Annotated in this window: 59 protein-coding genes (1 of these 59 only partly in view); 18 read left to right on the top strand and 41 right to left on the bottom strand. The window is 74.2% G+C overall.

The features are described from left to right. Positions 1-613, bottom strand: the 5' portion of a protein-coding gene (locus KBZ10_RS18395) for a site-2 protease family protein (RefSeq protein ID WP_210988740.1). It extends 530 nt beyond the left edge of the window; only the first 613 of its 1143 coding nucleotides appear in the window; it begins with the start codon at positions 611-613; its stop codon lies off the left edge, out of view. 315 nt (positions 614-928) lie between these two features. Between KBZ10_RS18395 and KBZ10_RS18390 the strand changes: the two genes are divergently transcribed. Next, entirely contained in the window at positions 929-2764 is a 1836-nt protein-coding gene (locus KBZ10_RS18390; protein WP_307847499.1) for a serine/threonine-protein kinase, read from the top strand. 680 nt (positions 2765-3444) lie between these two features. After that, on the top strand, positions 3445-3801 hold the full coding sequence (locus KBZ10_RS18385; protein ID WP_210988738.1) for a hypothetical protein: 357 nt from the start codon (positions 3445-3447) through the stop codon (positions 3799-3801). 71 nt (positions 3802-3872) lie between these two features. On the opposite strand, the gene KBZ10_RS18380 is transcribed toward KBZ10_RS18385, so the two are convergent. The 4 genes from KBZ10_RS18380 to KBZ10_RS18365 all read right to left on the bottom strand — a co-directional run bounded on the left by KBZ10_RS18380 (position 3873) and on the right by KBZ10_RS18365 (position 6758). Next, positions 3873-4307 carry a lasso peptide biosynthesis B2 protein gene (locus KBZ10_RS18380; RefSeq protein ID WP_210988737.1) on the bottom strand — a complete coding sequence of 145 codons (435 nt, stop codon included), beginning with the start codon at positions 4305-4307 and terminating at the stop codon, positions 3873-3875. After that, positions 4304-4561, bottom strand: coding sequence for a lasso peptide biosynthesis PqqD family chaperone (locus tag KBZ10_RS18375; protein WP_210988736.1), 258 nt, complete (start codon positions 4559-4561; stop codon positions 4304-4306). The genes KBZ10_RS18380 and KBZ10_RS18375 overlap by 4 nt, the downstream gene beginning before the upstream one ends. Positions 4562-4725: 164 nt before the next feature. After that, positions 4726-6627 (bottom strand): lasso peptide isopeptide bond-forming cyclase, encoded by a 1902-nt coding sequence (locus KBZ10_RS18370; protein WP_210988735.1) that lies wholly within the window; start codon positions 6625-6627, stop codon positions 4726-4728. A gap of 20 nt (positions 6628-6647) precedes the next feature. Then, complete coding sequence (locus KBZ10_RS18365) at positions 6648-6758, bottom strand: keywimysin-related RiPP (protein WP_107046866.1); 111 nt, start codon at positions 6756-6758, stop codon at positions 6648-6650. Between the two features lie 461 nt (positions 6759-7219). Between KBZ10_RS18365 and KBZ10_RS18360 the strand changes: the two genes are divergently transcribed. Continuing rightward, entirely contained in the window at positions 7220-7459 is a 240-nt protein-coding gene (locus KBZ10_RS18360) for a DUF6411 family protein (protein ID WP_210988734.1), read from the top strand. Between the two features lie 144 nt (positions 7460-7603). Next, the gene (locus tag KBZ10_RS18355; protein WP_210988733.1) at positions 7604-8236 is read left to right on the top strand and encodes a hypothetical protein; all 633 of its coding nucleotides are present in this window, start codon (positions 7604-7606) and stop codon (positions 8234-8236) included. 99 nt (positions 8237-8335) lie between these two features. Here the strand turns inward: KBZ10_RS18355 and KBZ10_RS18350 are convergent, their stop codons facing one another. The 14 genes from KBZ10_RS18350 to KBZ10_RS18285 all read right to left on the bottom strand — a co-directional run bounded on the left by KBZ10_RS18350 (position 8336) and on the right by KBZ10_RS18285 (position 21765). Further along, a complete protein-coding gene (locus KBZ10_RS18350) occupies positions 8336-8551 on the bottom strand; it encodes a ferredoxin (protein ID WP_210988732.1) in 216 nt (71 codons plus the stop codon). A 2-nt stretch (positions 8552-8553) separates the two neighbouring features. Then, positions 8554-9747, bottom strand: a complete 1194-nt coding sequence (locus KBZ10_RS18345; RefSeq protein WP_210988731.1) for a cytochrome P450 — start codon at positions 9745-9747, stop codon at positions 8554-8556. Positions 9748-9992: 245 nt separating this feature from the next. Beyond that, a complete protein-coding gene (locus KBZ10_RS18340; protein WP_210988730.1) occupies positions 9993-11453 on the bottom strand; it encodes an NADH-quinone oxidoreductase subunit N in 1461 nt (486 codons plus the stop codon). Beyond that, the gene (locus KBZ10_RS18335) at positions 11450-12961 is read right to left on the bottom strand and encodes a NuoM family protein (protein ID WP_210988729.1); all 1512 of its coding nucleotides are present in this window, start codon (positions 12959-12961) and stop codon (positions 11450-11452) included. The genes KBZ10_RS18340 and KBZ10_RS18335 overlap by 4 nt, the downstream gene beginning before the upstream one ends. Before the next feature lie 5 nt (positions 12962-12966). Further along, positions 12967-14952, bottom strand: a complete 1986-nt coding sequence (locus KBZ10_RS18330) for a proton-conducting transporter membrane subunit (protein ID WP_210988728.1) — start codon at positions 14950-14952, stop codon at positions 12967-12969. After that, positions 14949-15254, bottom strand: a complete 306-nt coding sequence (locus tag KBZ10_RS18325; RefSeq protein ID WP_210988727.1) for an NADH-quinone oxidoreductase subunit K — start codon at positions 15252-15254, stop codon at positions 14949-14951. Before KBZ10_RS18325 ends, KBZ10_RS18330 begins: the two co-directional genes overlap by 4 nt. After that, a complete protein-coding gene (locus tag KBZ10_RS18320; protein WP_210988726.1) occupies positions 15251-15814 on the bottom strand; it encodes an NADH-quinone oxidoreductase subunit J in 564 nt (187 codons plus the stop codon). The genes KBZ10_RS18325 and KBZ10_RS18320 overlap by 4 nt, the downstream gene beginning before the upstream one ends. An 18-nt stretch (positions 15815-15832) precedes the next feature. Next, positions 15833-16777, bottom strand: a complete 945-nt coding sequence (locus KBZ10_RS18315; protein ID WP_210988725.1) for an NADH-quinone oxidoreductase subunit H — start codon at positions 16775-16777, stop codon at positions 15833-15835. Next, the gene (locus KBZ10_RS18310; RefSeq protein ID WP_210988724.1) at positions 16770-18203 is read right to left on the bottom strand and encodes a hypothetical protein; all 1434 of its coding nucleotides are present in this window, start codon (positions 18201-18203) and stop codon (positions 16770-16772) included. Before KBZ10_RS18310 ends, KBZ10_RS18315 begins: the two co-directional genes overlap by 8 nt. Beyond that, complete coding sequence (locus KBZ10_RS18305; protein WP_247702573.1) at positions 18194-18544, bottom strand: NADH-quinone oxidoreductase subunit A; 351 nt, start codon at positions 18542-18544, stop codon at positions 18194-18196. Before KBZ10_RS18305 ends, KBZ10_RS18310 begins: the two co-directional genes overlap by 10 nt. A gap of 234 nt (positions 18545-18778) precedes the next feature. Further along, a complete protein-coding gene (locus KBZ10_RS18300) occupies positions 18779-19819 on the bottom strand; it encodes an NlpC/P60 family protein (protein WP_210988723.1) in 1041 nt (346 codons plus the stop codon). A gap of 373 nt (positions 19820-20192) precedes the next feature. Then, positions 20193-20309 (bottom strand): DUF305 domain-containing protein, encoded by a 117-nt coding sequence (locus KBZ10_RS30605; protein ID WP_210988722.1) that lies wholly within the window; start codon positions 20307-20309, stop codon positions 20193-20195. Between the two features lie 96 nt (positions 20310-20405). Then, a complete protein-coding gene (locus KBZ10_RS18290) occupies positions 20406-20960 on the bottom strand; it encodes a TerD family protein (protein WP_307847498.1) in 555 nt (184 codons plus the stop codon). Positions 20961-21195: 235 nt separating this feature from the next. Then, on the bottom strand, positions 21196-21765 hold the full coding sequence (locus tag KBZ10_RS18285; RefSeq protein WP_210988721.1) for a hypothetical protein: 570 nt from the start codon (positions 21763-21765) through the stop codon (positions 21196-21198). A 698-nt stretch (positions 21766-22463) separates the two neighbouring features. Between KBZ10_RS18285 and KBZ10_RS18280 the strand changes: the two genes are divergently transcribed. Next, positions 22464-22712: a hypothetical protein gene (locus KBZ10_RS18280; protein WP_210988720.1), complete on the top strand. Its 249-nt coding sequence runs from the start codon at positions 22464-22466 to the stop codon at positions 22710-22712. 28 nt (positions 22713-22740) lie between these two features. On the opposite strand, the gene KBZ10_RS18275 is transcribed toward KBZ10_RS18280, so the two are convergent. Continuing rightward, positions 22741-23301 (bottom strand): hemerythrin domain-containing protein, encoded by a 561-nt coding sequence (locus KBZ10_RS18275; protein WP_210988719.1) that lies wholly within the window; start codon positions 23299-23301, stop codon positions 22741-22743. Positions 23302-23530: 229 nt separating this feature from the next. Between KBZ10_RS18275 and KBZ10_RS18270 the strand changes: the two genes are divergently transcribed. After that, positions 23531-25693: a SpoIIE family protein phosphatase gene (locus KBZ10_RS18270; protein ID WP_210988718.1), complete on the top strand. Its 2163-nt coding sequence runs from the start codon at positions 23531-23533 to the stop codon at positions 25691-25693. 16 nt (positions 25694-25709) lie between these two features. On the opposite strand, the gene KBZ10_RS18265 is transcribed toward KBZ10_RS18270, so the two are convergent. Then, a complete protein-coding gene (locus tag KBZ10_RS18265) occupies positions 25710-25904 on the bottom strand; it encodes a hypothetical protein (protein WP_210988717.1) in 195 nt (64 codons plus the stop codon). Between KBZ10_RS18265 and ctaD the strand changes: the two genes are divergently transcribed. Both ctaD and KBZ10_RS18255 read left to right on the top strand, forming a co-directional pair. Continuing rightward, positions 25903-27648 carry a cytochrome c oxidase subunit I gene (ctaD, locus tag KBZ10_RS18260; RefSeq protein WP_247702572.1) on the top strand — a complete coding sequence of 582 codons (1746 nt, stop codon included), beginning with the start codon at positions 25903-25905 and terminating at the stop codon, positions 27646-27648. The genes KBZ10_RS18265 and ctaD overlap by 2 nt on opposite strands. Before the next feature lie 6 nt (positions 27649-27654). Further along, a complete protein-coding gene (locus tag KBZ10_RS18255) occupies positions 27655-28008 on the top strand; it encodes a hypothetical protein (RefSeq protein WP_210988715.1) in 354 nt (117 codons plus the stop codon). Positions 28009-28020: 12 nt separating this feature from the next. Here KBZ10_RS18255 and KBZ10_RS18250 read toward each other — a convergent pair whose 3' ends face one another. The 3 genes from KBZ10_RS18250 to KBZ10_RS18240 all read right to left on the bottom strand — a co-directional run bounded on the left by KBZ10_RS18250 (position 28021) and on the right by KBZ10_RS18240 (position 30854). After that, positions 28021-29418: a lysine N(6)-hydroxylase/L-ornithine N(5)-oxygenase family protein gene (locus tag KBZ10_RS18250; protein ID WP_210988714.1), complete on the bottom strand. Its 1398-nt coding sequence runs from the start codon at positions 29416-29418 to the stop codon at positions 28021-28023. A gap of 522 nt (positions 29419-29940) precedes the next feature. Beyond that, entirely contained in the window at positions 29941-30390 is a 450-nt protein-coding gene (locus tag KBZ10_RS18245) for an SRPBCC family protein (protein WP_210988713.1), read from the bottom strand. Positions 30391-30539: 149 nt separating this feature from the next. Next, the gene (locus tag KBZ10_RS18240) at positions 30540-30854 is read right to left on the bottom strand and encodes a multidrug efflux SMR transporter (RefSeq protein ID WP_210988712.1); all 315 of its coding nucleotides are present in this window, start codon (positions 30852-30854) and stop codon (positions 30540-30542) included. A gap of 320 nt (positions 30855-31174) precedes the next feature. On the opposite strand from KBZ10_RS18240, the gene KBZ10_RS18235 reads away from it, so the two are divergent. The 3 genes from KBZ10_RS18235 to KBZ10_RS18225 all read left to right on the top strand — a co-directional run bounded on the left by KBZ10_RS18235 (position 31175) and on the right by KBZ10_RS18225 (position 33183). Then, complete coding sequence (locus KBZ10_RS18235; protein ID WP_210988711.1) at positions 31175-31960, top strand: hypothetical protein; 786 nt, start codon at positions 31175-31177, stop codon at positions 31958-31960. 45 nt (positions 31961-32005) lie between these two features. Further along, positions 32006-32665: a class F sortase gene (locus KBZ10_RS18230; RefSeq protein ID WP_307847497.1), complete on the top strand. Its 660-nt coding sequence runs from the start codon at positions 32006-32008 to the stop codon at positions 32663-32665. A gap of 341 nt (positions 32666-33006) precedes the next feature. Continuing rightward, positions 33007-33183: a hypothetical protein gene (locus KBZ10_RS18225; RefSeq protein ID WP_210988709.1), complete on the top strand. Its 177-nt coding sequence runs from the start codon at positions 33007-33009 to the stop codon at positions 33181-33183. 69 nt (positions 33184-33252) lie between these two features. Here the strand turns inward: KBZ10_RS18225 and KBZ10_RS18220 are convergent, their stop codons facing one another. Both KBZ10_RS18220 and KBZ10_RS18215 read right to left on the bottom strand, forming a co-directional pair. Continuing rightward, entirely contained in the window at positions 33253-33627 is a 375-nt protein-coding gene (locus tag KBZ10_RS18220) for an RNA-binding S4 domain-containing protein (protein WP_210988708.1), read from the bottom strand. Positions 33628-33681: 54 nt separating this feature from the next. Continuing rightward, the gene (locus tag KBZ10_RS18215) at positions 33682-34266 is read right to left on the bottom strand and encodes a TetR/AcrR family transcriptional regulator (RefSeq protein WP_210988707.1); all 585 of its coding nucleotides are present in this window, start codon (positions 34264-34266) and stop codon (positions 33682-33684) included. A 56-nt stretch (positions 34267-34322) separates the two neighbouring features. Between KBZ10_RS18215 and KBZ10_RS18210 the strand changes: the two genes are divergently transcribed. Both KBZ10_RS18210 and KBZ10_RS18205 read left to right on the top strand, forming a co-directional pair. Beyond that, positions 34323-34682 carry an STAS domain-containing protein gene (locus KBZ10_RS18210; RefSeq protein ID WP_210988706.1) on the top strand — a complete coding sequence of 120 codons (360 nt, stop codon included), beginning with the start codon at positions 34323-34325 and terminating at the stop codon, positions 34680-34682. 474 nt (positions 34683-35156) lie between these two features. Continuing rightward, positions 35157-36773 carry an SDR family oxidoreductase gene (locus tag KBZ10_RS18205; RefSeq protein ID WP_210988705.1) on the top strand — a complete coding sequence of 539 codons (1617 nt, stop codon included), beginning with the start codon at positions 35157-35159 and terminating at the stop codon, positions 36771-36773. 123 nt (positions 36774-36896) lie between these two features. On the opposite strand, the gene KBZ10_RS18200 is transcribed toward KBZ10_RS18205, so the two are convergent. Continuing rightward, positions 36897-37880, bottom strand: a complete 984-nt coding sequence (locus tag KBZ10_RS18200) for an aldo/keto reductase (protein ID WP_210988704.1) — start codon at positions 37878-37880, stop codon at positions 36897-36899. Positions 37881-38046: 166 nt separating this feature from the next. Between KBZ10_RS18200 and KBZ10_RS18195 the strand changes: the two genes are divergently transcribed. Both KBZ10_RS18195 and KBZ10_RS18190 read left to right on the top strand, forming a co-directional pair. Continuing rightward, positions 38047-39312, top strand: coding sequence for an acetyl-CoA carboxylase biotin carboxylase subunit family protein (locus KBZ10_RS18195; RefSeq protein WP_210988785.1), 1266 nt, complete (start codon positions 38047-38049; stop codon positions 39310-39312). Between the two features lie 3 nt (positions 39313-39315). Next, a complete protein-coding gene (locus KBZ10_RS18190) occupies positions 39316-41343 on the top strand; it encodes a CocE/NonD family hydrolase (protein WP_210988703.1) in 2028 nt (675 codons plus the stop codon). Between the two features lie 102 nt (positions 41344-41445). Here the strand turns inward: KBZ10_RS18190 and KBZ10_RS18185 are convergent, their stop codons facing one another. The 3 genes from KBZ10_RS18185 to KBZ10_RS18175 all read right to left on the bottom strand — a co-directional run bounded on the left by KBZ10_RS18185 (position 41446) and on the right by KBZ10_RS18175 (position 43706). After that, on the bottom strand, positions 41446-42357 hold the full coding sequence (locus tag KBZ10_RS18185) for a helix-turn-helix transcriptional regulator (protein ID WP_210988702.1): 912 nt from the start codon (positions 42355-42357) through the stop codon (positions 41446-41448). 82 nt (positions 42358-42439) lie between these two features. Beyond that, positions 42440-42703: a DUF397 domain-containing protein gene (locus KBZ10_RS18180; protein ID WP_210988701.1), complete on the bottom strand. Its 264-nt coding sequence runs from the start codon at positions 42701-42703 to the stop codon at positions 42440-42442. A 160-nt stretch (positions 42704-42863) separates the two neighbouring features. Next, positions 42864-43706, bottom strand: a complete 843-nt coding sequence (locus tag KBZ10_RS18175) for an SAM-dependent methyltransferase (protein ID WP_210988700.1) — start codon at positions 43704-43706, stop codon at positions 42864-42866. 186 nt (positions 43707-43892) lie between these two features. Here KBZ10_RS18175 and KBZ10_RS18170 point away from each other — a divergent pair, with 186 nt between their 5' ends. Further along, positions 43893-44660 (top strand): class I SAM-dependent methyltransferase, encoded by a 768-nt coding sequence (locus KBZ10_RS18170; RefSeq protein WP_210988699.1) that lies wholly within the window; start codon positions 43893-43895, stop codon positions 44658-44660. A gap of 39 nt (positions 44661-44699) precedes the next feature. Here KBZ10_RS18170 and KBZ10_RS18165 read toward each other — a convergent pair whose 3' ends face one another. The 5 genes from KBZ10_RS18165 to KBZ10_RS18145 form a co-directional block, all read right to left on the bottom strand. Continuing rightward, entirely contained in the window at positions 44700-45086 is a 387-nt protein-coding gene (locus tag KBZ10_RS18165) for a DUF2267 domain-containing protein (RefSeq protein WP_210988698.1), read from the bottom strand. 680 nt (positions 45087-45766) lie between these two features. Continuing rightward, the gene (locus KBZ10_RS18160; protein WP_210988697.1) at positions 45767-46018 is read right to left on the bottom strand and encodes a hypothetical protein; all 252 of its coding nucleotides are present in this window, start codon (positions 46016-46018) and stop codon (positions 45767-45769) included. Then, entirely contained in the window at positions 46003-46140 is a 138-nt protein-coding gene (locus KBZ10_RS18155; protein ID WP_210988793.1) for a hypothetical protein, read from the bottom strand. The genes KBZ10_RS18160 and KBZ10_RS18155 overlap by 16 nt, the downstream gene beginning before the upstream one ends. A gap of 125 nt (positions 46141-46265) precedes the next feature. Beyond that, entirely contained in the window at positions 46266-46445 is a 180-nt protein-coding gene (locus tag KBZ10_RS18150) for a hypothetical protein (protein WP_210988696.1), read from the bottom strand. 21 nt (positions 46446-46466) lie between these two features. Then, the gene (locus tag KBZ10_RS18145; protein WP_210988695.1) at positions 46467-46820 is read right to left on the bottom strand and encodes a PRC-barrel domain-containing protein; all 354 of its coding nucleotides are present in this window, start codon (positions 46818-46820) and stop codon (positions 46467-46469) included. A gap of 281 nt (positions 46821-47101) precedes the next feature. Here KBZ10_RS18145 and KBZ10_RS18140 point away from each other — a divergent pair, with 281 nt between their 5' ends. Further along, positions 47102-47410, top strand: a complete 309-nt coding sequence (locus KBZ10_RS18140; RefSeq protein WP_210988694.1) for a hypothetical protein — start codon at positions 47102-47104, stop codon at positions 47408-47410. 87 nt (positions 47411-47497) lie between these two features. Here KBZ10_RS18140 and KBZ10_RS18135 read toward each other — a convergent pair whose 3' ends face one another. From KBZ10_RS18135 to KBZ10_RS18110, 6 genes are all read right to left on the bottom strand, one after another. Then, positions 47498-47887 (bottom strand): DUF2267 domain-containing protein, encoded by a 390-nt coding sequence (locus KBZ10_RS18135; RefSeq protein ID WP_210988693.1) that lies wholly within the window; start codon positions 47885-47887, stop codon positions 47498-47500. Between the two features lie 146 nt (positions 47888-48033). Continuing rightward, positions 48034-48456, bottom strand: a complete 423-nt coding sequence (locus tag KBZ10_RS18130) for an Hsp20/alpha crystallin family protein (RefSeq protein WP_210988692.1) — start codon at positions 48454-48456, stop codon at positions 48034-48036. A gap of 251 nt (positions 48457-48707) precedes the next feature. Then, positions 48708-49526: a MerR family transcriptional regulator gene (locus tag KBZ10_RS18125; protein ID WP_210988691.1), complete on the bottom strand. Its 819-nt coding sequence runs from the start codon at positions 49524-49526 to the stop codon at positions 48708-48710. A 114-nt stretch (positions 49527-49640) separates the two neighbouring features. Continuing rightward, complete coding sequence (locus KBZ10_RS18120; protein WP_210988690.1) at positions 49641-50897, bottom strand: glucarate dehydratase family protein; 1257 nt, start codon at positions 50895-50897, stop codon at positions 49641-49643. After that, positions 50894-51838, bottom strand: coding sequence for a 5-dehydro-4-deoxyglucarate dehydratase (locus KBZ10_RS18115; protein WP_210988689.1), 945 nt, complete (start codon positions 51836-51838; stop codon positions 50894-50896). The genes KBZ10_RS18120 and KBZ10_RS18115 overlap by 4 nt, the downstream gene beginning before the upstream one ends. Positions 51839-51923: 85 nt before the next feature. Then, positions 51924-53447 carry a sodium:solute symporter family protein gene (locus KBZ10_RS18110; protein ID WP_210988688.1) on the bottom strand — a complete coding sequence of 508 codons (1524 nt, stop codon included), beginning with the start codon at positions 53445-53447 and terminating at the stop codon, positions 51924-51926. A 133-nt stretch (positions 53448-53580) separates the two neighbouring features. On the opposite strand from KBZ10_RS18110, the gene KBZ10_RS18105 reads away from it, so the two are divergent. Next, positions 53581-54420, top strand: coding sequence for an IclR family transcriptional regulator (locus tag KBZ10_RS18105; RefSeq protein WP_210988687.1), 840 nt, complete (start codon positions 53581-53583; stop codon positions 54418-54420). Positions 54421-54492: the final 72 nt, after the last annotated feature.

The raw sequence follows: 54492 nt of genomic DNA, 5'->3' as shown, positions 1-54492 counted from the left end.
GCCCCAGGGCGACCAGCCCCCAGCCGAGCACGCGGCCCGCCGCCGACGCGACCGCCGTGGCCCGCAGGGGGTCACCGGTGCGCCGCCACACCACCGCCCGCAGCAGCCGTCCGCCGTCCAGTGGCGCGGCCGGCAGGACGTTGAAGAGGGCCAGCAGGATGTTGATGCCCGCGAGCCACGCGAGTGCCTCGGCGGCCAGTCCCGGTCCGGCGGCCGCGCCGATCAGCGCGGCCAGGCCCGCGAACAGGGCGCCGAGCAGCAGGCTGACGAGCGGGCCCGACCCCGCGATGCGGAGTTCGGCCCGGGGGTCCGGCGCCTCGCTCCGGAGGCGTGCGACACCACCGAGCAGCCACAGCGTGATGCTGTCGGCCTTCACCCCGTGGCGGCGCGCCACGAGGGCGTGCGAGATCTCGTGGGCCAGGAGCGACAGCAGGAAGACCGCCGCCGTGACCAGGCCCACGGTCCAGTACAGCCACGCCGGGTCCCCCGGGTGCGCCTCCGGAAGGCGCCCCTCGGCCAGTCCCAGGGTGAGCAGGGCCAGGATGACCAGGACGCTCCAGTTCACACCGATGCGGATCCCGGCCAGCCGGCCCAGCGAGAAGGTCTGTCCCACGGCAGCGGCCTCCCGGCGCTCGGCACGGTTCACGGACGGCGCATGAGTACCCGCCGCGCGGGAACGGAATCACTCTCCGCCCCGGCCGTGCCGCCGGAAGGGCTCCGGTCGGCACGGAGCTCCCGGAGGACCCGGTGCGCCCGGTGGGGCGTTTTGTGGACAGGCTGTTACGGATTCGGCGTTCTCCGAATCGCCGGGTGCTGCCATAGTCCTGTCAGGGGGACGCAACGCGCCAATCCGGCACGGAGTACACCGGTCCCCGAAGGCATCCACGACCGCAGGGGGGCGGCGATGGCCGGATCCGGCAGTTCCGACGTGACTCTTCCGCAGGGCCCCGGCCCGGTGTGGACGGTCCCCGGCTACACTCATCTCCGCGAGCTCGGCGCGGGCGGCGGCGGGCGCGTCGTGGTCGCCGTCCACGACGCCACCGGGCACCCGGTGGCCGTCAAGTACCTGAACGAGGAACTGGCCGCGGACGACGCGTTCCGCACCGCCTTCCGCACCGAGGCACGCCTGCTGGGCGGTCTGCGTTCCCCGCATGTGACGGGACTCTACGAATACGTCGAGGCCCCCGAGGGGGCGGCCATCGTCATGGAACTCGTGGAGGGCGTACCGCTGCGCACGCTGATCCGCCAGGAGGGGCCCACCGGCCCGGAGGCCGCACTGCTCGTCCTCAAGGGCTCGCTGCTCGGCCTGGCCGACGCCCACCGGGCCGGCGTCGTGCACCGCGACTACAAGCCGGCCAACGTGCTGGTGACGGAGGAGGGCCGGTCCAAGCTCGTCGACTTCGGCATCGCCGGGCGCAGCGGCGACCGCCGCTGCGGGGTCAGCGGCACCCCGCCGTACATGGCTCCCGAGCAGTGGAACGGAGCCCCGGCCACCCCGGCGACGGACGTCTACGCCGCCACGGTGACGTTCTTCGAATGCCTCACCGGCGAGAAGCCGTTCGCCGGGGAGAACCCGATGGAGCTGGCGCTGCGGCACACCACCGACCCGGTGCCGGACGAGCGGGTGCCGCAGCCCGTGCGCGGGCTGGTGCGGCACGGCATGGCCAAGGCGCCGGAGGAGCGCCCGCGCGACGCCACCGCCTTCCTCCGGGAGCTGGAGGAGGTGGCCGGGCGCGCCTACGGCCCCGGCTGGGAGGAGCGGGGCCGGGGCCGTCTCGCCTCTCTCGCGGCGCTGCTGCCGCTGCTCATCCCGCGGGCGGCGGAGGCGGAGGCCGGGTTCGGTTTCACGGACGCCGCCGTCACCACACTGCCCGGGCCGCCTCCGGAGGGCGCTCCGGCGCCGGAGGGCGGCCCGTACGACGGCGGCGGTCCGGCCGGAGGCGGCACGCCCCCGGACACCCTGGTCCTCCCGGAGGGCAACACCCCGCCGGGAGACGCCCGCCCGCCGGGGCGCGACCCGCGCGGACGGCTCGCCACCGCGGGCGCGCTGACGGTCGCGACGCTGGTGGTCCTCGGTTCGCTGCTGCCGGGAAGCTGGGCGGGAGAGACGGACCGGACCACGGCCACCGCCACCACCGCCCCCACCGCCCCCACCGCGCCGGGAACCACCGGCAGCCCGTCGGCATCGCCCTCCGGCGGCCCCGGCGCCTCCCCCTCCGGCACCGCCACGCCGGGCGGGGGCGGGGGAAGCCCGTCCCCGGGCAGCCCCGGCGGCGGCACCGGGGAGCCCTCGGGGAGCTGGTGGCCGTCCGCGTCCGCCGGAACCGGGTCCGCCACGGAACCCGCGCCGCACACCACCGCCCCCACGGGCGGCGGCACGACGGGCGGCGGCACGACGGGCGGCACCACCGGGGGCACCACCACCCCGCCCGGCCACGCGCAGCCGCCGCCGGCCACCGTGCGGCATGTGACGGTCCGCACCGGCTGGGCGGGCGGGACCCTCACGGGCCGCGTCACGGTGACGACCGACGGCGACGGACCGGTGGCCCTCTCCGCCCAGTGGTACGCGCAGGACTCCCAGGGCGCGCCGCGCCGCCCCTCCGGGTCACCGGTGTCCTTCCGCATCAGCGAGGGCGGTGAACCCTACTCCGTCGCCAACGGGGAGGCCCGGCCGCTCGACTGCCGGTGGTACGTCCTGGAGGTGACCACCGCGTCCGGCTCGGCCTTCCGGTCGGACCCGTGGTACGCGGACTGCCTCCGATGACCTCCGGCGGCCAGGGGGCCGGGCGCCCCGGGGACCCCCCCGGCCGGGTTTCCCGGCCCGGTCCCGGTGAGGCCGGCGAGGCGGAGACCGTCCGGCTGCCGGACGGCGCCCCACCGCCCGGAGACGGCCGCGCGGGCCCGGGCGGCACCGGGTCCCGGGTGCCGCCCGGGCCCGTGGCCGGGGACGATCTCACCTACTCGGCCACCGTGCTCGACCACGCCTGGGGCTCAGTCACCGCGGGCCCCGGGCCGGAACCGGGGCCGGATCCGGACCGGGACCCGGAACGGGACCGTGAGCGGGAACAGGACCCGGGCTCCGAGGAGCGGACACAGGTCCTTCCCGTGACCGGGCCGGAAGCCTTCCCCGCGCTCCGCCGCGGCGCGGATCCCGGCGGTCTCCCCGGCCCGGCGCCGGGCTTTCCCGCCACCGCGGGCGCGGCGCCGCGGCTCCCCGGAGTGCCGTACGCCCCGGACGGTGTGCTGCGCTTCGGCCCGGGAGTGCCCGCCCCGGCGCGGCCGTTGGACGGCGGTGCGCCGGGCGCCGGCCCCCCGCGCACACCGCACCCGCACCCGCCGCCGGCCGACGGCACGCCGGCCGGCCGCGGGCACGGCGGGCCGTCTCCGCACCCGCCGCCGGCCCGCCGGGGCCCGCGGTGGCCGCGCCGGTACGCACCGGCGGCCGTGATCCTGCTGTGCACCGTGGTCTTCCTCTTCTGGGACCGGCAGGGACCGGCGTTCGCCGTGACCGGGCTGTCCGTGCGGGCGAGCGCCGCCGACGGCTGCGGCACCACCGCGGACGTGGTGGCGCGGGTGCGCACCAACGGGCAGCCCGGGACCCTCCGTTACCGCTGGCTGCGCAGCGACGGCACGGCGTCCGGGCCGCTGCGCGAGCGGCTGGCCCGGGGGCAGCGGGAGGCACGGCTCCGGCTGCAGTGGACGTTCCGCGGCGAGGGCACCGTCCGGGCGACCGCCGAGCTGCGCATCAGCTCACCGGGGCGCCGCACGGCGTCCGCCGCCTTCACCTACCGCTGCGGCTGAGGGCCGGCCGTCGCCGTGCCGGTCTCCGCGGGGCCGGGCGTCCGGGGCGGCGTGGAGAGGAGACGAGAGGGTCATCCGCCGGCCCGCCGCCGCGGGGGGACGCTCAGCAGCCGGGTGAAGTAGCCGTCCGGCACCCCTTCGCCGACGGGGCGGCCGTCCGCCTCCAGCCAGGCGTGGGCGGTGAACGGCGGGACGACCCGCACCCCCGTGCACCAGGCCGGCCACATCCCCCAGATCCGGCACAGCAGCGCCGCCGCCAGCGAGCGGGGAAGACAGCCCTGCGGCCCGGCACAGAACAGGCTGACCGCGCACACCGCGTTCCGCGCCGCCAACGTGCGGTCCGGTGGGGCCGGGCGCGCACACCGGCGCACGGCCTCCAGCAGCCGCCGGATCCGGCGGGGCGGCAGCCGGGCGAGGAGGTACGCGAGCGGCAGCACGGCGCGCGCGGCCATCCGGTGGGCCAGGGGGACGCCGGCCGGCCGGTCCAGGGCGGCGGGGGTGCTCATGCCGTCACCAGGCCCGAGTCGCGCAGCGTCTCGACCAGGGCGGCCACATCACGCGCGGCCTGTTCGCGCCCGATCTCGAACTCGGCCACGAGCGCCTCCACGGCGTCCCTCTCCTCGCCCCCGCGCAGCAGGGCCTTCACCACCAGCGTGCCGGTGGGGTTGAGTTCCCAGTAGCGGCCGCTGCGCTGGTCCAGCAGGACGGTTCCGTAGTCGGTCTCGGCGGTGGACACATCGGCGGCGAACTGCAGCGGCATCTCTGCCTGGTCCTTTCCTGCCCTGACGGGCGGCCGGGCCGGGCCGGGACGGCTCTGCCCGGCCGGCGTGCGGAGGTCGGTACGGCGGACCGCGACTGCCGCGGACCGCGGACTGCGGTGCCGGGCCCCCGGCGCCGTGTGCGGAGCGTTGGCCCGGCGGCGGCTCAGGGCGGAGCCGGCACGGCGGGGTCCGGCGCGGGGCCGGGGACGGGGGCGGACGCGGTGGCGGACCCGGAGCCGGCGGCGGGCGTGAGGGTGCGCAGCCAGACCTCGCAGGCGATGGTCGAGTAGAGGATCGCCTCGCGCAGTCCGGGGGTGGCGGGCCGTACCGCCAGCATCCGGAGCCGGCCGGCGTCGACGAGGCCGCGCCGGGCCAGCTCGGAGTTCTCCCAGAGGGCCAGGAGGTCGGCCCGGTGCTCCCGCAGCCCGTTGGCGGCGTCCATCGAGGCGGTGGCCTTGTTCCGGCGGCTCAGGCAGACGCCGGGCACGACGCCGCGCATGGCCGAGGTGAGCAGGGGCTTGTACGCGAACGGGGTGACCCGGTCCGCGGGCCGGACGGCGAGGGCCGCCTCGATCACCCGGTCGTCGAAGAAGGGCGAGGCCATGGGCAGCCCGGCGCGGGCGGCCATCCGGTCCCAGATCCGCAGGATCCTGGTGCAGTCGCGGATGAGGTGCAGGTCGTTGTGCATGCCGCGGTCGGGTGCCAGTGGAGCGGCGTCCTCCGCGGCCCGGACGAGGGCCCGCCGGATCACCGCGTCGGCGTCCGGGGTGACCCAGTCGAAGAGCCGCGGCGGTGTGCCCCAGCCCAGGGCGCCGCTGACCGCGGGCGCCGAGGGGGCGCGCAGGTCCTGCACGGTGCCGGCGAGCCACTCCCCGTAGGGGCGGGAGTCCAGCAGGGCGCGGGCGGTGTCGCGCAGCGGCCAGTTCCACAGGGCACGGAAGCCGCGCAGCCGGCCGAGGGCCAGGAGCGGGCTGGTGCGCAGCAGCCGGTGGTAGTACGCCTCGGAGCACCAGGCGATGTGGTCGCCGCCGATGCCGGTGAGGTGCACTTCGCTGCCCCGGCTCGCGAGTCCGGGGAGGTGGTGCAGGACCCGGGCCCGGTCCATGACACCGATGGTGGGCTCGTCCATCGGGTCGTCGATGTCCAGCAGGCCGGTGTAGACGAGGGGCGAGGCGTCGGCGTCCCAGATGACGTGTTCGGCGTCCGGCAGATGCTCCGCGGCCTTCCGGGCCCAGTGCAGATCGCTGTCGGCCGGGTCGCGGCCGGGCCAGGTGCTCGCGATGACGCGGGCGGGGGTGCGCGCGGCGAGGAAGGTGACGCTGGTGGAGTCGAGGCCGCCGGAGAGGTCGCAGCTCACGGTGGTGGCGGAGCGGGTACGGGCGCGTACGGCCTCGTCCAGGGCCGTGCGCAGGTTCTCGGCGCCGTCCTCCGGGGAGCGGTCCGCCCCGGGCGGTGTCCACCAGCGGGTGGTCCGGCTGCCGCGGCCGCTCTGGGTGATGACGAGGGCGTCCTCGGGCGGTACGGCCGTGCCCCCCCGCCACACCGGGGTCTCGGCCAGCGGGTGAGGGACGGGCCAGAGCAGGCGGACGGCGAGTTCCTCCTCGTCCACGCCCGTTCCGGCCGCGGAGGCGAGGAGGTCGGCGCGGTCGGCGGCGACCACCGTGCCGTCGAGGGTGGCGTGGAAGACCCGGCGCAGTCCGGACGCGCTGCCCTGGATCCGCAGCCGCCCGTCGAGGTGGGCCACGAGGTGGAAGCTGCCGGGCAGCCGGCGGGCCAGTTCGCCGGCCTCGGTGAGGTCGCGCATCCGCTCGGCGCAGCGCTGGAGTTCGGCCGCCCCGGCCGGGCAGCAGCCGAGGACGGCGATGCCGGAGCGGCGGGCGCGGACGGCGGTGATCTCCCGGTCGTGCCACCGGCCGGCCAGCCAGGGCCGTCCGGAGGGGTAGGAGAGCACGCGGGTGCCGGGGGTGATGAGGGAGCGGGCCGCGGCGAGGGCCTCCGCACAGTCGGGGAAGACGGTGAAGTGGCCCTCGCCCGGGCGCGCGATCCCGGGGGATCGAGGCGTCATGGCTCAGGCGTCCGCGTGCCTCAGTTCTTGCTGAGGATCAGCCGGTCGTTGCCGTGCTTCCCCAGCAGTCCCGTCTTCTCCCGGAACCCGCCCAGTTCGACCAGGACCGGCGCCTCGTAGGCCTTGCGCATGCCATTCCTCCCTTCGCCGGGCGCTCGCCCTCCCCTCTCCGCCGGACGGCGCCGGCTCAGCGGAGGGAACGGTTCACCCCGCGCCCGCCGTTCCGGACTCCGGGTGGTGTCCTGGGAGAACCGCGGGCTGCAGAGAGAATTGGCGATGCGGACGGGCCGGAACAAGGCCGTAGCGGAATACCGTGTTCCAAACCGCCTGCTCGGGTGACAGGCCGTCAATCCGTTCCCCGCAGGGGCCCGTCACGGCCGGCGCCCGGCCACAGGCCGCCCGTACGGACGCGTGACCGACTCCGCACCGGGGCCCCTTCCGCCGCCGTGCCGCCCTTCCGGCCGGTGCGGCCGGGGCGCCGTGCGGGAGGGGGAACGCCCGTGACCAGGTCTTCGGTGAGCGGCGGGCGGGATACCCGTGTGCGGGGCCTTCGGCGGGGCAAGCGCACCACCGGAGAACAGGAGGTTCCGCCGTGGCCGTCGCCCTTGTCGCCATCTGTCTGGTTCTGGCCGTCCTGGCCTTTCTTCTGCCGCGCTTCTCGCGCCACCCGGAGCGCGGAACGCAGCGCTCCCTCGGCGCCGGGACCCGGGTGACCGGAAAGGCGCCCGGTCCGCTGGGCCGCCTGTTCAGCAAGCCGTTCCGCAGCGGTTCCCGCGCCGTGTCGCGGAGCGGGTCCGCCGGCCGCCGCGCCCGGGGCCGCATGCCGTTCTGAGCCGGTTCCCGGTCGTCTCCGCGCCATCGCACCGCGTGCCCGCCCGGCCGCGCGGAGCAGCCGGGCAGCCGGGCAGCCGGGCAAGTCCTCACGGCGGGAGGTTTCTTACCGAACGCTTAGGCTCACCCCGTAGGGTGGCTCCCCATGACTGAGAAGAGCGCCACGACCCCCCACACCGACAGCGCCCCCGGCCAGGAGGAGGAGACGACCGCGGTCCCCGGGCAGTCCGCGCCGCACTCCGCGGAGCAGGAGATCCGCAAGGAGGAGCCGGGCGGGCGGGACGAGCCCGCGAGCGCCGGGGAGGTCTCCGCCTCCGCCGGGGCCGGCGGCACCGCCGACGACGACGGCCAGGACATCGCGCCGGAGGCCGCCACCGCCTCCCGCTCCGGCTTCGGCGCCGGCGCGGCCGCCGTCGTCAGCGCCGCGTTCGGCCTCTGCTCCCTCACCGGCACCTCGCTCGGCCAGATGCTGCACGCCCGCAAGGAGCTCATCGGCCAGATCGAGGCCAGCTCCGGTGGCGGCGGCGACCAGATCGAGGCCTACTACAGCGTCCCGTGGCACACCGCGGCCCTGCTCAACGGCATCTTCGCCCTGCTGGCGATCCTCGTCGGCGGCCTGTTGCTGGCCCTGCACGCCCAGCGGGCCGAAACCCGCTCCTGGGTCAAGTCCGTGGCGCTGGGCGGTCTCCTGCTCGGGGTGGTGGGCCTGCTCGTCTCGCTCGGCATGTACCTCGACCTGTTCGCCAAGGCCCCCGAACTGCCCGGGGCGGGTTCCTGAGGCATGCCCGGCGGCCGCGTCCCCGGCGCTCCGCCGGCCGCCCGTCCTTCCCGGCCCCCGAGCGGGAAGGACGGGCGGGCCCCGGACGGCTCGGACGGCTCAGGGGCGGGGCCCGATCAGCTCCTCCCCGTCGCGGACCTCGATCGCCATCGCCGGGCACGAGTCGGCCAGGTCGAGCACTTCCTCGTCGGGCTCGACATCGGCCCGCACCGGACGGGACCGGTCGGCGTCCATGGTGAAGAGGGCGGGCGCGCTGCCCGCGCAGACGGCGGAGCCCATGCACCGCTCCCGGTCCACCTCGATGTGCCAGGTCATACTCACCAACCGATCGGCAGGGTGCGCGGTCCGCGCACGATCATCCGTGTCTTCCACTCGATGTCCCCGGCCGTGCGGAGTCCGGGGAACCGGAGGATCAACGCCCGCAGGGCCTCCTGGAGTTCCAGCCGGGCGAGCGGGGCACCGAGGCAGTGGTGGGCGCCGTGACCGAAACCGATGTGCTGATTGGACGGCCGCCCGAAATCGAGCCGGTCGGGGTCCCCGAAGCGCAGGGCGTCGCGGTTGGCCGCCCCCACGGCGACGAGCACCGGCTCGCCGGCCCGCACCAGGGTGCCGCCGACCTCGATGTCCTCCGTGGCGTACCGGGGGAAGGCGGCACCGGCCCCCAGCGGGACGAACCGCATCAGCTCCTCGACGGCGGCCGGGATCAGCTCCGGCTCCCCGCGGAGCCGCTTCAGGTGTGCGGGGTGGTCGAGGAGGGTGAGGACGAAGTTCGGGATCTGGGTGGCGGTCGTCTCGTGGCCCGCGACGAGGATGCCGACGCACAGATCGACGAGTTCCCGTTCGGTGAGCCGGCCGTGATCGCCGTCGCGGGCCGCGATGAGGGCGCTCATCAGGTCGTCCCGCGGTTCCTCGCGGTGGCCCGCGACCAGCCCGGCCATGTAGTCCCGCAGTTCCTCACGCTGCGCCAGGTGCTCCTCCGCCGTGAGCGAGCTGGTGGACAGCGCCGCGTCGCTCCACCGGCGGAACCTCGGGCGGTCCTCCTCGGGCACGCCGAGGAGGCGGCAGATGACGGCGACGGGGATCGGCAGCGCGTACTCCTCGACGAGGTCGGCGGGCGGACCGTGCTCCTCCATCGCGTCGAGCAGTCCGCCGGCCAGGGCCCGGACGTCCGGCCGCAGCCGCTCCACCCGGTGCGTGGTGAAGGCCCTGGCCACCAGGGTGCGCAGCCGGGTGTGGTCGGGCGGGTCCATCGTCAGGATGCCCTCGGCCGTCGGCGCCGGGGACTGCCGGGGCTCGTCGCGGCGAGCCGCCTCGGCCCGGCTGAACCGGCGGTCCCCCAGGACCTGCCGGGCGTCGGCGTAGCGGGTGGCGAGCCAGGCGGGTTCCCCGTACGGCAGCCGGACGCGGATCAGGCCGGGGGTCTCGCGGGCACGGTCGTAGGCGTCCGCCAGGGCGAGCCCGGCCGCTTCGTTGAACGGGTAACTGATCGGTCCGGTGTCGGTCGTGGTCACGTCGGTCCCCTTTCCGGCTCCGGCGCCCGGGACGGCCGGCCGCGCCCGATAGGACCGTAGGAACGGGCCCGTTCCGGCGTCAACACACCCATTTCGGCCGCCCGGTGAACCCGGTGGCCCGCCGGGTACCCGGCGGGCCGCGCCCGGGAGGCCGGCGTGCACGGCGGCGCCACCGCCGCGGGTGCCCCGTCCGGCGGCGGAGCGCGGTCCGGCCCGCCCGGCCGCTCCCGGCGCCCGGGACGGTCTCACCCGGCGAGCGGACCGTCCAGGACGGCGAGCACCGGGCCGGCCGCCAGGCCGAGGAGGACGGAGAGAGTGGCCGCCACCCCCGCGACCGCCGCGGCGGGGGCGGTCCGCTCGCCGGGGGCGAAGGCTCCGGCCCGGCCGCCGGGCGTCCCGTCCCCACCGCCGGAGGGCGGCGCGACGGCGAACACGGGGGCGATCCACCGCAGGTAGTAGAAGAGTGAGGCGAGGGTGTTGACGGCGGCCAGGACCATCAGCCAGCCGAGGCCGCCGTCCAGCGCCGCGCCGAAGACCTCCAGCTTGCCCAGGAAGACGGCGGTGGGCGGGGTGCCCAGCAGGCCCAGCAGGCAGACGGTGAGGGAGATGGCGAGGCCGGGCCGGTGCCGGGCCAGGCCGCGGTAGCCGTCGAGGGTGCGGAGCGCGGGGAGGGCGCAGACGACGGCGAAGGCGCCGAGGTTCGTCAGCGCGTAGGCGGCGAGGTAGAACAGCAGCGCCGGCTGCGCGAGGGAGTCGCGCCCCGCGACGGCGACCGGCATCAGCAGATAGCCGACCTGGCTGATCGCCGAGTAGGCGAGCAGCCGCCGCACGTCCCGCTGGAAGAACGCGGCCAGATTGCCGAGGGTCATCGAGGCCGCGGAGAGCACGGCCACCAGTTCGGGCCAGCCGGCGGACGTCCCGGCGAACGGTACGGCCGCCAGCCGGTACAGCGCCGCCAGCGCGCCGATCTTGGGGACCGTGGTGAGGAAGGCGCCGACCGGTGCCGTGCTGCCCTGCACCGCGTCCGGCAGCCAGTAGTGCCCGGGGACCGCGGCGGCCTTGAACGCCATTCCGGCCAGCAGCAGCACCGTCCCGGCCGCCGTCAGCCCCGCGGGGGCGCCCGGGAGCTCCGTCCGCAGCAGGGGGTAGGCGGAGCCGCGCCCCGCCGCGTACAGCAGGGTGATCCCGGCCAGCATCAGCAGCCCGAGCAGTGCGCCGACCACGTAGTACTTCAGGGCGGCCTCGGTGCCCGGCCCGTCCTTCCGGAAGCCCGCGAGGACGTAGGAGGGGACGCTCGCCAGCAGGTAGGCGGCGGCGAGGAGCAGCAGGTCCTGCGCCCCGGCGAGCATCAGGGCGCCCAGCGCGGCGAGTTGCAGCAGGACGAAGAACTCCGACTGCCGCGGGTGCCCGTGCAGGGGGCCGAGCCCCAGCAGTGCCACCAGCAGCGTGGAGCCGAGGATCACGATCCGCGCGGTGGCCGTGACGGGGTCGGCCGCGAAGGAGCCGCTGAAGGCGGTGGCGGGCGGACCGGTGGCGAGAACCGCCGCCGCCACGGTGCCCGCTCCGCACACCGCGCAGGCCACGAGCCCCACCAGCCACTGGCGGCGGCGCGGCAGCCACGAGCCCAGCAGCAGCCCGAGGACGGCCCCGGCCGCGAGCAGCGCCTCCGGGATCAGCTCGACGAGGCTCCGTTCCATCGGGGTCATCGGGCGAGCAACTCCATGACACCGCGCGAGGCGGGTTCGATGACGTCCAGGACGAAGCGTGGCGCGATGCCGAGGAGGACGCCGAGGCCCAGCAGCGGTACGACGGCGGCCCCCTCGGCCGTCCGGAGGTCGGGGAAGGGCCGTGCGGTGCCGGGTGCGTCGGGCAGCCGCAGCGGCCCGAGGAGCATCTGCTGCAGGGCCCGCAGGAAGAGACCGGCGGTGAGGAGGATGCCGAGCACGGCGAGGGAGGTCTCCACCGGCCGGGGGCCGAGACTGCCGGCGAAGATCTGGAATTCGGCGATGAAGCCGGAGAACCCCGGCAGCCCGAGGGAGGCGAAGGCGGCCACACCGGTCAGCGCGGCGAAGACAGGGGCGCGGCCGGCGAGCCCCGAGTAGGCCGCCATCTCGTAGGTCCGGCAGCGGTCGTACAGCACTCCGGCGAGCAGGAACAGCGCGCCGGTCAGCAGTCCGTGGCTGACCATCTGGAAGACGGCCCCGGTCACGGCGAGCCGGCGGGCCTCCTCCGCCCCGGTGCCCGCGGCGGCCGCCGCGCCGAACGCCAGGACGATGTAGCCCATGTGGTTCACGGAGGTGTAGGCGATCATCCGCTTGAAGTCGGTCTGGGCGAGGGCGACCAGCACCCCGTACAGCACCGACACCAGGCCCACGACGACGAAGACCTGGGCGTGCTCGCGCCAGGCGCCGGGCAGGACGGGCAGGGCGATGCGCAGGAAGCCGTAGGTGCCCATCTTCAGCAGGACCCCGGCCAGGATCGCCGAGCCCACGGCCGGGGCCTCGGTGTGGGCGGGCGGGAGCCAGGTGTGGAAGGGCACGGTCGGTGTCTTGACGGCCAGTCCGGTGCCGATGGCCAGCAGGACCAGGCCCCCGTACGCGGCGCGTCCGGCGAGCGGGTTCTCCCGGGTCAGTTCGACGATGTCGAAGGTGTGCGGGTCGGCGGCCAGATAGAGGCCGATGAAGCCGAGGAGGAGGGCGAGGGAGCCCAGGAAGGTGTACAGGAAGAACGTCAGCGCCGCACGCGCGGCGTCCCGGTGGCCCCAGCCCGCGATGACGAAGTACATGGCGACGATCGACAGGTCGAAGAAGAGGAAGAACAGGATCAGGTCCAGGGCGGCGAACAGCCCGAGGCAGGTGGTCTGCAGGAAGAGGAACAGGGCGGCGAACTCCCGCACCCGGCGGGTCCCGCGCCGGGCCCAGGTGTAGCCGGCGCAGGCGAGGAACAGGACGCAGGTGAGGGCCATCAGCGGCAGGGAGAGCCCGTCGGTGCCGACGTGGTAGCTCACCCCAGCGTCCGGGATCCAGCGCACCCGCTGCTCGTACTGGATCCCGCCGCCGGCCCGGTACCCCGTCCAGATCGCGGCGGTGAGGGCGAGTTCGGCCGCCGCGGCCGCCAGCCAGCCGCCGAGGAACACGGCGCGCGGCGTGCGGCGCGGCAGGCAGAGCAGGACCGCCGCGACCGCGGTGGGGAGCAGGACGAGGACCGTGAGCACGGCGGTCACCTCACAGCGACGAGGACGAGGGCGAGAGCGAGGACGGCGAAGGCCGCGACGGCCTGGGCGAGGTACTGGTGCAGCTGCCCGGTCTGCGGGCGGCGCGCCAGCCGCCCCAGGGCCCGGGCCCCGGCGGTGACCCCGCGGACGAGGCCGTCGAGCCACTCCTCCCGCCCGGCGCCGCGGTCCGGCCGCTCGGTGGCGTGCGCGAGCCGCAGCGCCGAGCGGGCCGCGGCGCCGGCGGCCCGGTCCGGGCCCCGGGCGTCGAGGACGGCCACGGCCCCGGCGCCGCGCAGGGCTCCGCGTCCCGCCGCGCGGACGGCCCGGCCGAGGACGCGGTCGTCGAAGACGGCCAGTGCCCCGGCGAGCCGCAGCACCGGACGGACCAGGAGCAGCCGGGCCAGGGGCTCCAGCCGCAGCCAGTCGCCCCAGCAGGCGGTGACGGCGGGCGGCAGCGGCACCGGCCGGGCCGCCCCCCGCCACACGGCGGCAGAGGTGGCGAGGGCGAGGGCCGCCGACAGCAGCATCTCCCAGCCGTGCGGGGCCGGTTCGCCCGTGGCTCCGAGGAGCCGCGCGAATGCCTGCCGGGCCGGCTCGAAGGCGAGAACGGCGAGGGCGGCGCAGGCGAGCGCCAGCCCGGCCAGGGACCAGGAAGCCGGGGCGGGCAGCGCCGGGCCGCCGCCGCGGGCCGCACCACCGTCGGGGGCCGCGCCGCCGGCGGGGGCGCCGGGCGCGGGCCGCCAGACGAACCAGAGGGCCTTGACGCTGTAGACGGCGGCGACGACGGCGGCCGCGAGCCCGGTCGCGTACAGCGCCGCGCCGTGCTCCAGGGCCGAGGCCAGCAGCAGGTCCTTGGCCCCCCAGAGCACCAGGGGCGGCCAGCCGGCCAGGGTCAGCGCGGCGACCGTGAAGGTGATCCCGGCCATGCGGTGGCGGCGGGCGGCGCCGCGCAGTCCGGGCAGCGCCTTGGTGCCGAGCAGTGTCAGCCAGGCGCCCGCCACGAGGAAGGCCAGGCTCTTGGCCGCGGCGTGGCCGAGGAACTGCAGCGTTCCCCCGGTGACTCCTCCGGTGCCGGCCGCGAGCACCATGAACCCGGTCTGGGCGCAGGTGGAGGCGGCGAGCAGCTGCTTGAGGTCGGTCTGGGCCACCGCGACCAGACCCAGCACAACGGCGGTGACGGCACCGGCCCAGGCCACCGCCGGCCCGCCCCAGCCGGAGGCCGCCAGCAGCGGTTCCGTCCGCAGCAGCAGATAGGCTCCGGCGGCGGCCATGGTCGCCGAGTGCAGCAGCGCGGAGACCGGGCTCGGGCCCTCCATGGCCCGGGAGAGCCAGAAGCTGAACGGCAGTTGGGCCGACTTGCCGAAGGCCGCGACGATGACGCCCGCGGTGACGACGGACAGCCAGGGGCCGTCGGTGCCGGCCAGTTCGTCCAGGCCCAGCCCGGCGGCCCCGCCCCCGGCGAGCGCGGCGCCCGCGGCGACGTAGAGGCCGAGGTCGGCGGCGCGGGTGGTGAGAAAAGCGGTGCCGGCGGCCCGCACCCGCTCCGGTTCCCGCCACCAGTAGCCGATGAGAGCCCAGGAGGCGGCTCCCATCAGCTCCCAGGCCATGAGCAGCACGGGCAGGGTGTCGGCCGTGACGGTGGTGAGCATCGCGCCGGAGAAGAGCAGCATCAGCCCGGAGAAGCGGGCCCGCGCCGCACCGGGTCCGTTGCCCCGGGTGCTGAAGACGAGGACGGCCAGGGTGACCGCCGCGGTGGCCACGGCCACCGGGCCGGACAGCCCGTCCGCCGACAGCCGCACGGGGAGCCCCTCCAGCAGCGGCGCCGCGGCGTCCGGCCGGGTGACGGCGGCGGCACAGGCCAGTCCCAGGACGGCGGCCGCCACGGCGACGGCCGTTCCGGGCGCCGCCCGGTCGGCCCGGCGCCCCAGGACGGCGAGGACCGCGCCCGAGACGAGCGGCAGGGCGATGAGGGCCCACAGCAGCCCGCTCACTCCTTCAGCTCCGCGGCCATGTCCGTCATGTCGATCTCCTGGGCCCGGAACAGGGCGGTGACCACCGCGAATCCGACGGCCATCTCCACGGCCATCACGGTGACGGCCAGCACGATGAGCACCTGGCCGTCGGCGGTCGCGGGCGCGATGTGGTGCCAGACGGCCGCGGCGGCGACGATCAGCCCGCCCAGCATGAGTTCGAGCCCCATCATCAGCATCACGACCGACTGCTGGGTGAGTGCGCCGAACAGGCCGGTGCTGAACAGCGCGGCGGCGAGCAGCAGCAGGGTTTCCAGGGTCACCGCCGGGCACCCCCCGGCACCGGGTCGCCGGGCCGGCGGGCCCTCGGATCGTCCCCGAAGCGGTCGTAGCGGCCGCGGCGGGTGGCCAGGACAACGGTGCCGACGATGGTGGCGAACAGGGCCATGCCCAGGGTCATCATGGTGAGCATGTGCGGCCCCATCAGCGACATGCCCAGGTCGTGGGTGGGATCGGCGGGGGGTTCGCCCCGCCGGTCCGGCCAGGGGGTGAGGAGGATGCCCGCGGCCAGTGCGGCGAAGACGGTTCCGCAGAGGACGGCCGCGCCCTTGGTGTTGTGCAGCATCGACATGGGCATCAGCCCCGCCGGGTTCATCATGTACATCACCATGAAGACGGCCATGAGGGCCATCTCGATGGTCATCATCAGCAGGATGACCACCCCCAGGTAGTCCAGTCCGAGCAGCATCACCACGCCGCCCGCGCAGAGCAGCGAGGTGAGCAGGGCATAGGTGGCCCGGGCCATGGAGTCGAAGCGGAACACCATGATCCCGCTGCCGGCCGCGAGCACGGCCAGCACCCAGAACAGCGCGTCATCGGGCATCGGTGGTTGCCGCTCCCTTCATCGGTTCAGGACGAGGACGGCGACGGCCAGGGCCTGGAGCAGGGTCAGCGGGACCAGCACCGTCCAGGAGAGCTCCGTGTACCGCTCCATGCGGACGGCCGGCAGGGCGCGCCGGGCGGCGAGCAGCACGGCCAGCACGGCCGCCGTCTTGAGCAGCGTCCAGAACCAGCCGGGCAGCAGCGGGCCGTGGCCGCCGCCGAGGAACAGCGGCACGGCGAAGGCGGCCGTCACGACCAGGAGCATCCACCGCCCGCCGAGGAGGACCAGCCGTGCGGGGCCGCCGAGTTCGGCCGCGGCACCGCCCGCCGCGTCCCGGCCCAGCGGATGGCCGAAGGGCCCCCAGAAGGCCATGGCCGCGGCGCTCAGCAGATAGACGGCGAAGGCCGCCGGCATCCAGAGTGCGAACCACAGGCCCTCCTGCCGCGCGACCACCTCGCCGACCCGCAGCGACTCCGCTCCCAGCGCCGCGGTGGTGATCGCCAGCATGTGCGGCAGCTCGTAGGCCAGTCCCTGGGCGAGGAAGCGGTAGCCGCCGATCAGCGGCAGCGCCGAGTTGGGCGCCCAGCCGGTGAGCCATACGGCCGCCCAGGCGAGCACCTCCATGGCGTTGAACCAGACGATGCCCACGGCCGGATCGGTGACGGACCGGAATCCCAGGGGCAGCACCGCGCCCGCCAGTACGGCGGCGGCCGGGACCAGCGCCACCCCGGCCCGGCGGAGCGCACGGTCCGCAGCGGTGGTGGTCCGCGGCTGCTGCACCAGGAGCCGCAGGGCCTCCCGCAGCGGTGCGGACGCCCGGCTCGCCAGTTCGCGGACGGAGCCCGCCGGGCCCCGCTCGGCCGCCGCGGACACGGCCGCTCCGCACCCGGCGGTGACGGCGGCCAGGGCGAGCAGTGCGAACGGCAGCACGGCGGCCGCCCAGAGCGGTGCGGTCTCAGACACCGGCGGCCTCCCGCCGGTCGACTGCCGTGAGCTCGTCGAGGTCCGGGTCGAGACTGGCGACGACGATCCGCGCGCCGGCGAACTCGGCCCCGCTCAGCAACCCGGGGAGGACGTCCAGCAACCCCTGCGACGGGGGCGCGGCACCGTCGAGGGTGCCGCGCGGGCCCGTACGGTCGTCCCGTGCCAGGGGTCGTTCGTCGCCGAACTCCCCGGCGGCACGGCCGAGTTCGTCCAGCCACACCAGCAGGCGGTCGTAGGCGTCCCCGCCGGCGGTGCGCGCCGGCCCGGACACCCCGGCGGCCCGGGCCTCCGCGGCGGGCAGCGGGCCGAGCCCGGTGGTCAGCAGCCGCAGCGCACGCGACCGCGCCACCCGGCGGGCCAGGGAGACGATGTCCTCGCGCAGCCGGTCCCCCGGCCCCGTGGCGAGGGCGCCGTCCCGCAGCCGGCGGGCGCGGCCGGCCGGGTCGTCCCAGCCGGCGACGGCGAGGAAGCGGCCGAGGCTGTCCAGATGGGCGGCGCAGCGGCGGCGGGCGGCCGCGGACCGGGGGACGGACTCCCCCCGGGCGGCCCGCAGCCACGGCTCGTCCCAGAACGGGTCGGCCTCCGGGCGGCGCACGGGTACGTGGTCCGTCTCGGCCCGCTGCACGACGTCGCCCTGCAGGGCCACCCGCAGGATGAGCCCGGCGGGCCAGTCGGGCAGCACGGGGCCGAGGGGCAGGTGCAGCCGGTCGAGCGTGAGGCCGTCCCGGTCCTGCGCCCGGTCGGCCATCGGGAGGCCCCCGGGTCCGGACATCTCGTGCGAGGAGTGGTCCCCGTGGCCGCCGCCGTGACCGCCGTGCTCGTCGCCGTCGCCGCCGTGACCGCCGTGCTCGCCGTCGCCGCCGTGACCGCCCTCCTGCTCACCGCCCGGACCGGCGGAGTCCCCGTGGTCGCCGTCGTGACCGCCGTGGTGGCCCTCGTCCCCCGTTCCGGCGCGGTGACCGCCGTGGTCATCACCCGCGCCGTCCTCCGGCCGTTCGCCGGGGCCCTCCTCACCGGCCGCCTCGTCCCGCCCCGGGGACCCGCCGGCGCCGGGCGTGGGCACCGCCGGTGCGAGGTCGTGCCGGGTGCGTACGTCCTCCCGCAGCAGCCGGTGTCCGGTGTCCAGTGCCGCCGCCGTGTCCCCGGGGTGACGCACCGCCAGCCGGACCGCCGGTTTCGGCACCCCCCGCCAGATCTCGTCGAGCCAGGAGTCCTCACCGAGCGGATCCCGTTCCCCGGCGACGACGAGCAGGTCCGCGGCGGCGGGGCCCTCGGCCCGCGGCCAGCCCCGGCGCCGCAGTTCGGCTTCGAGCGCCAGCCGGACGCGGGCGGCCCCCGGCAGGGCGACCAGCATGACGCCCGGACGGCTGAGCGCGGCCCGCCGGAGGCGGTCCCTCAGGTCCACCGGAAGGCCCCCTCCCGCCGGGCGTACACCACGCCCGCGAAGAGGACGCCGAGGAAGAGGAACATCTCGGCCACGGCACTCGGGCCCTTCTCGGAGACGACCCGGACCCAGGGGTACATGAAGAGCATCTCCATGTCGAAGGCCAGGAAGATCATCGTGATGGGGTACCAGCGCACATGGAACCGGGAGAAGGCGTGTTCCCCCGGGGGCAGCCCGCCACCGAACGGCTCCGCCTCCAGCGGCTCCCGGTCCGCCGCCAGCCACAGCCCCACGCCCCGGACCAGCAGCAGCCCTCCGGCCGCCAGGCCCAGGAGCAGGAGCATCGGCTCCCATACGTCCATGTCGTCCTCCTCCGTCACACACCGGTACCCGCATGTGTCATGTCAACACATAGCCGCAAAAGCGGCAATGAGGACTAATCACCTGCCGCAGAACAGGGAAAAGCCCGCACCACTCGGGTGCGGGCTCGTCGGGTCTGCCCGGGGCTCCGGCCGGGGAGGCCACCGGGGGGCGGCCGATGCGGTGTACCGTTCCGCGGATGGGAGGGGGGCGGCGCCGGGCCGCCCCCGCGCCGCTCAGCCGATGCGGACGCCCCACATGAAGGGCATGCCGCTGGTGCTCATCGGCTCGTAGCGCACACTGGCACCGGGCTTGGGGGCGTGGAGGATCTGGCCGTTGCCGGCGTAGAAACCGACGTGGCTGAGGTCGCTGCGCATGATGACGAGATCGCCGGGCCGGAGCTGGCTCTGGGAGTTGATACGGGTGCCGGCACTGGCCTGGGCCTGGGACGTCCGGGGTATCGCGATCCCGGCCTGCTGGAACGCCCAGGAGGTCAGGCCCGAGCAGTCGAAGGAGCTGGGTCCGGTGGCGCCCCACACATACGGCATGCCGACCCGGCTCTTGGCGGCCTCGAAGGCGGACGCGGCGCGGCCGGTGCCGGCGGACTGGTTGCCCAGCTCGGCGCGGGCGCTGGTGCGGTTCGCGCGCTCCTCCTCCGCGGCCATCGCGGCCTTCTCCTCGGCCGTCAGCTTGTTGAGGAGCCGCTGCGCCTGGGCCAGCTTGCCCTGGATCTCCTTCTTCCGGTCCCGGAGCTCCGTGCGGGTCTCCTCCAGGTCCTGCAGCTTGCCCGCCGCCTCGGCGCGCTGCTGCTGCAGCGTGCGCTGCTTCTCCTGCGCCTTCCTGAGGGTGGTGAGCTGCTGGCTGCTGAGCCGGTCGAGCGTGGAGGCCTTCTCCAGGTAGCCGTCCGGATCGCTGGCGAGGAGCAGCTGGACCGAGGGGTCGATGCCGCCGCTGCGGTACTGCGCCGTGGCCATCGAACCCAGGCCGTTGCGCAGCTTGTTGAGCTCGGCCTGGCCGCGGGCCACCGTCTCCTGCAGCGACTCGACCTCCTTCTGGAGCTTCTCCTCCTTCTCGTTCGCCCCGTTGTACTTCTCCGTCGCCTGCGTGGCCTCTTCGTAGAGCCGGTCGACCTGCGCCTTGACGCCCTTCTTGTTGGCGTCCGGCACCGGGTCGGCCTGTGCCGAGTTCGCGGAGAGGGCGACAGCCGCGGCCGTGACGCCGAGAACGGCCGCGTACGCGCGCTGGTTGGGCTGCTTGGGACGACGGTGGGACGCCACGGAGGGCAGCTCCTTCTTCCTCGGGCCGCCTGCCGGGAGGTGGGGGCCGCTCCCGGCTCCGCGCAACTCCGCGGATTCGACGGTGCCTTCGCCGCCACCCCCACTGGGTGGCCGACCACACGAAGGATTCGACGCCGGATCTTAACCCGCCCGGTTTCAGCGCTCAAAGCCCCGGGTATTCCCGGCCTTCGGGCTGTCCCCATTCGCCCGGACACGTCGTCTTTGGCTCCGTCGTGACGCCAACCCCGCCGCCGGCTGCGGAGACATACCGCGGCGTGCCCCAAGGGCGCCGCCCCGCCGCCACACGGGCGGCGGCACCGGGAGGACCCGCGGTCGCGTCCCGGGGCCGCCGCCCGGCGGGTGTCAACCGCCGTCAGCCGCCGAGGAGATCCTTCATCCGGGCGATCTCCTCGCCCTGCGAGGTGACGATGGCCGCGGCCATCTTCCGGGCCGGCGCGTACTCGCCCTGCTTCCGCACCGGCTCGTCCACGAACGGATCATCCGCGGAGCTGCGGTGAACCGGCCCGGGCTGCCGCCTCCGCCCGCCCCTCCGCGGGTGCGGGCCCGGGGCCCGCACCGCAGCGGATCAGGAGGTCCGCTCCCCCATCCTCCGGGCGAAGGCGTTGGGGTCGGCGTCGTACCCGCGGAGGACCCGGTGGAACTCCCATGCGCCGTCGGAGTCCCGGCGGAACTCCGCGACGGTGGCGGCCAGGGCCCCGGAGACGCTCTCGAAGTCGTCCCGCGCCAACTCGGCCGGGCCGTTGAGGACCTGCACGGCGCTGTTCCGGACCTCGCCGAAGGTCCGGCGGCCCTCGCCCTGCTGGATGGCCACGCCGACGACCACCCGCGCGAAGGAGGGCGCCATCCGGTAGAGCTCCAGGGTCATGGCCTCGTCGATCCCGAACCCGAGGCCGTTGCGGCTGTCACGGGTGAGGGTGATCGTGCCGTCGGGCGACCGGCTGTCGAAGTGGACGAGGTACACGGGCGCGCCGTACGGGTCCTCGGCCGCGTAGGCGCCGGCGATGATGTCGAGATCGCAGGTGGGTTCGCCGAGGGGACTGGGGTCCCACTTGAGCGCCACCTGGACCTTTTCGAGTCCTTTGTTGAGATTGCCGTCGGGGCCCTTGCTGATGCTGCTCACGGGCTTCCCCTTCCCCCGGGACGGTGCGTGACAGGACGGGTACGGGCGCCATCGTATCGGCGGGCCGGCCGGTTGCGGGCCGCTCCGCCCGCAGAGGCGGGAGAAGCCCGTCCGTCCCGGTGCGCCGGCGGGCCGGTGAACCGGGACGGCCCGGGTCCGGCCCGGACGCCGCCCCCGCCTGCGGATCGCCCCCGCCCGGACCGGTGTCGCGGCGGCGGCAGGTCCGGAGGCGGGTTCAGGTCCGGGCCCGGCCGAACCAGGCCGCGCCGTCCTTCATCGCCGTGAAGACGACCACCAGACCGCCCGCGAGGACCCACAGCAGGCCGGGCGGGAAGAAGTAGATCCCGGAGACGACCATCAGTGCTCCCACGACGATCGCAGCCGTCCGGGTGCCGCTGCCACCCCTGCCGAACTTGGCGCCCACCACGATCTCCGCGATCGACAGGACGAGGGCCAGGGCTCCGAGCCCGAGCAGCAGCCCGGCCGATATGCCCTCCGGCATACCCCCTTGCTCCTCGATGGCGTCGCGGACCTCTCTGTTGTTGAGCAGGGCGCCGCTCCCCGCCATGAACAGGCCGCCGACGAGGCCCAGTCCGCCGAAGACGAAGAGCAGCACCCGCGCCGTCTTCACCGTGCCGGGCATCCGCTCGGGCATCCGGTTGCCGCCCGGGTACCCGCCGTAGGGCTGCCCGGGCTGCTGGGGATAAGGCACCTGGCCGTATCCCTGCCCCGGCTGCTGGGGAGACGACGGGTACGGTCCGCTCCGGGGCGGGCCGTACGGGTTGTTCGGACCCGCATCGCTCATGTCCGTATCCTTCCGGGAGTTTTCACATCGCGACTACCCTGTGCCGATCTTCTGAACCCCTCGCGCACAACTCCCGCCCGGGCAGAGGCCCGTACCCACCGCGTCACGGCGCCGGAAACTGATGCCTCGTCATGTTCCGCACGGCGGGAGCGGCTCCCGTCCCGTCCGGCGGCGGCACCGTCCGAGGAGGGACGGCACCCCGCGTCAGCCGCCGGCCGGCGCCACCGGCCGGCGCCACCGGGGCGGCGGGGGCCGCTCCGGCAGGGCACCCGGGTGCCGCGCCGTTCCGAGGCCGGCAGCCCGGCCTCCCGCAGCTTCCCGAGGTGGCGGCCGACCGTGGGCCGCGGGACGCCGGCGTCCGAGCTGCCGCAGACGCGGGCCTCCCCGCCGGGGCGCGCGGCCGCCGGCGAGCACAACCGCAAGACGGGGACCGGTGCGAGGCCCTGCCCCGGGGGAACCGGCTTGAAGTACCGGTGTATGCCGAACCCGGGAGGTCCCGTCTGCGGGCCGGCGGCGGAGCCGGTGATCCCATGCTGTCCGCCGCTGACCCGGCGCGCGCCGACCGCCGGGCGGCGGCCCGCACGCGGTGATGGTCAAGGCGCTCGGCGGCCTCGCCCGGGCCCCTCCCGGGCCCGTGCCGGCCGGCGTCCGGCCCGCCGGACGTGCGGGCCCCGGCCGCCGGCCGCACGATGAGACCTATGACCGAGATCAACGAACCGCGCGTCGAGGCCCCACCGATCGTGGTCTGGCCCGTCACGCCGGGAGAGCCGCCGTTCCGGCTGGTGGAGATCCGCGGAGAGGCCGTCGGCAAGGCCGAGTCCATCGTGGACGTCGTCGCCTACGCGCACGACGCCGGGCTGGGGCATGTGGATCTCGACGACCCCGCCGTGGTCCGCTGGGTGGGTGGCGGCAAGTACACCTGGGTGCCGCACCACGGGATCCTCTGATCCCCGCGCCCGGCACCCCCGGCGCGCCTCAGAGCCTCCCGCGCCCGCTCAGGGCGTCGCGGGCCCGGTCGACGAGCCCCGCCCCCGGATCGAGGAGCCGGTTGACGGGCGGGGTGTCCGGCACCCCGGGGTGCGGGCGGGTGGGAGCCGTCCGCTTGGCCCGGCGGATCTTGACGCCGAGCGCTTCCAGCCGCTCGTCCGAGCACACCTCGCGCAGCCGGGCGAAGAGGTGCCGCTCCTCGTCGTGGACGTGTGCGGTCACCTCGCCGATCAGCCGGATGACGAGACCGTCGAAGTCGGGGTCGTCGGGCCTGCGGCCCTCCAGGTCCTTGAGGAGACGCTCCACCGCGGCGTGGTCGGCGATCTCCTTGTCGGCGAGCGTGGCGCCGCCCGGCACGCGTTTGCGCACCTCGGGGTACAGGTACTGCTCCTCGGCCACCGCGTGCCGGACGAGCTCGACGGTGATCCGGTCCAGCAACTGCCGGCGCTCGGGGCGTCCGGTCGGCACACCCTGCAGACTCTCGAACAGTTCGTCGATATCGCGGTGATCGGCCGTCAGCTCCGCGATGGCGTCCTCACCGTGGTTCATGCCCGTCCGCCCTTGCCTCGTCGGATACGTCACCGGGCGCCGGCCGCGGGGACGGCACCATCCGCCGGCCGGGCGCGAGCCCGGGGTACCCCGGGCTCGTTCCCTCACACCCCGCCGGCACGCCACGCACCGGCGGACCCTCATCCGGCCGGGCGCCGGACCCGCCACAGCGATATCCTATAGTCTCATTTATCCGTATTGCCGTGAATGTCAGCTACGGGAGCGTGTCATGGCCTCAGCCCATCCCCCCGGGCTGCTCCGCAGGCTGCCGCTGCTGCTGCGCAGCCGGGACCCGCAGGCCATGCTCGGCGTCCTGACCGGGGGCGGGGAGAACGGCGGGGAACCGGCCCCGCTGGCCCCGGAACGCACCCGCATATACGTCAGGGGCGCCGGCGGAGTCGACGTGTTCTCCGCCGGGTCCGGCCCGGAGCCCGGCTCCGCTCCGGCCCCCGGGACCCCGGAGCGCGGATACGACGAGGCGGTCGGCGAGGTGATGCGCACCGGGCGGCCCCTGCGCCTCGGCGATCCGGACACCCCCGTGGTCCTGCTGCCGCTGGCCGCGGACGGCCGGGTCGCGGGGGTCCTGGCGGCGGGGCTGCGTCCCGGGGACGCGGCGCCGGGCTCCGCGGACGGCCCCGCCCTGGAACTGCTGGCCGAGACCTGTGCCGTGCGGCTGAACAGCCTCGCCCACCGGTCCGTGGAACTCCTGGCCGAGGCGGCGCAGGCCACCCGGACCGGGGTCTTCGCCTGGGACCTGGCGCGGAACTCCGTCCGCTGGGACGAACAGGCCTGTGCCATCTACGGCGTCGATCCGGACGAGTTCACCGGCGAGGAGGAGGCGTTCTTCGGCTCCCTCCACCCGGACGACCTGCCGGTGGTCCAGGCGGCCATCGCGGAGGTGACCGAGGCCGCCGTCACCTCCCCCGGCTCGGGGACCGCCGGTGACCCCGGCGCGTACCGGCTGCACTACCGCGTCGTCCATCCGGACGGCAGCCACCACCCCGTGCTCGAGCACGGCCGGGTGGTCATGGGTGAGGACGGGCGTCCCGCCCGGGCCCTCGGCCTGGTGCTGCGGAGCCCGCCCGGCATGACGCCCGCCATGCCCTCCCTGTCCCCCGACCGTTCGCGGGACGCCTTCCTCTTCAGCCTGACCCGGGCCCTCTCCAAGGCCGTGACCGTCAGGGACGTCACCCGGGTCATGACCGATCTGACCCGCCCCGCGCTGGGCGCCGCGAACGTCACCGTCGGCGTCGTCGAGCACGGCGAGCTGACCATCGTGGGCCGGACGCCCGTCCCACCCGAGCTGCGGCATCTGCACGCGCCGGCCCGGAGGGCCATGGAGCTGGCCATGCGGCAGGAGGAGCCCCTCTTCCTGGAGGACCTCAGGCACCTGGCCGGCACGGGCGTACCCGAGCTCTCCGCCGCCGGCCCCATCCCACCGCGGGCCTGGGTGGTGCTCTCGCTCTCCTCCTCCGAGCGGCCCACCGGCGCCTGCCTCATCTCCTTCACCGGCCCGCGCCACTTCGATCCGGGTGAACGCACCTTCTACACCGCCGTGGCCGCCATCCTGACGCAGAGCATCGAACGCGCCCGGATGTTCGACTCCGAACACCAGCGGGCGAGCGAACTCCAGCAGGCGATGCTTCCCCGTGGCCTCCCCCGGCTGCCCTCACTCAGCACCCGGGCCCGCTACCTCCCGGGCACGAGCGAGATGAACGTCGGCGGGGACTGGTACGACGTGCTGCCGCTCGCGGACGGCACCGCGGCCCTCGTGATCGGGGACGTCCAGGGGCACGACGCCCATGCCGCCGCGGTCATGGGCCAGCTCCGCGTCGTCCTGCGCACCTGCGCGGAGGCCGGCATGAATCCCGGCAGCGTCCTGGCCCGGGCCAACCGCGTGCTGGGCGATCTCGACACGGGCCGCTTCGCCACCTGCGCCTATCTCGTCCTCGACCCCTCCGACGGCTCCCTGGAGGGCGCGCGGGCGGGACACCCCCATCCCCTGCTGGTCACCTCCGGCGCGACCGGTGAACTCCGGCTGACGGGCGGCCCGCCGCTCGGCGTCGTGCCGCACGCGCGGTACCCGACCACCAGGGCACGTCTCGCGGACGACGAGACGCTCATCCTCTTCACCGACGGCCTGGTGGAACGGAAGGGCGCCGACATCGAGGCCTGCGTCGCACGGATGCGCGAGGATCTGCGCGGCTGGATGCGGACGGCCGAGGAGGAGCGCGGCGGCCCGGTGAGCCTGGAGGCGATCACGGACTTCCTCCTCCGCGAGGACGGCGATCCCTGGCGTTCGGACGACATCGCCCTTCTCGCGGTCCGCCGCACGGGCGAACCTCCGCGCGCCGGCCCGGAATTCCCGCGCACCGGCCGGAATACGCCCTGAGCCGTTCGGGTGACACTCATTTGCGTTCCGGCCGCGCCCGTACAAGAGTCGAACTCACCGTCAGCCGGCGTCTCGTGCTATCAAGACGACGCAGCACGATGCCGTCCCGCCGGTCGAGGCATCGGGGTGCTGCGCTTAAACCGGCGGACACATCCATTCCGACGTTGCCGACGCCGGTGGCGGAGAGGCGAATATTCATGGTCTCGGACATGCAGACGAGAGAAGTCCCGGCCGGCCCGAGGCCCAGGACGCCGGGCAGGGTCGTCGTCGACTGGCTGACCACCACCGACCACAAGAAAATCGGCGCCCTCTACATGGGATCGGCGTTCGTCTTCTTCGTGGCGGGCGGAATCCTGGCCCTCGTCCTGCGCGCCGAACTGGCCCGGCCGGGCACGCAGATCCTGACCAACGAACAGTACAACCAGGCGTTCACCATGCACGGCACCATCATGCTGCTGCTGTTCGCCACACCGCTGTTCGCGGGGTTCACCAACGCCATCATGCCGCTGCAGATCGGCGCGCCGGATGTCGCCTTTCCGCGGCTGAACATGTTCTCGTACTGGCTCTTCCTCTTCGGATCGCTGATCGCGCTGGCCAGTTTCCTCACCGCGCAGGGGGCGGCTTCCTTCGGCTGGTTCGCCTATACGCCGCTCTCCCTGAAGACGTACTCGCCGAGTGTCGGCGGAGACATGTGGATCATGGGCCTGGGGATGTCCGGCTTCGGCACCATCCTCGGGGCCGTCAACTTCATCACCACCATCATCTGCATGCGCGCCCCGGGCATGACGATGTTCCGGATGCCCATCTTCGTCTGGAACACCCTGCTCACCAGTGTCCTGGTCATCCTGGTCTTCCCCGTGCTGGCCGCCGCCCTGCTCGCCCTGGAGGTGGACCGCCTCTTCGGGGCGCACATCTACGACCCCGCGAACGGCGGTCCGATTCTCTACCAGCATCTGTTCTGGTTCTTCGGCCATCCCGAGGTCTACATCATCGCCCTGCCGTTCTTCGGCATCATCACGGAAATCATTCCCGTCTTCAGCCGGAGGCCGATCTTCGGTTATGTCGGCCTGGTGGGGGCGACGCTGGTGATCACCGGTCTCTCGGTCTCGGTGTGGGCGCATCACATGTTCGCCACCGGCGCGGTGCTGCTGCCGTTCTTCTCCTTCATGTCCTTCCTCATCGCCGTGCCGACCGGAGTGAAGTTCTTCAACTGGATCGGCACCATGTGGAACGGCTCGCTGTCGTTCGAGACACCCATGCTGTGGGCGGTCGGCTTCCTGACGACCTTCCTCTTCGGCGGTCTGACCGGGGTACAGCTCGCCTCCCCGCCGCTGGACTTCCACGTCACCGACGGCTATTTCGTCGTCGCCCACTTCCACTACGTCCTCTTCGGCACCGTGGTGTTCGCCATGTTCGCCGGCTTCCACTTCTGGTGGCCCAAGTTCACCGGGAAAATGCTCGACGAGCGGCTGGGGAAAATCCATTTCTGGACGCTGTTCGTCGGCTTCCACGCAACCTTCCTCGTCCAGCACTGGCTCGGTGTGGAGGGCATGCCGCGCCGTTATGCCGACTACCTCGCGGCCGACGGATTCACCCTGCTGAACACCGTCTCGACCATCGGCTCCTTCCTGCTGGGGCTCTCCACCCTGCCGTTCATCTACAACATCTGGAAGACCGCCAAGTACTCGCCGAAGATCCTGGTCGACGACCCCTGGGGCTACGGCCGCTCGCTGGAGTGGGCCACCTCCTGCCCGGCGCCGCGGCACAACTTCCTGACCCTGCCCCGGATCCGCTCGGAATCACCGGCCTTCGACCTGCACCACCCGGATCTCGCCCTCATCGACGAGGAGGAGAACACCGGCCGCCGGGACATGATCGAGCCCGGCAGGGGCGCCGCCGCCCCGCTCGGCGACGACCGCGGACGCGGCCACGGCGACGGCCGCGGCGAGGGCTGAGGGCGCGTGCGACCCGACCGTGAGGAGATCAGCGCCGGTCTCGCCCAGTTGGAGGGGTACCTCCGCGGCCGGACCCATGTCGCGGACGCCCGGGCCGAGGCCGAGGCGTTCGCCGACCGCATGCCGTGGCTGACGACGGCCCAGCGCGAGGAGATCGTCGGCGGCTACGTGGCGGACCGGCTCGCCCTGACCCGGCGCCTGCTGGAACACATCCTGAAGCGCTCAGCCGAACTCCGGAGCGAGTACACCGCCCGCTACGAGCAGCTCCGCCGACGGGTGCTGTGCGCGGCCGTCGCCGCGGTGCTCGGGGCGCTGGCGCTCAGCGTCTGGGCGCTGACCGTGGCCGGTCTCAGCCGGTAGGCCGCCCGCGTCTCAGCCGCCGGCGGACCGCCGCGCGGCAGCCCCCGCCCCGCCGTCCCGGTCACCGGATCCCGGGCCGGCGGGCGCGCCGAACGTCGTCCAGGCGGCCCGTTCCGGTACGGGACACACGGGACGGCCGGCGACGGCGTTGAGAATGGTGGCGGCGCGCCAGGCGCCCAGGGTGAGGTCCGGGGCCCCCACTCCGTGGGTGTGCAGCTCGGCGTTCTGCACGTACAGCTCGCCGGTCACCGCGGGGGCGAGCGCGACCCGGTAGTCGCCGCCGACCCGGTAACGGCCCCGCTCGTCCCAGTCGACGAGACCGGCCACCGGATCGAGGAAGGCGGGGCGGACGGCCGCGTAACCGGTGGCCGCGACGACAGCCGAGGTCCGCACCGCGAAGCGGCTGTCCTGCTGGGCGTGACGGCAGCGCAGCAGGAAGCCGCCGCCGGGCACCTCCTCCGCCCCGGTGATCTCGACGCCCGGGTGCAGGGCGGCGCGCGGCGCGGTGCCGCCGATGGTGCGCTCGTACAGCTCGTCGTGGATCCCGGCGAGCGTCTCCGCGCTGACGCCCTTGTACAGCTGCCACTGTTCGGGAACGAGCCGCTCCCTCACCTCCTGCGGGAGCCCCCGGAAGTAGCGGACGTAGTCCGGGGTGAAGTGCTCCAGGCCGATCTTGGAGTACTCCATGGGCGCGAAGGCGGGGGTGCGGGCGAGCCAGCGGACGTACGGGCCCCCGGCTCCGCCGCCGTCCTGGTGGCGCAGCAGGTCGAGCACCACCTCGGCGCCGGACTGGCCGGCACCGATCACGGTGACGTCGTCCGCGGCGGCCAGGCCGGCGCGGTGGGTGCGGTAGTCGGCGCTGTGCAGGATCCGGCCGCGGTGGCCGCCCGTCAGCAGCGGGCGCAGGGCCTCCGGGAGTACCGGTTCCGTTCCGACGCCCAGCACGATCCGGCGGGCCGCCGCCGAGGAGCGGCGGCCCGCCGCGGAGCGGTGCTCCACCCGGAAGACACCGGCCGCGCCGTCCCAGTCCACCGAGGTGACCTCGGCGTCGAAGCGGCAGGACGGCAGGCTCTCGGCGGCCCAGCGGCAGTAGTGGTCGTACTCGCGCCGGGGGATGTGGAAGCGCTCGGAGAAGAAGAACGGGAACATCCGGCCGTGTGCCCGCAGGTAGTTGAGGTACGACCAGGGACTGGTCGGGTCGGCCATGGTCACCAGGTCGGCGAGGAAGGGAACTTGGAGGACCGTGCCCTCCATGAGCAGGCCCGGGTGCCAGGAGAAGCGGGGCCGGGCGTCCAGGAAGAGGGTGCGCAACTCCGGTACGCCGTCGGCCAGGGCGGCCAGGGAGAGGTTGAACGGGCCGATGCCGATGCCGAGCAGGTCGTAGGGCGTGTCCCCGGCCGGCGCGGTCACCGCCCGGCCTCCGCCCGGAGGGCGGGCGGGCCGGCGGTCGGGCGCGGCGGGTGCGGCGGGCGCGGCGGGTGCGGCGGGTGCGGCGGGTGCGGCGGGTGCGGCGGGTGCGGAACGGTGGCGTCCGGACGGTGCAAGGGCTCTCCCGGGCGGAAGGGTGCCGGGCTCGGCTCACCGGCGGAAATCCAGGAGAGGCTAACCGGGCGGGCGCCGGATGCCAAACGGGAGCCAACTCTCCTGTGCGCGGCGCGGGTTCGGGGGCGGAGCGGGGAGGCCGGCAGTGTCCGGGCGCCGGACGCGCCGGCCGGCGCGGTGCGGTGTGGGCGGGTGTGGCAGCCGCGGCCTGCACACGCCGGTGGGCGCACGGTGGTGAGGGCCCGGCGGCCGGCCGGCGCACGACGACCTGCACACGCCGGTGGGTGCCCGGTGGCCCGGGCACCCACCGCCGTCTTCCCGCCCCTGCCGGGGCGGCTCCGGACGGCCGGCCGTCGCCGGGGGAGCCGCGGCCCGCCGCCCGGGTGCCGCTCAGACCTGGCCGCGCCAGGCGCCGGTCTCGACACCGCGGGACTCGATGAAGGACTTGAACCGGCCCAGGTCCTGCTTGGCCTGCTTCTTCACGAAGCCCGTCTTGTCCCCGACCGTGTCGGCGATACCCTGCGGGTCGTGGTCGAGCTGGAGCATGACCTTCGTCCGCCGGTCGTCCAGGCGGTGGAAGGTGACCACGCCGGCCTGCTTGACCTCACCCTCGACGGTGGTCCAGGCGACGCGCTCGTCGGGGATCTGCTCGGTGATCTCGGCGTCGAACTCCCGCTTGACACCCGCGACCTCCGTCACCCAGTGCGTCCGGGTCGGTGTCCGCTGTTCGATCCGCTCGACGCCTTCCATGAACTGCGGGAAGTCCTCGAACTGGGTCCACTGGTCGTACGCGGTGCGCACGGGGACGTCGACCTCGACGGATTCCTCGACCTTCGACATGTCGGTGTGCTCCTCACCTCTGGGGTTCCGTGTACACCGCTCCGCCTGCCCGGGAGCCCGCCGCCGATGCGTAACGGAATGCCGCAATCCGGTCGTCCGTTCCGCGCCGCCGGGGGCGTTCCCGGCCCGCCCGGATGACCGCGGGCGCGTCAGTGCAGCAGCTTCAGTCCCGCCACACAGCCGATGATCCCCGCGAGCAGCAGGAGCCGGGCGACCGACACCGTCTCGCCCCCGGACACCATCGCCCAGCCCGCCGTGAGGGCCGCGCCGATGCCGACCCAGACCGCGTAGCCGGTGCCGACCGGCACCTCCCGCAGGGCGTAGGCGAGGCCCGCCATGCTCAGCGCCAGCGCGACCGCGAACACCACACTGGGCCAGAGCCTGCTGAATCCCTGGGACCGGTCCAGCGCCGTGGCCCAGACCGCCTCCAGCACACCGGACAGGATCAGCACCGTCCAGGCCATCGTCCCGCTCCCCGCGCGCCTCTCACCGTCGCTGACCGCTCCGTCCCGGGACCGGCCGCCTCCCCGGCAACGATCTCACACGGCGCGTCCCCCGCCGTCTCCGGAGCCCCCGCCCTGCGGGGACGGGGGTACGACGGGTGCCGGGAGAGGCCGGGAGGGGCGGCCGGGAGAAGGCGCCGGAAGTTTTTCCCGCGACCCGCCAATCCGCCCCGGGCCCGGTTCCGAATGAGGGACGCAGGCGGATCCCGCTGAGGGTCCGCGTCCGAGACCGCGCACCGGCCGCTGCCACCGCAGGGGCCACCGGAAGGGATGCACCCGACATGACAGCCAAGCGCACCACACGGTTTGCGGCACTCGTCGCCCTCCCCCTGACCCTGGCCCTGGGTACCTCGTCGGCCGCGACGGCCGCCGGACCGCGGGGATTCCAGATCGACCTCTCGCAGCTCAACAACTCCAGGGCCTCCGGCACCGCCATGCTGAGCCTCAACGGCACCGAACTGACCGTCAAGATCGAGGCGCAGGGCCTGACGCCCGGTCAGCCACACGCCCAGCACATCCACGGCTCCACGGAGGGGCACGACTTCACCTGCCCGGACATCACGGCCGACAAGGACGGGGACGGCATCGTCACCACCAGCGAGGGCCTGCCGGTCTACGGCGACATCAACATCTCGCTGACCGTGGACGGCGACACGACCCCGGACAGCGGTCTCGCCGTCGACCGGATGCCCGTGGCCGAGGCCGACGGCACGCTCTCCTACGAGCGCACCCTCACGGTCTCGCAGGATGTCGCCGATCACATCCAGGACCTGCACGTGGTGCAGCACGGCATCGACCCCAACGGCAACAACAAGTACGACTTCGGCGTCGGCAAGAGCGACCTGGACCCGAAGCTCCCGCAGGAGGCCACCGCTCCGGCCGCCTGCGGGCTCGTCAAGGGCGCCGCGGTCGGCTCCGTGCCCGCCGGCGGCGTGGAGACCGGGACGGCGGCCCCGGCCGACGGCGTCCAGGGCCGCGGTATGGCGGCCGTGGGGGCGGCGACGCTCGTCGCGGCCGCGGGCACCGTCGTGGTGACCCGGCGCAGGCGCGCCGCGCAGGACGGCTGACCCGAGGCCGGCATGAGCAGCTACCCGAACCCCCGGAGGTCCCCCGTGAACCGTGGCCGCAAACGCGCCCTGTTCGTCTTCGTGTTCGTCGTGGTGTCCGCGACCCTCGTCGGCCTGATCCTGACCGTCCAGAGCCGGGCCTCGTCCGACGAAGCGGCGGACGCGGCCCCGCCCGCCGCTCCCGGCAACGGCGCGGCGCAGGGCGGCGAGTCGCCCGCCGGCGGCCCGGCCGGTGACGCCAAGCCGCTGGGCGCCTCCCGGCCGCAGCAGATCTCCATCCCCAAGCTGGGCGTCACCTCCACACTGGAGAAGCTGAACCTGGGCGCCGACGGGGAGATGAAGACGCCGCGCGACCCGTTCAAGGCGGGCTGGTACGAGCCCGGCCCGGCGCCCGGCGCCATGGGACCGGCCGTCATCGCGGGCCATGTCACCTGGAACGGCGAGCCGTCGGTCTTCCACAAGCTGTCCACCCTGAAGCAGGGCGACCGTATCGAGGTGGCGCGTGAGGACGGCAGGACCGCCGAGTTCACGGTCGACAGGATCGGCCAGTACCCGAAGGACAAGTTCCCGACCGTCGAGGTGTACCGCAATCTCGACCACGCCGGGCTCCGCCTCATCACCTGCGGCGGCGAGTTCTCGGAGTCGGACAACCGCTACTCCGACAACGTGGTGGTCTTCGCCTCCCTGGCCGGCAGCCGGGCCTGACCCGGGGCCGTCACGAGAGGCGCCCGGGCCGGTCACCGAACCGGCAGCCACCACCGGCTCCCCGGGGCCGGCCGGCTCCCCCATGGCCGGCCGGCCCCCGGGGGCGGCAGCCGGGCCTCCCCGGCCGCCCCGTTCGCGGTGCGGCCACGGGCCCGGGCGCGGTGCGGCCGGGCCGCACGGCGTCCGGAGTGGGGCTCCGCAGCCGTACGGTGACGCGGCGGCGCCCCGCGCAGCCGTCCGGTGCCCGGGCGGCGCGCCGGCGGGGAAACGTTTGCGAGATCATGGTCGCTGTACAGCACGGAACGCTCCGTGACCCGACCGACCTCCGAAGGACCGCCACAGTGACCACGACGGCCGCCCATCCCCCGATCTACCAGCAGTTGGTGAACGAACAGGGCGACATCCTCGCCGACACCCGGACCGCAGCCGAGGAGATCCTGCGCGAGGCGGCCGAGGCACTGGACTGGAACGGTCCCGGCATCCAGCGGCAGCGCCGCATCCGGGAGCAGCGGCGCTGACCCCACCGCTTGCCGCAGCCCCGGGCAGCGGCCCGGGGCGGGAGGGCGGTCCGCGGAAGGCGCCGCGGCTCACCGGCCGCGCAGCCGCTCCGTCTCCCGCCGTTCCCGCTTGGTGGGGCGCCCGGCGCCGCGGTCCCTGCGCGGGGCCGCCACGAGTTCCTCGCGCGGGGGCGGCGGCGGGCTGTTGTCCACGTAGGCCTCCGCCGCCACGGGGGCGCCGACCCGCTTCCGCAGCAGGCGCCGCACGACAACGACCCGCTCGCGGCCGGCGGCGCGCAGCCGTACCTCGTCCCCCGCCTTCACGGGGTGGGCGGGCTTGACGCGCTCGCCGTTGACCCGGACATGGCCCGCCCGGCAGGCGGAGGCGGCCATCGAGCGGGTCTTCGTCAGCCGTACGGACCAGATCCAGCTGTCGACGCGTACGGCTCCCTCGTCCGGAACCATGCCCACGACCCTACCGCCGCCGTCCCTCACGGCGCCCCGGCCGGGGGAACGCTCTCAGCGGTGCTGCTCGATGAGGAGACGGGCCATCGCCCGGGCCCGCCGTGCGGCGCCGGTGTCCCCCTCGGTCGCCGAGATGATCGACCCCTTCATCAGGATGTGCCAGGACCGCGCGAAGTCGTCGGTGTCCCGGAGACCCGCTTCGTCGGCGAGGACGCGCACCACGCTCCGTATGTTCTCCAGATACTGGATGCTGGCCCGGCCCAGCGGGTGTTCCGACCGCATTTCCAGCAGCACGTTGATGAACGCGCAGGCGTCGAAATCGGTGCTCCGGAACCATCCGTCGAAGACATCGAAGATGGCCAGCAGCCGCTCCTCCGGTGAGTTCCCGAGACGCCGGGCCTCCGCCTCGACAAAACCGAGGGTCCAGTTTTTCTCCCGCATCTCCAGAAAGGCCAGAACCAGGGCGTCCTTCGACGGGAAGTGCCGGTAGAGCGTGGCTTTCGCCACCTTCGAGCGGCTGATCACCTCGTCAATGCCCACGTCGCGGACGCCGCGCCGGGAGAACAGTTCGTAGGCCGTGCGCAGAATGCGTTCGCGAGCCGCTGCGGAAGAGACGGTGGCTGCAATCTCAGTGGTCATCGTATGACCCAGTGTAGACGTGGACAGCGGCGGCGGACTGTGCGCATCATGAGGCCATGCCTTCAAAGACAGACCTGTCTTCCTCGCCCCCCGTTCACGCGGGGGTCCACACCAGCACCGGGCCCCCCGGTGGTGATGCGGTCGTGGCGCCGTGGGGAGAGGTCGACTACGACTCCGCCCCGCTCCTCTACCGGGCCGTGAACGGGCTGGCCGCCGGCGACGGCGGCGTGGTGCTGGACATGGCCGACGTCACCTTCATGGACGTCGCCGGAGTGCACTTCCTCCGCTACCTGCGCTCCTACGGCGAAGAGCACCACCGGGCGGTCACGACGGTCAACTGGGGCCGCCAGCCGCAGCGCGTGCTCACCCTGGCCGGCTCCCTCCTCCACGAGCCGCCGCCCGAGGCCGTCAGCTGAGCCGTCCCCTCCGGCCCGTCTCCCCCTCCCCCACCGGGGCCCTCGACCGGCACGGCGCCACGGACACCCGTGCGTCCCGGGCCGCCGCCCGCCGCCCCGCCGCCGTACCGGGTCACCACCCCGGTGCCGGCCGGACCCGCCCGGCCCAGGTGCGCCGCTCGCCCGCCGCGGCCGGCCACACGCCTGCCGCCCCTTCCCGGCGCTGCCGCCCCCTTCCCGCGCCCCGCCCGCGCCTCCGCCGCCCGCCGTGAACCGCGGAGCGGCCCGGCCCGGTTGATCTTCCGCGCGATGCCCCGGCCCCCGCGCGCCCGGCCGGCTCTCCGCCGCCGCTCCTTCGCCGTCCTCCCCCGTTCGGAAACGCCGGGCTGGCGTTCCCCGCCGGGCGTGCCAGAGTGGGGGCGCGGCACGCCCGCCCGCGTCCGCGACCGACACCCGCCGCTCCCGCCCGCGGCGGGCCGACTCCGGGAGGCCGACATGGGGACGGGGACGGGGACGGAGCGGGAGTCTCCCCCCGCGCCGCGCTGCCTGGTGACGGGGGCCACCGGGTACATCGGCGGGCGGCTGGTTCCGGAGCTGCTGGCCGGGGGGTTCACCGTGCGCTGTCTGGCCCGCACCCCGGCCAAACTCCGCGACCACCCCTGGGCGGGGCGGACCGAGGCCGTACGGGGCGACGTGACCGACGCGGAGTCGGTACGGGCCGCGATGAACGGGGTGGACGTGGCCTACTACCTCGTGCACGCCCTCGGCGCCGGTTCCGGGTTCGAGGAGACGGACCGCCGCGCGGCCCGGATCTTCGCCGAGGAGGCGCGCCGCGCCGGTGTCTCGCGCATCGTCTACCTGGGCGGGCTGACCCCTGCGGGGGTGCCCGAGCGGGAGCTCTCACCGCATCTGCGGTCCCGTGCCGAAGTGGGCCGGATCCTCCTGGACGGCGAGGTCCCGGCGGTGGTCCTGCGGGCGGCGGTCGTCATCGGCTCGGGCTCGGCCTCCTTCGAGATGCTGCGGCACCTCACCGAGCGGCTGCCGGTGATGGTCACGCCCCGCTGGGTCCGCACCCGGATCCAGCCCATCGCCGTACGCGACGTGCTGCGGTACCTCGTGGGCTGCGCCCGGCTCCCCGCCGGGGTGAACCGCGCCTTCGACATCGGCGGGCCCGAGGTGACGACGTACCGGGAGATGATGCGGCAGTACGCGCGGACGGCCGGGCTGCCCCGGCGGCTCGTCGTGCCCCTGCCGCTGCTGACCCCCGGGCTCTCCAGCCACTGGATCGGGCTGGTCACCCCCGTTCCCGGGCGGCTCGCCCGTCCGCTCACCGAGTCACTGCGCCACGAGGTCGTCTGCCACGAGCACGACATCGCCCGCTGCGTTCCGGACCCGCCGGACGGGCTGACCGGTTTCCGGCAGGCACTGGAGCTGGCCCTCCAGCGGGTCAAGGAGGCGGATGTCGCCACACGGTGGTCCTCCGCCTCCGTCCCGGGCGCCCCCAGCGACCCGCTGCCGACCGACCCGGACTGGGCCGGCGGCGACCTCTACACGGACCACCGGGAGCGGCTCGTCGAGGCCTCGCCCGAGGCCCTGTGGCGGGTGATCGAGGGGATCGGCGGCGAGAACGGCTGGTACTCCTTCCCCCTGGCGTGGGCCGTGCGGGGCTGGGCCGACCGGGCCGTCGGCGGAGTCGGGCTGCGGCGCGGGCGGCGCGATCCGGACCGGCTGCGCGTGGGGGACTCGCTCGACTTCTGGCGGGTCGAGGAGATCGAGCCGGGCCGGCTGCTGCGGCTGCGCGCGGAGATGCGCCTGCCGGGGCTCGCGTGGCTGGACATGACGGCCGGACTCGACGACCGGGATCGCACCGTCTACCGGCAGCGCGCGCTCTTCCACCCGCACGGCTTCGCCGGCCGTCTCTACTGGTGGGGGGTCTCCCCTTTCCACGCCCTGGTGTTCGGGGGCATGGCGCGGAACATCGCCGGCGCCGCCGAGCGGTCCGCCCCCGCGGACGCCGGGGAATCCGGCCGGCCGCGGGCGCCGGGGGCGGCTGCCAGGATCGCGTCCCTGGTGTCCCGCGGCGGGCCGGGTGGTTCCCGCACCCGGCTCTGACGGGCGCCGGGGGTGCGGCCGCGCCCGGAGCGCCCGGCCGGCGGACCGGCCCGCCGCCCCGCTCCCGTCGGCCCGTGCCCACCGGACGGGAGCGGAACGGGCGGGGCGGGCGGCCCGGTGCGGTCACCAGCGGCTGTGCACCTGCGCGCGGATCCGGCGGTCGTACAGCTCGCGGACGGCGTCCAGCGTGGCCTGCGGCAGGGACGGCAGCGCCGCGGCCTCCGCGTTCGCCCGCGCCTGCTCGGGCGAACGGGCGCCGGGGATCACCGAGGTGACACCGGGCTGCTGGATGATCCAGCGGAGCGCCGTCTGGGCCGGTGTGGCACCCTCGGGGGCCAGTTCCGCGAACTCGGCGGCGGCTTCGACCCCGGTGGTGAAGTCCACGCCCGAGAAGGTCTCGCCCTGGTCGAACGCCTCCCCGTGGCGGTTGTACGTCCGGTGGTCGTCCGCGGAGAAGACGGTGTCCCGGGTGTAGCGGCCGGACAGCAGGCCGGACGCCAGCGGCACCCGGGCGATGATGCCGACGCCCGCGTCGGCGGCCGCGGGGAGCACCCGCTCCAGCGGCTTGAGCCGGAACGGGTTGAGGATGATCTGCACGCTCGCCGTCCCCGGACGGGCGATCGCGGTCAGGGCCTCCTCGCAGGTCTCCACACTCACCGCGTACGCGGCCACCCGCTTCTCGGCCACCAGGGTGTCGAGGGCGTCGAACACGGCGTCCGAGGAGTACACCGGGGTGGGCGGGCAGTGGAGCTGCACCAGGTCGAGGGTGTCGACCCCCAGGTTGGCCCGTGAACGGTCGGTCCAGGCACGGAAGTTGTCGAGGTTGTAGTGCGCCGGAAGCTGTTCCGCCCGGCGGCCCATCTTGGTGGCGGTGAAGATCCCGGCGTCGGGGCGCTCGCGGAGGTACCGGCCGATCAGCTGCTCGCTGCGTCCGTCGCCGTACACGTCGGCCGTGTCGAAGAAGGTGACGCCGGATTCCACCGCGGCGTCCAGCACGGCGAGGGCGTCCTCCTCCCGGACCTCGCCCCAGTCCGCTCCGAGCTGCCACGTTCCCAGTCCGACGACGGACACTTCGCGGCCCGTCCTGCCCAGTACTCGCTGTTCCATGGTCTCGATCCTACGTTCGCCCGCGCGGGGCCGGGCGGGCGGAGCCGCGGGGCGGGCCGCTGACCGGGAAGATTGCGCCGTGACCGCCGGGGTAGCCGCACGGTTCATACGGCGATTCCCACAGGGCGGAGGAACGGTGAGCCAAGCGAATGTTTTCGTCATCGGGATGGACGAGGGGAACCTGGACACGCTCCGCGACGTGCCCCTGGCCGTGAATTACCGTTTCCATCCCCTGCTGACCATCGAGGAACTCCAGATCGGCGACATTCCCGTGGTGGAACTGATCGAGAAGGCCCAGGCGGAACTGGACGCCTTCGAGGGAAGCATCGACGCCATCGTGGGCTACTGGGACTTCCCGGTGAGCACGCTCGTGCCCATTCTGTGCGAACGCTACGGGCTGCACAGCACCAGCCTGGAATCCATCGTCACATGCGAGCACAAGTACTGGAGCCGGCTGGAGCAGCAGAAGGTCATCGACGAGCACCCGCGGTTCGCGGTGCTGGACCCCTTCTCGGACCCCGGGCCGCCGGCGGGCCTGTCCTTCCCGATGTGGCTCAAGCCGGTCAAGTCCTTCTCCTCCGAACTGGCCTTCGGCGTCAAGGACGACGCGGAGTTCCGCAAGGCGATCGGTGAGATCCGCGAGGGCATCTCCCGGGTCGGCAAGCCCTTCGAGTACATCCTCGACCGGCTGGAGCTGCCGGCGGAGATCGAGGAGGCGGGCGGGCAGGCGTGCCTGGCCGAGGAGTCGCTCAGCGGTGAGCAGTTCGCCGCCGAGGGGTACGTCCACAACGGCGAGGTCACCGTGTACGGGGTCCTCGACTCCGTGAACTACCCGGACTCCCCCTCCTTCCTCCGCCACCAGTACCCCTCCCAGCTGCTGCCCGAGTCCGTCGTGGAGCGGATCAAGGACGTGTCGAGGCGGGTCATCACGCAGATCGGCATGGATTCCGCGACGTTCAGCATCGAGTACTTCTACGACCGGGGGACCGGCGAGCTGAATCTGCTGGAGGTCAACCCGCGGCATTCGCAGTCGCACGCCGAGATGTTCGAGTACGTCGACGGAGTGCCCAACCACCACTGCATGCTCAGCCTGGCCCTCGGGCGGGATCCGCGCCTGCCGCAGGGCGAGGGACCCTACGAGGTGGCCGCCAAGTGGTACTACCGGCGCTTCGAGGACGGGGTGGCGCGGCGGGTGCCGACCGGGGAGGAGATCGAGCGGCTGCAGGAGGAGATCCCCGGGGTGAAGATCGAGATCGTGCCGGAGCAGGGACAGCGGCTCTCGGACCTCCCGGGCCAGGACAGCTACAGCTTCGAACTCGCCCATCTCTTCATCGGCGCGGACAGCGAGAAGGAGCTGTGCGAGAAGTACGACCGGTGTGTGGCGGCGCTTCCCTTCGCGTTCGACGCCGCACCCGGGGAGGAGCGCGACTGATTCATGCGAGCCGTCACCAGCCTGCCCTGCGCGACCAAGGAAGAGGAGCACGTCCGGATCCCGGTGTCGGACGGCACCCGGCTGTCGGCCCGGATCTGGCGGCCCACCGCCTCGGACGACGAGCCGGTGCCCGCGGTGCTGGAGTACATCCCGTACCGCAAGCGCGACCTCAGCTCCGTGCGCGACTCCCTCCACCACCCCTACATGGCCGGCCACGGCTATGCCTGTGTGCGGGTGGACATCCGCGGCACCGGCGAGTCCGAGGGCGTGCTCACCGACGAGTACCTGGAGGTCGAGCAGACCGACGCCGAGGACGTTCTCGCCTGGCTCGCCGGCCAGCCCTGGTGCGACGGCCGCACCGGCATGATGGGCATCTCCTGGGGGGCCTTCAGCGCCCTCCAGGTCGCGGCCCGCCGGCCGCCCAGCCTCCGGGCGATCGTCATCGCGTCCTTCACCGACGACCGCTACGCCGACGACATGCACTACATGGGCGGCTGTCTGCTCTCGGACAACCTGGCCGAGGCGGGCACCATGTTCGCCTACGCCACCTGTCCCCCGGACCCCGCGCTCGTGGGGGACCGCTGGCGCGACATGTGGCGGGAGCGGCTGGAGAGCGCCCGCCCCTGGGCCGCGGAGTGGCTGCGCCACCAGCGGCGCGACGACTACTGGCGGCACGCCTCGGTCTGCGAGGACTACTCCGCCGTCCGGGTGCCGGTGCTGGCGTCCAGCGGCTGGGCGGACGGCTACTCCAACGCCGTGACGCGGCTGCTGGCGAACCTGGACGTCCCGCGCCGGGGACTGATCGGCCCCTGGTCGCACAAGTATCCGCACCTGGGCGAGCCGGGCCCGGCCATCGGCTACCTCCAGGAGGTCGTCCGCTGGTGGGACCACTGGCTCAAGGACAGGGACAACGGGGCCATGGACGGGCCGATGCTGCGCGCCTGGATGCAGGACAGCGTGCCGCCCTCCACGTCCTACGAGGAGCGCCCCGGCCGCTGGGTCGGCGAGCCGGCCTGGCCCTCGCCGCACGTCGAGCGGCTGTCCCACCCGCTGAGCCCGCACCGGATCGGCGCACCGGGCGATACGGTTCCCGACGGGGCGGAGATGACGGTGCAGTCGCCGCTGTCCGTCGGGCAGTTCGCCGGCAAGTGGGCCTCGTACAACGCGCCGCCGGACCTCCCCTACGACCAGCGGGAGGAGGACGGCGGGTCGATGGTCTTCGACACCGACCCGCTGCCCGAGCGGCTGGAGATCCTGGGCGCGCCGGCGGTGGAACTCGACCTGTCCGTCAGCGAGCCGGTGGCGATGGTCGCGGCGCGGCTGTCGGACGTGGCGCCGGACGGCCGCGCCACCCGTGTCAGCTACGGGCTGCTGAACCTGACCCGCCGGGACGGCCGGGCCGCGCCGGAGCCGCTGGTGCCCGGGGAGCGCTACCGGGCGGTGGTGCAGCTCAACGGCACGGCGCAGGCCTTCCCGCCGGGGCACCGGATCCGGCTGTCGCTGTCCACCTCGTACTGGCCGCTGGCCTGGCCGCCGCCGCGGCCGGTGCTGCTGACGGTGCACTCCGGCACCAGTGCGCTGACACTGCCGGTGCGGCCCGCCGCCGAGCCGGACGAGGTGACGGCACGGCCCTTCGACGAGCCGGAGGGCACCCCGCCGCTGGAGACGACGCAACTGTCCCCGCCGGAGCAGCGCTGGACCGTCTCCCGCGACCTGGTGGGCTACAACGCCGCGCTGGAGATCGTCAAGGACAACGGCACCGTGCGCTACGAGGACATCGGCCTCGTAGCGAGCCGCCGCGCCTACGAGCGGTACGACTCGGTCGCCGACGACTTCGAATCGGTGCGCGGCGAGTCGGCCTGGACGATGACGTTCCGCCGGGACGACTGGGACGTGCGGACCGTCACCCGTACGGTGCTCCGCTCCACCGGGACGGAGTTCCTGCTGCACGCGACGCTGGACGGCTACGAGGGCGGGGAGCGGGTGTTCTCCCGCACCTGGAACGAGACGGTGCCCCGCGACCACCTCTGAGCGGACACGGGCCCCGGCACGCCCGTACCGCGCGGCGGCGCCCGGCGGATCCCTCCGCGGATCCCTCCGCCCCGGGCGCCGGGCCGGAGCACGGCGCACCGCTCAGGAGTCCCGGCCGAGCAGGGACCTGAGGAACTCCCGGCTCTCCTCCGGCGGTTCGGCCTCCGCGCACAGCCGCTCCATGATCAGCGCGTACTGGTCGACGTCCTCCCGCTTGTCGAGGTACACCGCGCCGGTCAGCTGCTCCAGATAGACCTTGTCCGGCAGGTCCGGCTCCCGGAACCGCAGCAGGGTGACGGGGGTCCCGGCGGCGGCGTTGGCACCGACGCTGAACGGCGCCACCTGCAGCGACACGCTCGGCAGCTCGGTGACGGCCAGCAGATGCTCCAGCTGTGCGCGCATCACCTCCGGGCCGCCGAAGGGCCGGCGCAGCACCGCCTCGTCCACGACCGCCCAGAGTTTCGGGGCGTCGGGCCGGGTGAGCAGCTTCTGCCGGGCGAGCCGCAGTTCGACCAGCCGGTCGATCTTCCGCTCGGGGGCGTCCGGATAGCCGAGCCGGGTCACGGCCCGCGCGTAGGGCTCCGTCTGGAGCAGGCCGGGGAGGAACTGCACCTCGTAGGTGCGGATGAGCGAGGCGGACTCCTCCAGGCCTATGTGCAGCTCGAACCAGTCCTCCAGGACGTCGCTGTACTCGTGCCACCAGCCGGGGCGGTTGGCCCGGCGGCCGAGGGCGAGGTAGTCCGCGCGCTCGGCCGGGTCGGTGACTCCGTAGAGGGTGAGCAGGTCCTCCAGGTCGCGGAGCTTGAAGCCCACCTGGCCGCGTTCGAGGCGGCTGATCTTCGCGTGGGAGGCGCGGATGGCGCGGCCGGCCGCCTCCGGGGTGATGCCGCGTTCCCGGCGCAGCCGCCGCAGCTGGGCGCCGACCACGATCCGCAGCACGGTGGGCCCGGCCTCGGGCCGGTCCAGATAGCGGCGTACCGGGAAGCCGTCGTCCGCTCCGGTGGCCGGGGTCATCCCCGCGCCTCCGGCGCGGTGCGCGGCCGCCCGGTCGCGGAACGGCGGCCGGCGGCGGGGCCCCCGGCGGTCGCCGGGCGGATCACGCCGGCTGCTCCCCGCACGCGAGGGCGTCGAAGTCGCCGTCCTTCGCCCCGCGGAGGAAGGCGGCCATCTCCTCCCGGCTCCAGACCAGCACGGGCCCCTCCGGGTAACGGGAGTTGCGCACCGCGATCCGGCCTCCGGAGAGGACCGCGAGTTCCACGCAGTTGCCGCCCGGCGCGCTGCGACCGCTCTTCCGCCATGCCGCGTTCTCCCAGTCGTCCGCCCGGTTGCCGGGCCGCTTCCCGCCGCCGGTCCCCGTCATCCCAGCCCTCCTCCGCCGCACGGCTCCGCGTCCGCCCCCGAACGTCCCGCCGTACGGGCCGTCATATGCCGTACGCGAGACTGTAGAGCCGTCCGCGCCCACGGCACCAGCCGGAGGACGGGGCTCCGGCGCTCCCGCTCCGCGCGGGGCGTGCGCCGGGTCAGGGCTTGCGGGCGACGCCCACGTAGAGCGGGATGTCGGTGTCCGAGAGGGCCTCCGCGCCCACTTCGGCCGGATCGGGACGCCACCGCTGAACCACCGTCAGACCCGGCTCCACGAGCTCCAGGCCGTCGAAGAAGCGCAGCACCTCGTCCTTGCTGCGCGGTGTGACGTTCGAGCCCTTCGCCCTGAAGTTGTCCGAAACCTTTTTCAACGTGGCCGGTTCGAAGTCGTTGGTGGCATGGCTGAGCACCAGGTGGCTGCCCGCGGGGAGGTCCCGGAGAAGACGGGCGACGATGCCGTACGGGTCCGCGTGCTGCGGAAGCCAGTGGAGGACCGCCACCAGGGTCACCGCGACCGGCTTGCCCAGGTCGAGCGTCGCGCGGAGCCGGGGGTGCTCCAGGATGCCGTCCGGGTCGCACAGATCCGCCTCGATGTAGGCGGTGCGGCCCTCGGGGGTGCTCTCGTGCAGCGCGCGCGAATGGGCCAGCACGATGGGGTCGTTGTCGGTGTAGACGACCCGGCAGGAGGGGTCGGTGTGCTGGGCGACCTCGTGGAGGTTGGGCGGGGTCGGTATGCCGGTCCCGATGTCGAGGAACTGCCGGATCCCGGCCTCCCCGGCCAGATGCCGCACGGCGCGGTGCATGAAGGCGCGGTTCTGGTGCGCCACCAGGCCGGCCACCGGCATGGTCTCCAGCAGCTGCTCGGCCGCCTTCCGGTCCTCCGGGTAGTTGGTCTTGCCGCCCAGCAGGACGTCGTACACGCGGGCGGCGTGGGGCCGGTCGGTGCGGAGTTCGACCGGTGGCCTGGGTCCGGTCCGCATCCATTCCTCCGCGTCCGCCATGCGCCACCGCTCCTTCCCCGCCGTCCGGGCGCCGGACGGGGTCATCTGTCGTCAACTGTGCTGTGCAGCTTACTGTGTTGACGTGCCGCCACGGGTGCGCCCGCCGGTGCGGGGCCCCGCACCGGCGGGCGGAAACCGTACCCGGCGCCCGTTTGACCGGCGCCCTCCCCGGGGACCCCTGGGGCCATGACCACGCTCCGGAACAGCGCCCTCGCCGCCGCCTTCGACCGGGCCTCGGGCTCGTACGACCGTCTCGTCGCCGCCAATCCGGGCTACCACGGGCAGCTGCGGCTGTCCGCGCGCCGGCTCGCGCTGCCCGGGCGGGGGGCGGGCCTGCGCGTGCTGGATCTGGGCTGCGGCACGGGGGCCTCGACGGCCGCCCTGCTCGCGGCCGCGCCGCGCGCCCGGATCACGGCCGTCGACGTCTCGGCGGGGATGCTGCGGCAGGCGGCCGCGAAGCGCTGGGACGGGGACGTCGAGTTCGTCCACGCCGCGGCGGAGGATCTGCCGTGCCCGGGCGCGGAGGGCCCGTTCGACGCCGTCTTCGCGGCCTACCTGGTGCGGAACGCGGCGGACCCCGACGCGGTGCTGCGGACGGTGCGGGGGCTGCTGCGCCCCGGCGGGCGGCTGGCCGTCCACGAGTACACGCTGACGGGAAGCCCGTACCACCGGCTCCTCTGGTCGGCGGTCTGCTGGGGAATCGTGATCCCGGCCGGGTCGCTGCCCCGGGGCGACGCGTCGCTCTACCGCCATCTGTGGCGCAGCGTGCTGGACTTCGACACCGCGGAGGCCTTCCGCGGCCGGCTGCTGCGCGCGGGACTGTCACCGGTGCGCACCGCCCCGGTGACGGGCTGGCAGCGCGGGATCGTGCACACCTTCCTGGCCGGCCGTCCCGGCACCGGGACGGAGACCGGGGGCGGCGGCGGGGAGGGGCCCGGGCAGGACGCGCGGTGAACCCGGGCGGGGCCCGGCGCACCACCGCCGGGCGGCGGGTCAGCCGGCCAGTTCGGGGTGGCCGAAGAGACCGGCGTACTCGGCCGGCAGCCGGGCGAGGAGGGCGTCCCGCTCCCCGCGGCCGATCCGTTCGGCCAGCGTGGAGAGCACCGCGCGGGTGGCCGCCTCGGCGCTCTCCTCGTCCTCCCCGATGGCCTCGGCCACATGGGTGACGAAGGTCCGCGCCCCCCAGTCCCGGGCCGCGGCCTCCGCGTCATTGATCATGTCGGCCAGCGGCTCGGGCAGCTGGTCGGCCAGGTGGCCCGCGGAATCGGGGGTCAGCCGGGTGCCCAGCGCGGTGAGGACGGCCCTGGTGGCCATGTCCGCTTCGTCCGGGCTGTATCCGCCGCGCTCGCGCACGGCGGCGAGGAAGGCTCCGTACGGCATGGGATGGCTCACTCCTTGTGTGGGCGGATGACCGGTCCCGGCCACGGGGAAGCCGGCCGGCCCGGGGCGATTCGCACCGTCCGCGGTGAATGTCCTTCTAGAGGTACCAGGGGTCACCCGCTTCAAACAGCTTTCGCCCGGCTGCCCGGCCCTCCGGAGCGGCCCGCACGAAGCCGCCCCGGGCCGGGCACGGCACAGGGCGGCCGTCCGGAGGGCGCGCCGGCGAGCGGGACCGGGCGGACAGGTCGTCACGGCAGTCCGTCGGGCACCCCTGCCGCCGGAGCGTCCGCGGGGACCGGCCGCCCGGTCACTCCCTCCCGATGAAGCAGCCGGCGCAGAGCGTGCAGTCTCCTCCGAGTCGCGTCACCGGTTCCCGAACGATCTGCCGGGCCGCCGGGTCGGTACGGACGGCGGGCGGAGCGACGCAGACCTCCCGCCCCGCCCGGGTCCGGGCCACCCATCCTCGGAAGGCCGGCCCGTGGTCGGCAATCACCGGAGTGCTGCGCATGGTTCCCCCTTTTCAGGAGTGGGAGAACCCCCGAGTGACCGTCCGATCCTGCCACTTCGGTCGCCCTCGGGCACCGGAGCCCCACAGAGCGTCGCGCCGGCGGAGGGGGCCCCGCCTCCCGCCGCCCGGGCGGCCGCCGCCCGTGACCCGCCGCCCGTGATCCGCCGCCCGCTCAGATGAGCCCTTTGCGGCGCAGGTCCTCCAGCACCCGCTCGTTCATCTCCCGGATCTTGCTCGCCTGCAGATCGGTGACCGCGATCGCCGCGCTCTCCAGGGCCTGCCGGATGCCGGCCTCCAGCTCCTCCCCCGGGAGCGACGCGATGACGACGTCCGCGTCGGCCTCCGCCCGCTCCACGGGGATCGGCTCCCCGCCGGAGAGCACGAGGCGGCAACTGCCCGGCGCCCAGCTCAGAGCGCGCTCCATGTGCGCGTAGCTGGTGTCACGGGCCCGCGGTAGGTGTGCTTGCGCAGCTCGTACTCACGCGGCACACCGTGCTCGAACGCCACCTCCGACACCCAGTTCGCGGCGTCATTGACCGTGCCCAAGGTGCGCTCAAGCGCGGATGCCCCGGACCCGTCCTTGTCCCACCCCCGAGTGACAACCGGGCCCGGCCTTCCCTCCGCTGCCGCCCCGTCACCTCGCCGGAGCGCCGCGGCGGGAGGCTCCGCGGTCACCGCGGCAGACGGTGCCGGGGCGGATTCCGCCGCCGGCCCAGCCGCATGCCGAGCAGCACCAGATTGATGAGGAAGACGGCCACCCCGATGAGGAGCAGGACGAACAGCCCCTCGACGACCACCCCGGCGATGCCGAGTCCGACCGCGACGAGGACCAGGAACAGGAACAGGGCCATGGGGCTCTCCGATGGGCGGGTTCAGCGCCGGGCCAGCCGGCGCTCGCCGGGCCCGTGCTGGTAGGGGCGTTCGTAATGGGCGAAGACGGCCGCCTCCTCCTCGGCGAGGAGCTCGCCGTCCCGCTGGATCGAGGGCGCGTTCTTCACCTGCCTCTTCAGGACCCGGACCGTGAGATGGCCGGGCCCGACGGTGGCACCGTCGAGCGGTACGAACGCCAGCCGGCGCCGGGTCGGCAGGCCGACGAAGACGGTCGCGAACGCCGGCTGGTCCGAGGAGGTGTCGACGTAGACCGACTCCAGTTCCCCGATCCGGTTGCCCTCGGCGTCCAGCACGGCGTGACCACGCCAGTCCCTGATGTTCTCGGCCTCGAACATCGCAATGCCCTCCGTCCTCCGCGGGCGCTTCCCGGTCCGGTCTCCTCTGTCCTATCCGCAGCCGGCCCGTTCCGCGCGCCGGGGACGCACGGGCGGCGGCATCCCTACGCCCGACGGGGTGACGGGACGGATGCCGGCGCACCGGCCGGCCGGCGCCGGGGGTCCGGAAACCGCCACCGGGAGCGGACCGCGGACGCCCATGGCCGGATCCGGACGGCGACCGGGCCGCCCCGCCCGGCCGGCGGCCGGGAGCGGCTGCCTCCAGGGCCTATGCTTTCCGGGTGGCGAACGAAGAAGTGCAGCGCCTGGCGCGGATACGGATGCGGGTGACGGGCGAGAGCTACGAACAGGCTCTCGCCGCCCTGCAAGGCCGTGCCGCCGGCACCGGATCCGGCGACTGCCCGGAGCCGGGCCCGGAGGAGACCGGGGGCGCGGGAGAAGCCGGGAGCGCGGCCTGCAGCGGCGCGACCGTCATCGACATGACCGGGCGGGAGAGAACACCGGGCGCGGCCCGCGCGAGGCGCCGTACGGCCGCCCGCGCGCCCAGAGCGCCCGAGGCGGCGAACGGGGAGCAGGAGGAGAGAGGCTGACGGGCCGCCCGCCGGCGCGGCGGGCCCGCCGGTCACCGCCGGCCCGGCCGTCCCGGTGCGGACCGGGGCGGCCGGGCCGGCGGCGCGTCAGACGAGTTGTGCCCGGCCGAACAGCAGGGCGAAGCCGCCGGGCAGCCGGCCGATGATCCGGTCCAGCAGCTCATGGTCCGTCACATCGGCGACGACGCTCAGGACCGAGCTCGTGTCCCAGCGGGCCGTCGCGGACGTCGCTCCCTCGGTGCGGGCGGCGATCCCGTCCACGAACTCCGCGGCGGTGAGCGGCCGGTTCGCGGACCGCTGCGTAACGAGCAGCCGGGCCGCCTCCAGCGGCAGCCGGCGGGCCAGCAGATTCCGCTCGGCCCTGCCGAGTTGGCCGCCCAGGGCCGAGAGCACGACCCGGGTCACCCGCTCGGCCTCCCGCCGGCTCGGATACTCCCCGCGTTCCCGGACCCGCTCGGTGAACTCACTCCAGCGCATGCGTGCGCTCCTCCTCTTCTCCCCTCACGGACGACTGACGACGCCGATGGCGGCCGGGCCCGCGCAGCGCGCGGTTCCCGGCACCCCGGCACGGCACACACGACGGTGCCGCGACCGCCTCCGCGGCCGCGGCACCCCGCGGCGGTTCAGGAACGGAGCTCCCTGCGCTCACTGCCGCCCGAAATCTGGATCTTGCGCGGCTTGGCCTGCTCGGCGACCGGGATCCGGAGAGTCAGCACCCCCGCCTCGTAGGAGGCCTCGATCCGCTCGGTGTCGAGGGTCTCGCCGAGGAAGAGCTGCCGGCTGAAGCTTCCGGCGGGACGCTCGGCGGCGATCACCTCGGCGTCCTCGGGAGCCGGCGACCGGCGCTCGGCCCGCACGGTGAGGACGTTGCGCTCGACGTCGAGGTCGATGCTCTCGGGGTCGATCCCCGGAAGGTCGAAGTGGACGATGAAGTCCTCGCCCGACCGGTACGCGTCCATCGGCATGCCCGCGGGCCGGCTGACGCTGTTGAACATCTGCTGGGCGAACCGGTCCAGGTCGCGGAACGGGTCGGTACGCATGAGCATCACGGGTCATCTCCCTCCGTGTGGCACTGCTTGCGATGCCCTACACACTTCTTATATACACCGCACGAGAAAACTTGACAAGCAGCCGCTCAAGTCAGCCATTTACGCAGGTCAGGATGGTCATGGAGAGGCGGCGGTGTCCCGTGCCCGCCGCTCCCCCGCCCGGCGGGCACGGTGGGCGGGGCCCGGAGAGCAGCGGGCCGCCCGGCCCGCGACCGGTGACGGCGGCCTCGGAGCCGGGCGGCGGAAGGTCAGGCGGGGGTGACGGGTTCCTGGAGTTCGGTGACCCAGTCCTCGGGTCCGCCCTCACAGGAGAGGTAGAGCTCCCGGGGCGGGCCGGCGGAGCGGTGCCCGCTGGTGCCGATCCAGCGCGCCAGGGCCTGGACGGCCGGCATCACCTCGTCCATGGAACCGCGGTGCACGACGGTCGCCGCCTTCTCCACCGCCGGGAGGTCCACGACGGCGAGGCCGTGGCCCCCGCCGGGGTCGGTGGCGACCGGCGCCGCTGCGTGGACGGTGACCGTGCCGCCGGGGTGCTCCTCGTAGAAGGCGAGGTCCGGGCCGGCCGGCGCCACGCCCGCAGCGCGGAGCCGCTGGTGCAGCTCGCGGTAGAGCGGCTGGATCACCGGTCCGATGTCCTCCGGCCGGAACCCCGGCGCCTCGGCGGTCAGTTCGGCCACACGGACCGCGGGAAGGGATTTCACCACGATGTCATCGGCGGGCATGCGCCCCTCGCTCTCGATGAGACGGAGCCTCGCCTCGGCCCGGGCCAGCCGGCCCGCCGCCGCGTGTGCCTCCTCCTCCAGTTCCGCGCGGCGGAGCCTGAGCATGCCGCGCAGCTCCCCGGCGCCGACGTCCTCGTCGAGGATCTGCCGCACCTGCCGGAGCGTGAAGCCGAGATCCTTGAGGGCGAGGACGCGGTTGAGCCGGGTGAGCTGGCCGGCCTCGTAGAAGCGGTAGCCGGTGAAGGGGTCGGTGCGGGCGGGGCGCAGCAGTCCGAGGGCGTCGTAGTGACGCAGCATGCGGACCGAGACGCGGCCGTGCCGGGCGAAGTCTCCGATACTGAACATGACGCCTCCCAGTGCAGGGCCTCACACGGTGTCATGGTCAAGCGGCGGCCCGGCGGGCACCCTTCCCACTGGGCTCTCTCCCGCCGTGCGCGGCGGAACGGGGGTGCGCCGTGGCTACCACCGTTCCGTGTTCGGTCGGAAGCTCCCCACGTAGCGGCGCATGTAGCTCGCGTCGTCACGCGCCCTCAGGCCGCACCGGAGGTAGTCCTCGTGGGCGCGGGCGAGGGCGTCCTCGTCCAGTTCGACGCCGAGTCCCGGCCCCTCGGGGACCCTGACCGCTCCGTCGCGGAACCGGAGGGCCCCGGGGACGATGACGTCGGTCTCCTTCCACGGCCAGTGGGTGTCGCAGGCGTAGGTGAGGTGCGGGGTCGCGGCGGCCACGTGGACCATCGCGGCGAGGCTGATCCCGAGATGGCTGTTGGAGTGCATGGACAGGCCGATGCCGAAGGACCGGCACAGGACGGAGAGGGCCTGGGTGTCGCGCAGGCCGCCCCAGAAGTGGTGGTCGGAGAGGACGACGCCGACCGCCCGGGCCCGGATGGCCGGTTCGAGGTCGTCGAAGCGGACCACGCACATATTGGTGGCGAGCGGCATGCGCGCCCGTTCGGCCACCCGCGCCATGCCGGCGATGCCGGGGGTGGGGTCCTCCAGGTATTCGAGGACGCCGTCCAGTTCGCGGGCCACCTCGATCGCCGTGTCCGGTTTCCAGGCGCCGTTGGGGTCGATGCGCAGCGGGTGGCCGGGGAAGGCCGCGGCGAGCGCGCGGATGCCCTCGGTCTCCTGCGCGGGCGGGAGGACACCGCCCTTGAGTTTGAGGGAGCGGAAGCCGTAGGTCTCCACCATGCGCCGGGCCTCGCCGACGAGGGCTTCCGGCGTGAGCACCTCGCCCCAGTCGTCGGTCTCCGCGCCCAGGTGGGCGCCGTACTTGTAGAAGAGGTAGGCGGAGAACTCGACCTCGTCCCGGGCCCGGCCGCCGAGCAGATCGCAGACCGGGCGGCCGAGGAGCCGCCCCTGGGCGTCGAGGGCGGCCACCTCGAAGAGCGCGTAGACGCCGGCGAGGGTCTTGCCGGTGGAGAAGCCGCCGGTGAGGCCGTGCAGATCGGTGTACACGGTGTCGCCGACGACGCGCTCGACGGTGCGGCGCAGGCCCGGCAGGTCGAACACGTCCCAGCCGGTGAGCTGTTCGGCGACCCGCCGGGCCTGGGTGAGGAACGCCTCGTCGCCGTAGGACTCGCCGAGGCCCGTCACGCCGTCCTCGCCGACGAGCCGCAGCACGCTGCGGAGCGCGTACGGTTCGTGGACGCCCATGGCGTTGAGCAGCGGTGGGTCGGCGAAGGCGACCGGGGTCAGGACGGCCTCCCGTATTCTCATCGGCCGCCCGCCTCCAGACCGGCCAGGACGCCGAGGCCGTGGTCGAGGATCCGTTCCAGCCGCCGGAGCTGGCCCTCGGTGGGCTCGGCGAGCGGCGGCCGGACCGGTCCCACCTTCTGGCCGCGCAGCCGGGCGGCGGCCTTGACCAGGGAGACGGCGAAGCCCGGGGTCTCGTCGCGGAGGGCCACCAGGGGCAGGTAGAAGCCGTTCAGCAGGGTGTCCATGGTGGCCCCGTCGCCCTCGGTGAGGGCGCGGTGGAAGCGCTGGGCGATCTCGGGCAGGCAGCCGTGGACGGCGGAGGAGTAGCGCTCGACGCCGATGGCGGCGTAGGCGCGAGCGGACATCTCGGCGGTGGGCAGCCCGTTGAAGAAGAGGAGGTCCTCTCCCCGGCCGCCGGCGGCGCGGACCGCGGTGACGATCCGGCTCATCCGCTCGATGTCCCCGTGACCGTCCTTGATGCCGATCACGGAGGGGACGGAGAGCAGGGAGACCGCCGAGCTCTCGGTGAGGACGGCGGTGGCGCGGTGGTAGACGACGACCGGCACGCCGGTGTCGCCGGCCGCGTACCGGACATGGGCGACGAGACCGGCGGGCGGTCCGGTGACGAGGTACGGCGGCAGCAGCAGGACGCCGTCGGCCCCGGCCGCCGCGGCCGCCGCGACACCCGCGCGGGCGGTCGCGGCGCCGCCTCCGGCCCCGGCCCAGACGGGGACCCGTCCGCCGGCGACGTCGAGTGCGGTGCGTACCAGAGCGTTCAGCTCGTCCGGCGCGAGGGAGCTGAACTCGCCGGTGCCGCACCCGACGAACAGGGCTCCGGCACCCGCCGCCACGTGGAACTCGACGTGGTCGGCGAAGGCGTCGAGGTTGAGTTCGAGGTCGTCGGTGAAGGGGGTGAACGGAAAGGCCAGCAGGCCGTTCAGTTCCGGGGTGGACTGCGTCATCGGGTCCGTTCTCTCCTCTGGTCGGGGGGCCGGCGCCGGGGCCCCGGGGCCGGTGGCCTCGTACCGGGCGCGGGCCGGCCGTGCGTCAGACGGCGACGACCGGGTCCTGGGACGAGCTTCCGGAGCCGCCGGGGCCCTCGTCCTCGTCCTTGCGGCCGGCCGTGTCGATGATCTCGTCCGCGCGCACACTCGGCTCCGGGGCGAGCAGGCCCAGCCCGGAGTAGAGGACCAGCGAGACCAGGATGGGCGCGGCGACGATGGTCGTCTGCGTGCTGTCGAGTCCGTAGTAGACGAGGGCGTAGGTGGCGAGACCGGCGGCCCAGGAGGCCAGGGCGGCGCGGGAGCCGCAGCGGCGGAACCAGGGCAGCATGCCGAGCAGCAGCGGAATGGAGATCGGGCCCATGAGCGCGGCGACCCAGGAGACGACGATGGCCAGGACGCCGCCGAGGTTCTTCGCCTGGGTGGCGACGATCATGCTGAGGGTGATGAAGGAGAAGGTGGCGATCCGCGCGGCCAGCAGCTTCTCGCCCGCGGAGAAGTCGCGCGCCCGGCGCCACAGCACGGGGAGCATGTCCCGGGTGATGACGGAGGAGATGGCGTTGGCGTCGGAGGCGACCATCGCCATGGTGTGCGAGAAGAATCCGGCCAGGACCAGGCCGACCATGCCGGCGGGCAGCAGGGTCGTCGTCATCTCCGCGTAGGAGGTGGTGGGGTCCTCCAGGCCGGGGACGATCAGCGGCGCGGCGAACATCGGGATCATCAGGACGAACGGCCAGACCAGGTAGAGGGCGGAGGAGAGGACGGCGCCCCGCCGGGCGGCGTGGGTGCTGGGCGCGGCCATGTAGCGCTGCGCCAGGTTCCACATCCCGCCGTTGTACTCCAGGGTCTTCACCAGGATGTAGACGAGCAGAAAGACGGTGGTGTACTTGGACGTGGTGGGGCTGAGGTGACCCTCCGGCAGATCGCCCCAGAAGGTGAACAGGGCGGAGAACCCGCCGAGTTTGCCGAGGACGACCCAGAGCATGACGAGGCCGGCGAGCCCCTGGATGAGGAACTGCCCGAAGTCGGTGAGGGCGTCCGCCCACAGGCCGCCCGCGGTGCAGTAGATCATGGTGACGGTGCCGGTGATGACGATGCCGAGCACCAGCGGCACCCCGGCGAAGGAGTTCAGCAGCACGGCGACCGCGAACCACTTCGAGGCCACGTCGAAGACCTTGAGGAGGCTTCCGCTCCAGGCGAGGGCCTGCTGGGTGGGGACGTTGTAGCGGCGGGCCAGGTATTCGAGCGGTGAGGCGACGCCGAGCCGGGAGGAGAGCCGGTTCCACCGGGCGGCGAAGAGCCAGCTGCCGATGCCGACCCCGATGCCGATGGTCGCGAAGGCCCAGAAGTAGACGGTGATGCCGTCGGTGTAGGCGACGCCCGCGAAGGCGACGAACATGACCGCGCTGTAGCCCGACATGTGGTGCGAGATGCCCGCCAGCCACCAGGGCATCTTGCGGCCGGCGATGTAGAAGTCGCGGACGGTGCGGACTCTCCGGTGGGACCACCACCCGATGCCCACCATCACCAGGAAGTACCCGCTCACCATGATCCAGTCGAGTATGTGCACTGCAGCGACCCCTCTCAGATTTCACATATGTGAATGGAGTCACTCAGGCGGACAGAGTTCGCACACCTGAATGGCGTTCGGGGAAGCTAGTATGACGTGGATCACGTGTCAACGGTTCGGACAGAGGAGCACCATGCCGCGACCGACCGCCCCCTCGGCCGTCCCGCCGGCCACCCCGGCCGCCGCCCGCACCGGGCCGGCCGGGGACAGATCCGAACCGGCCGGGGTGAAATCGGCCCGCCGGGCCATCGATCTGCTGGAGACCTTCGCGGCGCACGACAGCTGGCTGACGCTCGGCGGGCTCCACGCCACCACCGGACTCCCGCGCTCCAGCCTGCACGGCCTGCTGCGCACCCTCCACGAGTGCGGCTGGCTGGAGACCGACGGCGCCGGCGGTTACCGGCTCGGGGTGCGCGCCCTCATCTGCGGCACCGCCTACCTCGACCGCGACCCCGTCATCCCGTACGCCACCGAGGCGCTGGAGACGGTCCGCGACCAGACCGGTTTCACCGCCCACTACGCGCGCCGCGACGGCGACCAGGTGGTCTATCTGGAGACCCGGGAGTCGCGCCGCTCCGCCCATCTGGTCTCGCGCGTCGGCCGCACCCTGCCGGCGCACGCCACCGCTCTGGGCAAGGTCCTGCTGGCCGAACTCACCCAGGACGAGATCGCCGGGCTGATGCCCGCCCCTCTGCCCGCGCTCACCCCGAACACCCTCACCACGCTGGAGGCCCTGGAAGCGGCCTGCGCGGAGACCCGGGAACGGGGCTACGGCCTGGAGACGGAGGAGGGCACCCCGGGCGTGCGCTGCGCCGCCGCGGTCGTCCCGTACCGCATCCCGGCCACCGACGCGATCAGCTGTTCCATGCCGACCGACCAGGTCACCGAGGAAGCGGTCGCCGGGGTGGGCGCGTTGCTGACCGAGGTCGCCGGGGATCTGGGACGGCGGCTGCGGCGGGCCGGCATCCGCTGAGGCGGGGCCCCGCCCCCGCGCGGCGGCGCAGCGGCGGGCCCCCGCCCGGGCGCGGGGGGCGGGGGGCGCCGC

Origin of the sequence: Streptomyces sp. F63 (assembly GCF_018070345.1) — a bacterium.
Lineage (GTDB): Bacteria > Actinomycetota > Actinomycetes > Streptomycetales > Streptomycetaceae > Streptomyces.
The sequence above is the reverse complement of the archived record's forward strand: the minus strand, read 5'-3'. Positions and strand labels throughout refer to the sequence as shown.

What these genes read in the sequence shown, in the direction of transcription:
- KBZ10_RS18165 (WP_210988698.1), bottom strand. Translation starts at nt 45,086, where the DNA reads ATGCCGTACGGAGCCTTCCTCGCCGCCGTGCGCGAGCGCGGCGGATAC.
- KBZ10_RS18365 (WP_107046866.1), bottom strand. Translation starts at nt 6,758, where the DNA reads ATGCGCAAGGCCTACGAGGCGCCGGTCCTGGTCGAACTGGGCGGGTTC.
- KBZ10_RS18350 (WP_210988732.1), bottom strand. Translation starts at nt 8,551, where the DNA reads ATGACCTGGCACATCGAGGTGGACCGGGAGCGGTGCATGGGCTCCGCC.
- KBZ10_RS18265 (WP_210988717.1), bottom strand. Translation starts at nt 25,904, where the DNA reads ATGTCCGAGACCATGAATATTCGCCTCTCCGCCACCGGCGTCGGCAAC.
- KBZ10_RS18180 (WP_210988701.1), bottom strand. Translation starts at nt 42,703, where the DNA reads ATGACGGGGACCGGCGGCGGGAAGCGGCCCGGCAACCGGGCGGACGAC.
- KBZ10_RS18200 (WP_210988704.1), bottom strand. Translation starts at nt 37,880, where the DNA reads ATGGAACAGCGAGTACTGGGCAGGACGGGCCGCGAAGTGTCCGTCGTC.
- KBZ10_RS18135 (WP_210988693.1), bottom strand. Translation starts at nt 47,887, where the DNA reads ATGCGCTGGAGTGAGTTCACCGAGCGGGTCCGGGAACGCGGGGAGTAT.
- KBZ10_RS18150 (WP_210988696.1), bottom strand. Translation starts at nt 46,445, where the DNA reads ATGGCCCTGTTCCTGTTCCTGGTCCTCGTCGCGGTCGGACTCGGCATC.
- KBZ10_RS18215 (WP_210988707.1), bottom strand. Translation starts at nt 34,266, where the DNA reads ATGACCACTGAGATTGCAGCCACCGTCTCTTCCGCAGCGGCTCGCGAA.
- KBZ10_RS18270 (WP_210988718.1), top strand. Translation starts at nt 23,531, where the DNA reads ATGGCCTCAGCCCATCCCCCCGGGCTGCTCCGCAGGCTGCCGCTGCTG.
- KBZ10_RS18355 (WP_210988733.1), top strand. Translation starts at nt 7,604, where the DNA reads ATGACTGAGAAGAGCGCCACGACCCCCCACACCGACAGCGCCCCCGGC.
- KBZ10_RS18210 (WP_210988706.1), top strand. Translation starts at nt 34,323, where the DNA reads ATGCCTTCAAAGACAGACCTGTCTTCCTCGCCCCCCGTTCACGCGGGG.
- KBZ10_RS18170 (WP_210988699.1), top strand. Translation starts at nt 43,893, where the DNA reads ATGACCACGCTCCGGAACAGCGCCCTCGCCGCCGCCTTCGACCGGGCC.
- KBZ10_RS18105 (WP_210988687.1), top strand. Translation starts at nt 53,581, where the DNA reads ATGCCGCGACCGACCGCCCCCTCGGCCGTCCCGCCGGCCACCCCGGCC.
- ctaD (WP_247702572.1), top strand. Translation starts at nt 25,903, where the DNA reads ATGCAGACGAGAGAAGTCCCGGCCGGCCCGAGGCCCAGGACGCCGGGC.
- KBZ10_RS18125 (WP_210988691.1), bottom strand. Translation starts at nt 49,526, where the DNA reads ATGTTCAGTATCGGAGACTTCGCCCGGCACGGCCGCGTCTCGGTCCGC.
- KBZ10_RS18205 (WP_210988705.1), top strand. Translation starts at nt 35,157, where the DNA reads ATGGGGACGGGGACGGGGACGGAGCGGGAGTCTCCCCCCGCGCCGCGC.
- KBZ10_RS18375 (WP_210988736.1), bottom strand. Translation starts at nt 4,561, where the DNA reads ATGCCGCTGCAGTTCGCCGCCGATGTGTCCACCGCCGAGACCGACTAC.
- KBZ10_RS18305 (WP_247702573.1), bottom strand. Translation starts at nt 18,544, where the DNA reads ATGGACGTATGGGAGCCGATGCTCCTGCTCCTGGGCCTGGCGGCCGGA.
- KBZ10_RS18370 (WP_210988735.1), bottom strand. Translation starts at nt 6,627, where the DNA reads ATGACGCCTCGATCCCCCGGGATCGCGCGCCCGGGCGAGGGCCACTTC.
- KBZ10_RS18195 (WP_210988785.1), top strand. Translation starts at nt 38,047, where the DNA reads ATGGACGAGGGGAACCTGGACACGCTCCGCGACGTGCCCCTGGCCGTG.
- KBZ10_RS18220 (WP_210988708.1), bottom strand. Translation starts at nt 33,627, where the DNA reads ATGGTTCCGGACGAGGGAGCCGTACGCGTCGACAGCTGGATCTGGTCC.
- KBZ10_RS18280 (WP_210988720.1), top strand. Translation starts at nt 22,464, where the DNA reads ATGACCGAGATCAACGAACCGCGCGTCGAGGCCCCACCGATCGTGGTC.
- KBZ10_RS18160 (WP_210988697.1), bottom strand. Translation starts at nt 46,018, where the DNA reads ATGGAGCGCGCTCTGAGCTGGGCGCCGGGCAGTTGCCGCCTCGTGCTC.
- KBZ10_RS18285 (WP_210988721.1), bottom strand. Translation starts at nt 21,765, where the DNA reads ATGAGCGATGCGGGTCCGAACAACCCGTACGGCCCGCCCCGGAGCGGA.
- KBZ10_RS18190 (WP_210988703.1), top strand. Translation starts at nt 39,316, where the DNA reads ATGCGAGCCGTCACCAGCCTGCCCTGCGCGACCAAGGAAGAGGAGCAC.
- KBZ10_RS18235 (WP_210988711.1), top strand. Translation starts at nt 31,175, where the DNA reads ATGACAGCCAAGCGCACCACACGGTTTGCGGCACTCGTCGCCCTCCCC.
- KBZ10_RS18340 (WP_210988730.1), bottom strand. Translation starts at nt 11,453, where the DNA reads ATGACCCCGATGGAACGGAGCCTCGTCGAGCTGATCCCGGAGGCGCTG.
- KBZ10_RS18185 (WP_210988702.1), bottom strand. Translation starts at nt 42,357, where the DNA reads ATGACCCCGGCCACCGGAGCGGACGACGGCTTCCCGGTACGCCGCTAT.
- KBZ10_RS18245 (WP_210988713.1), bottom strand. Translation starts at nt 30,390, where the DNA reads ATGTCGAAGGTCGAGGAATCCGTCGAGGTCGACGTCCCCGTGCGCACC.
- KBZ10_RS18130 (WP_210988692.1), bottom strand. Translation starts at nt 48,456, where the DNA reads ATGCTCATGCGTACCGACCCGTTCCGCGACCTGGACCGGTTCGCCCAG.
- KBZ10_RS18320 (WP_210988726.1), bottom strand. Translation starts at nt 15,814, where the DNA reads ATGCCCGATGACGCGCTGTTCTGGGTGCTGGCCGTGCTCGCGGCCGGC.
- KBZ10_RS18120 (WP_210988690.1), bottom strand. Translation starts at nt 50,897, where the DNA reads ATGAGAATACGGGAGGCCGTCCTGACCCCGGTCGCCTTCGCCGACCCA.
- KBZ10_RS18175 (WP_210988700.1), bottom strand. Translation starts at nt 43,706, where the DNA reads ATGGCGGACGCGGAGGAATGGATGCGGACCGGACCCAGGCCACCGGTC.
- KBZ10_RS18380 (WP_210988737.1), bottom strand. Translation starts at nt 4,307, where the DNA reads ATGAGCACCCCCGCCGCCCTGGACCGGCCGGCCGGCGTCCCCCTGGCC.
- KBZ10_RS18145 (WP_210988695.1), bottom strand. Translation starts at nt 46,820, where the DNA reads ATGTTCGAGGCCGAGAACATCAGGGACTGGCGTGGTCACGCCGTGCTG.
- KBZ10_RS18275 (WP_210988719.1), bottom strand. Translation starts at nt 23,301, where the DNA reads ATGAACCACGGTGAGGACGCCATCGCGGAGCTGACGGCCGATCACCGC.
- KBZ10_RS18115 (WP_210988689.1), bottom strand. Translation starts at nt 51,838, where the DNA reads ATGACGCAGTCCACCCCGGAACTGAACGGCCTGCTGGCCTTTCCGTTC.
- KBZ10_RS18240 (WP_210988712.1), bottom strand. Translation starts at nt 30,854, where the DNA reads ATGGCCTGGACGGTGCTGATCCTGTCCGGTGTGCTGGAGGCGGTCTGG.